General features: G+C 67.2%; 44 protein-coding genes and 2 pseudogenes. 29 read left to right on the top strand and 17 right to left on the bottom strand.

Annotated features, from left to right (window positions below; all coding sequences use genetic code 11):
• Both IV088_RS03750 and IV088_RS03745 read right to left on the bottom strand, forming a co-directional pair.
• Positions 1-1375, bottom strand: a 1375-nt coding sequence (locus tag IV088_RS03750; protein WP_291097885.1) for an aldehyde dehydrogenase family protein, incomplete at its 3' end; no start/stop codon positions are given.
• Positions 1376-1602: 227 nt separating this feature from the next.
• The gene (locus IV088_RS03745; RefSeq protein WP_291097883.1) at positions 1603-2400 is read right to left on the bottom strand and encodes a TOBE domain-containing protein; all 798 of its coding nucleotides are present in this window, start codon (positions 2398-2400) and stop codon (positions 1603-1605) included.
• A 328-nt stretch (positions 2401-2728) separates the two neighbouring features.
• On the opposite strand from IV088_RS03745, the gene IV088_RS03740 reads away from it, so the two are divergent.
• From IV088_RS03740 to IV088_RS03720, 5 genes are all read left to right on the top strand, one after another.
• Positions 2729-3586 (top strand): c-type cytochrome, encoded by an 858-nt coding sequence (locus tag IV088_RS03740; protein WP_291097882.1) that lies wholly within the window; start codon positions 2729-2731, stop codon positions 3584-3586.
• A gap of 69 nt (positions 3587-3655) precedes the next feature.
• Positions 3656-5032, top strand: a complete 1377-nt coding sequence (locus IV088_RS03735) for a cbb3-type cytochrome c oxidase subunit I (RefSeq protein ID WP_291083164.1) — start codon at positions 3656-3658, stop codon at positions 5030-5032.
• Positions 5033-5073: 41 nt separating this feature from the next.
• Entirely contained in the window at positions 5074-5874 is an 801-nt protein-coding gene (locus tag IV088_RS03730) for a CbbQ/NirQ/NorQ/GpvN family protein (protein ID WP_291097887.1), read from the top strand.
• A 66-nt stretch (positions 5875-5940) separates the two neighbouring features.
• On the top strand, positions 5941-7974 hold the full coding sequence (locus tag IV088_RS03725) for a VWA domain-containing protein (protein WP_291097880.1): 2034 nt from the start codon (positions 5941-5943) through the stop codon (positions 7972-7974).
• A gap of 20 nt (positions 7975-7994) precedes the next feature.
• Complete coding sequence (locus IV088_RS03720) at positions 7995-8693, top strand: succinate dehydrogenase iron-sulfur subunit (protein ID WP_291097877.1); 699 nt, start codon at positions 7995-7997, stop codon at positions 8691-8693.
• A gap of 19 nt (positions 8694-8712) precedes the next feature.
• Here IV088_RS03720 and IV088_RS03715 read toward each other — a convergent pair.
• Positions 8713-8940, bottom strand: a pseudogene (locus tag IV088_RS03715) (winged helix-turn-helix domain-containing protein); the annotation flags it as partial.
• A gap of 115 nt (positions 8941-9055) precedes the next feature.
• Between IV088_RS03715 and IV088_RS03710 the strand changes: the two are divergent.
• Complete coding sequence (locus IV088_RS03710) at positions 9056-10102, top strand: alpha/beta fold hydrolase (protein ID WP_291097874.1); 1047 nt, start codon at positions 9056-9058, stop codon at positions 10100-10102.
• A 12-nt stretch (positions 10103-10114) separates the two neighbouring features.
• Here the strand turns inward: IV088_RS03710 and IV088_RS03705 are convergent, their stop codons facing one another.
• Positions 10115-10780: a class I SAM-dependent methyltransferase gene (locus tag IV088_RS03705; RefSeq protein ID WP_291097871.1), complete on the bottom strand. Its 666-nt coding sequence runs from the start codon at positions 10778-10780 to the stop codon at positions 10115-10117.
• 158 nt (positions 10781-10938) lie between these two features.
• Here IV088_RS03705 and modA point away from each other — a divergent pair, with 158 nt between their 5' ends.
• The 3 genes from modA to modC all read left to right on the top strand — a co-directional run bounded on the left by modA (position 10939) and on the right by modC (position 13539).
• Positions 10939-11694, top strand: coding sequence for a molybdate ABC transporter substrate-binding protein (gene modA, locus IV088_RS03700; RefSeq protein ID WP_291097868.1), 756 nt, complete (start codon positions 10939-10941; stop codon positions 11692-11694).
• 1 nt (position 11695) lies between these two features.
• On the top strand, positions 11696-12382 hold the full coding sequence (gene modB / locus IV088_RS03695; protein ID WP_291097863.1) for a molybdate ABC transporter permease subunit: 687 nt from the start codon (positions 11696-11698) through the stop codon (positions 12380-12382).
• Between the two features lie 62 nt (positions 12383-12444).
• Positions 12445-13539, top strand: coding sequence for a molybdenum ABC transporter ATP-binding protein (modC, locus tag IV088_RS03690; RefSeq protein WP_291097862.1), 1095 nt, complete (start codon positions 12445-12447; stop codon positions 13537-13539).
• Here the strand turns inward: modC and IV088_RS03685 are convergent.
• From IV088_RS03685 to IV088_RS03675, 3 genes are read right to left on the bottom strand one after another with little or no spacing between them, the layout of a single operon-like run.
• A complete protein-coding gene (locus tag IV088_RS03685) occupies positions 13536-14801 on the bottom strand; it encodes an FAD-binding oxidoreductase (protein WP_291097859.1) in 1266 nt (421 codons plus the stop codon). The two genes, modC and IV088_RS03685, sit on opposite strands and share 4 nt — an antisense overlap.
• 13 nt (positions 14802-14814) lie before the next feature.
• Positions 14815-15780, bottom strand: coding sequence for a proline racemase family protein (locus tag IV088_RS03680; protein ID WP_291097855.1), 966 nt, complete (start codon positions 15778-15780; stop codon positions 14815-14817).
• Between the two features lie 2 nt (positions 15781-15782).
• Positions 15783-16721 carry a dihydrodipicolinate synthase family protein gene (locus IV088_RS03675; protein ID WP_291097852.1) on the bottom strand — a complete coding sequence of 313 codons (939 nt, stop codon included), beginning with the start codon at positions 16719-16721 and terminating at the stop codon, positions 15783-15785.
• 126 nt (positions 16722-16847) lie between these two features.
• On the opposite strand from IV088_RS03675, the gene IV088_RS03670 reads away from it, so the two are divergent.
• A complete protein-coding gene (locus IV088_RS03670; RefSeq protein ID WP_291097849.1) occupies positions 16848-17588 on the top strand; it encodes an AraC family transcriptional regulator in 741 nt (246 codons plus the stop codon).
• Positions 17589-17702: 114 nt separating this feature from the next.
• On the opposite strand, the gene IV088_RS03665 is transcribed toward IV088_RS03670, so the two are convergent.
• The 3 genes from IV088_RS03665 to IV088_RS03655 all read right to left on the bottom strand — a co-directional run bounded on the left by IV088_RS03665 (position 17703) and on the right by IV088_RS03655 (position 20148).
• On the bottom strand, positions 17703-18500 hold the full coding sequence (locus IV088_RS03665; RefSeq protein ID WP_291097846.1) for a substrate-binding domain-containing protein: 798 nt from the start codon (positions 18498-18500) through the stop codon (positions 17703-17705).
• Positions 18501-18640: 140 nt separating this feature from the next.
• The gene (locus tag IV088_RS03660) at positions 18641-19423 is read right to left on the bottom strand and encodes a phosphate ABC transporter ATP-binding protein (protein WP_291097842.1); all 783 of its coding nucleotides are present in this window, start codon (positions 19421-19423) and stop codon (positions 18641-18643) included.
• The gene (locus IV088_RS03655) at positions 19420-20148 is read right to left on the bottom strand and encodes an ABC transporter permease (RefSeq protein WP_291097839.1); all 729 of its coding nucleotides are present in this window, start codon (positions 20146-20148) and stop codon (positions 19420-19422) included. Before IV088_RS03655 ends, IV088_RS03660 begins: the two co-directional genes overlap by 4 nt.
• Positions 20149-20267: 119 nt before the next feature.
• Between IV088_RS03655 and IV088_RS03650 the strand changes: the two genes are divergently transcribed.
• On the top strand, positions 20268-21398 hold the full coding sequence (locus IV088_RS03650) for a substrate-binding domain-containing protein (protein ID WP_291097836.1): 1131 nt from the start codon (positions 20268-20270) through the stop codon (positions 21396-21398).
• Here the strand turns inward: IV088_RS03650 and IV088_RS03645 are convergent.
• Together IV088_RS03645 and coaBC are read right to left on the bottom strand one after the other, a co-directional pair.
• On the bottom strand, positions 21395-22468 hold the full coding sequence (locus IV088_RS03645) for an MBL fold metallo-hydrolase (RefSeq protein ID WP_291097833.1): 1074 nt from the start codon (positions 22466-22468) through the stop codon (positions 21395-21397). The genes IV088_RS03650 and IV088_RS03645 overlap by 4 nt on opposite strands.
• Positions 22469-22561: 93 nt before the next feature.
• Positions 22562-23818, bottom strand: a complete 1257-nt coding sequence (coaBC, locus tag IV088_RS03640; protein WP_291097830.1) for a bifunctional phosphopantothenoylcysteine decarboxylase/phosphopantothenate--cysteine ligase CoaBC — start codon at positions 23816-23818, stop codon at positions 22562-22564.
• A gap of 97 nt (positions 23819-23915) precedes the next feature.
• On the opposite strand from coaBC, the gene IV088_RS03635 reads away from it, so the two are divergent.
• From IV088_RS03635 to IV088_RS03600, 8 genes are all read left to right on the top strand, one after another.
• On the top strand, positions 23916-24458 hold the full coding sequence (locus IV088_RS03635; protein ID WP_291097827.1) for a hypothetical protein: 543 nt from the start codon (positions 23916-23918) through the stop codon (positions 24456-24458).
• 114 nt (positions 24459-24572) lie between these two features.
• Positions 24573-26240, top strand: coding sequence for a CTP synthase (locus tag IV088_RS03630; RefSeq protein ID WP_291097823.1), 1668 nt, complete (start codon positions 24573-24575; stop codon positions 26238-26240).
• Positions 26241-26251: 11 nt separating this feature from the next.
• The gene (gene kdsA, locus IV088_RS03625; RefSeq protein WP_291097821.1) at positions 26252-27106 is read left to right on the top strand and encodes a 3-deoxy-8-phosphooctulonate synthase; all 855 of its coding nucleotides are present in this window, start codon (positions 26252-26254) and stop codon (positions 27104-27106) included.
• Complete coding sequence (locus tag IV088_RS03620; protein ID WP_291097818.1) at positions 27103-27390, top strand: DUF1330 domain-containing protein; 288 nt, start codon at positions 27103-27105, stop codon at positions 27388-27390. Before kdsA ends, IV088_RS03620 begins: the two co-directional genes overlap by 4 nt.
• A gap of 42 nt (positions 27391-27432) precedes the next feature.
• On the top strand, positions 27433-28716 hold the full coding sequence (gene eno, locus IV088_RS03615; RefSeq protein ID WP_291097815.1) for a phosphopyruvate hydratase: 1284 nt from the start codon (positions 27433-27435) through the stop codon (positions 28714-28716).
• Between the two features lie 44 nt (positions 28717-28760).
• Complete coding sequence (locus tag IV088_RS03610) at positions 28761-29045, top strand: septum formation initiator family protein (protein WP_291097812.1); 285 nt, start codon at positions 28761-28763, stop codon at positions 29043-29045.
• An 8-nt stretch (positions 29046-29053) separates the two neighbouring features.
• Complete coding sequence (locus IV088_RS03605; protein ID WP_291097810.1) at positions 29054-29722, top strand: ATP-binding protein; 669 nt, start codon at positions 29054-29056, stop codon at positions 29720-29722.
• A complete protein-coding gene (locus IV088_RS03600; protein ID WP_291097807.1) occupies positions 29719-30948 on the top strand; it encodes an AGE family epimerase/isomerase in 1230 nt (409 codons plus the stop codon). Before IV088_RS03605 ends, IV088_RS03600 begins: the two co-directional genes overlap by 4 nt.
• 76 nt (positions 30949-31024) lie before the next feature.
• Here the strand turns inward: IV088_RS03600 and IV088_RS03595 are convergent, their stop codons facing one another.
• Together IV088_RS03595 and IV088_RS03590 are read right to left on the bottom strand one after the other, a co-directional pair.
• A complete protein-coding gene (locus tag IV088_RS03595) occupies positions 31025-32005 on the bottom strand; it encodes an Hsp33 family molecular chaperone HslO (RefSeq protein WP_291097805.1) in 981 nt (326 codons plus the stop codon).
• 37 nt (positions 32006-32042) lie between these two features.
• Positions 32043-32567 carry a gamma carbonic anhydrase family protein gene (locus IV088_RS03590; RefSeq protein WP_291097802.1) on the bottom strand — a complete coding sequence of 175 codons (525 nt, stop codon included), beginning with the start codon at positions 32565-32567 and terminating at the stop codon, positions 32043-32045.
• Between the two features lie 44 nt (positions 32568-32611).
• On the opposite strand from IV088_RS03590, the gene IV088_RS03585 reads away from it, so the two are divergent.
• The 9 genes from IV088_RS03585 to IV088_RS03545 all read left to right on the top strand — a co-directional run bounded on the left by IV088_RS03585 (position 32612) and on the right by IV088_RS03545 (position 40914).
• The gene (locus IV088_RS03585) at positions 32612-33463 is read left to right on the top strand and encodes a ferritin-like domain-containing protein (RefSeq protein WP_291097799.1); all 852 of its coding nucleotides are present in this window, start codon (positions 32612-32614) and stop codon (positions 33461-33463) included.
• A gap of 101 nt (positions 33464-33564) precedes the next feature.
• Positions 33565-34593: a histidine kinase dimerization/phosphoacceptor domain -containing protein gene (locus IV088_RS03580; RefSeq protein ID WP_291097797.1), complete on the top strand. Its 1029-nt coding sequence runs from the start codon at positions 33565-33567 to the stop codon at positions 34591-34593.
• Positions 34590-36077: an ATP-binding protein gene (locus tag IV088_RS03575; protein WP_291097794.1), complete on the top strand. Its 1488-nt coding sequence runs from the start codon at positions 34590-34592 to the stop codon at positions 36075-36077. Before IV088_RS03580 ends, IV088_RS03575 begins: the two co-directional genes overlap by 4 nt.
• A gap of 165 nt (positions 36078-36242) precedes the next feature.
• Positions 36243-37664, top strand: coding sequence for an ATP-dependent RNA helicase DbpA (dbpA, locus tag IV088_RS03570; RefSeq protein ID WP_291097791.1), 1422 nt, complete (start codon positions 36243-36245; stop codon positions 37662-37664).
• A 58-nt stretch (positions 37665-37722) separates the two neighbouring features.
• Positions 37723-38742, top strand: coding sequence for a hypothetical protein (locus IV088_RS03565; protein ID WP_291097788.1), 1020 nt, complete (start codon positions 37723-37725; stop codon positions 38740-38742).
• 57 nt (positions 38743-38799) lie between these two features.
• Positions 38800-39048 (top strand): DUF3297 family protein, encoded by a 249-nt coding sequence (locus IV088_RS03560; RefSeq protein WP_291097785.1) that lies wholly within the window; start codon positions 38800-38802, stop codon positions 39046-39048.
• Between the two features lie 12 nt (positions 39049-39060).
• On the top strand, positions 39061-39654 hold the full coding sequence (locus tag IV088_RS03555) for a DUF1439 domain-containing protein (RefSeq protein ID WP_291097782.1): 594 nt from the start codon (positions 39061-39063) through the stop codon (positions 39652-39654).
• A 116-nt stretch (positions 39655-39770) separates the two neighbouring features.
• Positions 39771-40022, top strand: coding sequence for a hypothetical protein (locus IV088_RS03550; protein WP_291097779.1), 252 nt, complete (start codon positions 39771-39773; stop codon positions 40020-40022).
• 28 nt (positions 40023-40050) lie between these two features.
• Positions 40051-40914, top strand: coding sequence for a PA4780 family RIO1-like protein kinase (locus IV088_RS03545; RefSeq protein WP_291097776.1), 864 nt, complete (start codon positions 40051-40053; stop codon positions 40912-40914).
• 15 nt (positions 40915-40929) lie between these two features.
• Here the strand turns inward: IV088_RS03545 and IV088_RS03540 are convergent, their stop codons facing one another.
• The 3 genes from IV088_RS03540 to IV088_RS03530 are packed head-to-tail and all read right to left on the bottom strand — an operon-like array spanning position 40930 to position 44069.
• On the bottom strand, positions 40930-42126 hold the full coding sequence (locus tag IV088_RS03540) for an AAA family ATPase (RefSeq protein WP_291097774.1): 1197 nt from the start codon (positions 42124-42126) through the stop codon (positions 40930-40932).
• Positions 42127-42165: 39 nt separating this feature from the next.
• Positions 42166-43092, bottom strand: a complete 927-nt coding sequence (gene xerD, locus IV088_RS03535) for a site-specific tyrosine recombinase XerD (RefSeq protein WP_291097772.1) — start codon at positions 43090-43092, stop codon at positions 42166-42168.
• A complete protein-coding gene (locus IV088_RS03530) occupies positions 43092-44069 on the bottom strand; it encodes a tripartite tricarboxylate transporter substrate binding protein BugE (RefSeq protein ID WP_291097770.1) in 978 nt (325 codons plus the stop codon). Before IV088_RS03530 ends, xerD begins: the two co-directional genes overlap by 1 nt.
• Before the next feature lie 162 nt (positions 44070-44231).
• On the opposite strand from IV088_RS03530, the pseudogene IV088_RS03525 reads away from it, so the two are divergent.
• A pseudogene (locus IV088_RS03525) lies at positions 44232-44655 on the top strand (AEC family transporter); the annotation flags it as partial.

Raw genomic sequence — 44655 nt, 5'->3', positions numbered from 1 at the left:
AGCAGTTGGTCCAGACGCGGCCGGCCTTGATGGCGCGGCCCATGCGGTAGGCCACGTTGCCGTTGCGGCTCCACACGCCGGCGCCCAGGCCGTACAGCGTGTCGTTGGCGATGGCCAGGGCTTCGGCTTCGTCCTTGAAGGTCGTCACGGCCAGCACGGGGCCGAAGATCTCTTCCTGGAAGATGCGCATCTTGTTGTGGCCCTTGAACAGCGTGGGCTGCACGTAGTAGCCGCCGTCCAGATCGCCACCGATCTTGGCCTGCTCGCCACCGATCAGCACCTCGGCGCCTTCGGCCTTGCCCAGTTCCAGGTAGGACAGGATCTTGGTCAGCTGCTCTTTGGAAGCCTGCGCTCCCATCATGGTGTCGGTGTCCAGCGGGCTGCCCATCTTGATGGCGGCCACGCGCTTCAAGACGCGCTCCATGAACTTGTCGTAGATGCTTTCCTGGATCAGCGCGCGGCTCGGGCAGGTGCAGACCTCACCCTGGTTGAACGCGAACAGCACCAGGCCTTCGATCGCCTTGTCGAGGAAGGAATCGTCTTTGTCCATGATGTCGGCAAAGAAGATGTTGGGGCTCTTGCCACCCAGTTCCAGCGTGGCGGGAATCAGGTTGTTGGCGGCGGCCTGGGCAATCACGCGGCCCGTGGTGGTGGAGCCGGTGAAAGCGATCTTGGCGATGCGCTTGCTGGTGGCGAGCGGCATGCCGGCTTCGCGGCCGAAACCGTTGACGATGTTCAGCACGCCCGGGGGCAGCAGGTCGGCGATCAGTTCGATCAGGATCAGCAGGCTGATGGGGGTGGACTCTGCCGGCTTCATGACGATGCAGTTGCCAGCGCCCAGGGCCGGCGGGATCTTCCAGGCGGCCATCAGGATCGGGAAGTTCCAGGGAATGATCTGGCCCACGACGCCCAGGGGTTCCTGGAAGTGGTACGCCACGGTGTCACCGTCGATCTCGCTCATGTTGCCTTCTTCGGCGCGCACGCAGCCGGCGAAGTAACGGAAGTGGTCGATGGCGAGCGGGATGTCGGCGTTCAGGGTTTCGCGGATCGGCTTGCCGTTGTCCACCGTCTCGGCGTAGGCCAGCAGCTCCAGGTTGGCTTCCAGGCGGTCGGCGATCTTCAGCAGGATGTTGGAACGCTCGGTGGCCGAGGTCTTGGCCCAGCCGTCGGCGGCGGCGTGGGCCGCGTCCAGCGCCAGATCGATGTCTTCGGCGGTGGAGCGGGCGGCCTGCGTGTAGACCTGGCCGTTCACCGGCGAGATCACATCGAAATACTGGCCCTTGACCGGGGCAACCCACTTGCCGCCGATGAAGTTGTTGTACTGGGCCTTGTAGGCGATCTTGGCGCCGGGGGTGCCGGGAGCTGCGTATTGCATGTGTGTCGTCCTCTGAGGATGGAAATGAAGAAAGCCGAAGCGGCTGCTTCACCTGTCCTCAACAACCGTGCCACGCGCAGAAAGCGACTCAAATTGAGAACAGTGCTCTCTTTTTTGACAACACAAAGTGAAGGGTTGCGCCATTCAGGTCCATGCAACAGCACACTGTGCCAACCTGGTACGGCAACCCTGTTCATATGGGCGCAGGTGCCCACGTTGGAAGCACGCTAACCCGCCAGACCGATCACCAGCGCCGACACGCCCATCGCCGCCCAGGCGCGTTGCCCCTTGCGCGCCGCGAACGGGTGCTCGGCAAAGCCCACCCACTGGCCGCCGCCATCGAGGCCGAGCACCACCTCAAAACGCCCATGTCGGTGGCCCTGCCCCCGCGCCAGCCGCTCGATGCGACCGGGCAGCACACACTGGCTTGGCGCCTCTTCTGCCACGCTCGCCTCTTCCACCTCACCCCGGCCGATGCGCACCGCCGTGGCCTTGCACAGCGCCAGCACCTCCAGCCCCGCACGCAACGCGAGCAGGTCCGCGCTCTCGCGCGTCACGCTCGACGTGAGCAGCGCCTGCCCCGGCGTGCGCAAGCGCACCAGCACCGTCGGGTCGTCCGGCCCCAGCGGCTCCACCGCCTCCACGCGGCAAGGCAGCTGGTTGCGCATGCTCGTGCGCAGACCCAGCCCCATCGGCAGCGCAGCTCCGCCCGCGAAGCGCGCCAGCACCGCTTCACGCGCCTTTGCGAGCTCGTCCGCGAGGGCCAGCAGCTGCAGGCCCTGCGGCGTGATCACCGCCCCGCCACCGCCCGAGCCGCCCACCGTGCGCTCCACCAGCGTCTGCCCGCTCAGGTTGCTCAGCGTGTCGATCGCCTGCCAGGCCGCCTTGTAGCTGATGCCCGCGTCGCGCGCGGCCTGCGAGATCGAGCCCGTTTCGCCCACGCGGCGCAACACCTCCAGGCGCTTGTCGCTGGGGGCGTGGCCGAGGGCTTCGGAGAGGGCGGTGTGCAGGGGTGGCGTGGTCATGCCGGAATTGTTCCATGGGACGTCCGCTCCAGGCGCGGACGCGACTTGCGGGTCACCGGGTCGCGCGCCTGCCCGCCAGCGACAGGGGCTAAGTTCGCTGCCGCACATACACGGAGCGGAGGACGGGACAACATGCCCAGTCTGCCGGCCTCTCTCGCCCTGAGGGAACGCGGGCGCAACCGTCGAGGTGCCCCCCATGACCGCGTACCGAAGTTTCAAGGTCTTCAGCCATGTGGTGCTCGGTTTGATGGCCACCGGCATCGCCTACGCGAGCGCCATCAGCGTCATCTACTGGACGGGCATCAGCGTCTGACGCGGGTGCACACACATGAACAAACGCCAGGCACGGTACTTCGCGATCGGTTCCACGCTGCTCGCCACGCTGATCTTTCTCGGCCTCACCATCGACAGCCACCGCCAGTTCCCGAAGCTGACGAACGCGCAGAACATCACGCCCGCGGTCACCCTGGGCAAGAACGTCTGGCACAAGAACAACTGCATCAACTGCCACACCATCTTCGGTGAAGGGGCCTACTACGCCCCCGACCTCACCAAGATCGCGCAACAGCGCGGTGCGCCCTACCTGCGGGCCTTCCTGAAAGACCCCTCAAAGTTCTACGACGAGCAGCGCCACCGGCGGCTGATGCCCCAGCAGAACCTGAGCGATGCCGACATCGACGGCCTGATCGCGTTTCTCGAGTGGGTGAGCCAGGTGGACAACCAGGGCTGGCCGCCGCGGCCGATCATGGTCACCGGGCTGGGTACCACGGCAGGGAACGCGGCGGTCCCCGCCGTGGCGGCGGCGGCTTCAGCGCCCGCAGGATCGACCGCCACGGCAGCCGCGCCCGACAAAGACCCGGTGGCCCTGGGCGAGCGCGTGTTCCGGAACGCCGCCCCCGCCTGCACCGCCTGCCACTCCCTCACGCCGGGCGCCGACATGGCCGGCCCCTCGCTCGCCGGCATCGCCACGCGCACGCAGCAGACCCTCGCGTCCACCGACTACAAAGGCACGGCCACCGACCTGGCGAGCTTCATCCGCGAATCCGTCACCCGGCCCAGCGCACACCTGGTCGCGGGGGCGATGTATTCGGCCAACGGGGTTTCGTTCATGCCCAACACCTACGCCAAGGACCTGACGCCCGAGCAGGTCGAGCACCTCGCCGCGTTCCTGTCGACCTTCAAGTAACGGGCTCCGAAGCCACCAAGCCCCACACAGGCCGCGGACCACCGCCGCCACTCATGCAGGAGTTTTGACATGCGCTACAGGTCTCAATCGGTTGCCTACTGGTATTTCGCCGTGGCCATGGTGTTGTTCGGGCTGCAGCTGGTGTTCGGGCTGCTGTCGGCCACCAAGTACCTCGGCCCCGATCCGCTGCTGAACATCCTGCCGTTCGATGTGACCAAGGTGATCCACACCAACCTGCTGATCGTGTGGGTGCTGACCGGCTTCATGGGCGCGACCTACTGGATGGTGCCCGACGAATCGCGCACCGAGCTCTACAGCACCAAGCTCGCCTACGTGCAACTGGTCCTGTGGACCTTGATGGGCGTGACCGCCGTGGTGGGCTATCTGTTTCGCTACGGCACCGGCAACAAGCTGCTGGAACAGCCCCTGCCGCACAAGATCGTGATCGTGATCTGCATGCTGATCTTTCTCTACAACATCGGCATGACGATCTGGCGCTCCAAGCGCTTCACCACCACCGAAGGCGTGCTGGTGCTCGGCCTCGGTCTGGCCGCGTTGCTGTACCTGCCCGCGCTGCTGGAGTACGAGAACTACACCGTGTCCATCTACTACCGCTGGTGGACGATCCACCTCTGGGTCGAGGGCGTGTGGGTGATGATCCAGGGCGGCTTCCTGGCCTACCTGCTGATCCGCCTGTCCGGCGCTGACCGGGAGGTCATGGAGAAGTGGCTGTACGTGATCGTGGGCCTGGTCTTCATCGCCGGCATTCTGGGCACGGCGCACCACTACTACTGGGTCGGCGTTCCTTCGTACTGGTTGCCCATCGGCGGCATCTTCAGCGCACTGGAGCCAGCGGCGCTCGTTGGCATGGCGATGTTCGCGTATTCGGCCATGCGCCGAGCGGGCTTTTCGCACCCCAACACGCTGGCCCTGCACTGGACCATCGGCAGCGCGCTGTTCACCTTGTTCGGCGCCGGTCTGCTGGGTCTGGCCCACACGTTCCCCGACGTCAACAAGTGGACCCACGGCACGCTGATCACCGCGATGCACGGACACGCGGCCTTCTACGGGGCCTACGCCATGATCGTGCTGGCGATGATCACCTATGCGCTGCCGGCGATGGCGCCGGGGCGCAGCGAGCAAGGCAGCAGCCTGGGTTACTGGGCGTTCTGGATGCAGATTGGCGGTATGTTCGGCATGACGTTGTCGTTCGCCACCGCCGGCATCGCGCAGGTCTACCTGGAGCGCATCATGGGCATGGGCTATCTCGACGCGCAGTTGAAGATACAGGTGCACTTCGTGATGTTGATCGCCACCGGGTCGCTGTTCGCGATCGGCGTGGGACTGTTCATCTACGACTTCTTCCGCCATGCGCCCCGCTTTGATGTCGTGGCGGACACCACTGCGCCACGCTCTGCCACCGAGCCGGTCTTGTCCACCTCGTGAGCAACCCCTTGGCTGCTGCGCTGCTCCACACCGTTGGCCCGCTGGACGGGCCCGAGCGGTTGCCCGCCAGCGAGCCGTATTACCTGTCCTCGGGTTCGGAAGTGGCCGTCTTCGAGCACTGCCACGCCCTGCGGCTGGCCGTGATGCTCAAGGGCCCCACCGGCTGCGGCAAGACGCGTTTTGTCGAGCACATGGCCTGGAAGCTGCGGCGCCCCCTGATCACGATCTCGTGCCACGACGACCTGAGCGCGAGCGACCTCATCGGCCGCTTCCTGATCCGCCACGACGGCACCGCGTGGCAGGACGGCCCACTCACGCGCGCCGTGCGCGAGGGTGCCATCTGCTACCTCGACGAGGTGGTCGAAGCGCGGCAGGACACCATGGTGGTCTTGCACTCCTTGACCGACCACCGCCGCATCCTGCCCATCGACAAGACGGGCGAAACGCTGGTGGCCGCGCCCGGCTTCCAGCTGGTCATTTCCTACAACCCGGGCTACCAACGCATGCTGAAAGACCTCAAGCCCAGCACGCGGCAGCGCTTTGTGGCGCTGGACTTCGACTTTCCGCCGGCCCCGCGCGAGGCGGCGATCATCGAGAGCGAGGCCGGCGCCGACCACGCCACGGCCATGGCGCTGGTGTCGCTCGGGCAACGGCTGCGCGCGCTGCGCGACCGTGGCCTGGCCGAGGTGCCGAGCACCCGCCTGCTGATCGCGGCGGCCGCGCTGGTGGTCAGCGGCATCCCGATCCGGCAGGCCTGCCTCGGCGCGGTGGTGTCGCCGCTGTCGGACGACGAAGCGCTGGTGGGCGCGATGCGCGACCTGGTCAACGCCACCTTCGTCTGAGAGTCTTTCGCTCATGCCCGCGCACCCCCCCGAAAAGCTCTCAGCCTCTGAACCAGACACCGCCCCATGGCCGAAGCCGAGGACGTGATCACCGACGTGGCCCGGCACGCCACCGTCTTCACGCAAGCGCTGTGGCGGCGGCACCGGGCCCGGACGCCCGCCCGGCCCCTGACCTTGCTGGCGGACGTGGCGCCGCGGCTGGACCTGCTGATCGAGGCGGTGTTCGGCACCTCGTACCGCTTGCGCACGGCGCAAACGCCGGCCCGCCCCACCCTGCTCGCCCAGACGTTCCAGCGCCATGAATTCCCGCGCGCGCGCGCCGCGCTGCCCGCCACCGATGGCCAGTGCATCTGGTTGCCGTCGGACACCGGCCTCGTGGACCCCGCTCTGGCCCTGGACCGCTTTCGCACCCTGGCCCTGGTGCAGGCCACGCGGGCGAGCCGGGGCAGTGCCGCCGGCCCGGGCCCCGGTGCCTCGCCACTGGTGCGCGAGCTCTACCTGTTGATCGAGGCCGTGGCGTCCGACGCGGCGCTGGCGCGCCTGTTGCCCGGCGTGGCGAAGTCTTTGAACCACCTGCGCGGCGCCGCGCTCGCGGCCCGCCCGCCGCTGGCGCAATTCCCCGCGTCGCGCCGCCCGCTGGAGGCCCTGGCGCGCGGCTGGATGGCGCAGCCCTGCGACCAGCCGAACGCGCACGCCCCCCTCGGGGGGTCGCCCGACAGTTCGGCCCGCGCCGCTCACCAACTGGCGGCCGACATGGTGCGCGACCTCGCCAGCGCCGGGCGCCTGGGCCCATCGCCCCTGTTCCGGGACAGCTGGACCGGCGATCTGCGCCCGCCCGGCGCGGCCACGGGCCCACCGCTGGCGGGCAGCGACGCGGCCGACAACACCACCGCCCGCGCGCCGCGCAGCGCGCGCCTGACGCGCCGCCCTGAGGTGCGCGAAGGCGCCGAGCAGGAAGAAGACAAGACACCGGGCGCGTGGATGATCCCGCCCGACGTGCCGCACGAACAGGCCGAAGACCCGTTCGGTTTGCAGCGGCCCACCGATCGCGACCAGTCGGCGGGCGCCGACGAGTTCGCCGACCTGGTCTCGGAGCTGGCGCAGGCGCGGCTGGTCTGGACGCCGGGCCAGGCCCCGGAGGTGCTGCTTTCCGACGACCCACCGGCCGTGCGACCCCGACACACCAGCGCCACCGTCTCAGACACACCACAACAGTTTTGCTACCCGGAGTGGGACTGGCGGACAGCGGCCTACCGCCACCCCGGCGCCACGGTAAGGCTGCGCGAAGCGCCGGCCGGTGCGCAGCGGTGGGTGGACGACACCCTGGCCGCGCACTGCGCGCTGCTCGGCGCCATCCGCCAGCGCTTCGCGGCCCTGCGCCCCCAGCGCACACTGAGGCGCCGCCAGACCGACGGCGACGACATCGACCTCGAAGCCTGCGTGGAAGGCCTGGCGAACCTGCGCGCCGGCTGGCCCATGGCCGACGACCTCTATTGCTCGCAACAACGCACCCGGCGCGACATGGCCATCCTGATCCTCATCGACGTCAGCGGCTCCACCGACGGCTGGATCTCGAACAGCCGCCGGGTGATCGACGTCGAGCGCGAGGCCTTGTTGCTGGTGTGCATCGCCCTCGGGGCCATGGGCGAACCCTTCGCGGTGCAGGCCTTCTCGGGCAACGGACCCGCCGCGGTGAGCCTCTGGGACATCAAGCGCTTCGACGAGCCCTACAGCCCCGCTGTGGCGCTGCGCATCGCGGCCCTCGAACCCGATCGGTACACGCGCACCGGCGCCGCCCTGCGCCACGCCAGCGCCACGCTCCTGCGCGAAGGCGCCACGCACCGGCTGCTGCTGCTCCTGTCCGACGGCAAACCCAACGACTGCGATGTCTATGAAGGCCGCTACGGCATCGAAGACACCCGCCAGGCCGTGACCGAAGCCCGGCTGCAGGGCATCTCGCCGTTCTGCCTGGCCGTGGACCGGCAGGCTGCGAGCTACCTGCCGGTCGTGTTTGGCGCCCAGCACCACGCCTTGCTGCAGACGCCGGCCTCGTTGCCCACCGTGCTGCTCGACTGGATGCAGCGGCTGGTGAAGTCGTGAGCCCTTTTTGAAAGCCCCCGATGCACACCTTCAAGCTCTACCGCTACGACCCGGACCTCGACGCCAAGCCCCACATGCAGACGCTGGAGCTCGACGTCCACCCCGGCGACCGCATGCTGCTCGACGTGCTCGTGCGCCTCAAGGCCGTGGACCCGGGCCTGTCGTTTCGGCGCTCGTGCCGCGAAGGCATCTGCGGCTCGGACGCCATGAACATCAACGGCAAGAACGGCCTGGCCTGCATCACCAACATGACATCCCTGCCGCGCGTGGTGACGCTCAAACCCTTGCCGGGCCTCCCGGTGATCCGCGACCTGATCGTCGACATGACCGGGTTCTTCCGGCAGTACCACTCGATCAGGCCCTACCTCATCAACGAAGCGCCCGCCCCCGAGCGGGAGCGCCTGCAATCCACCGAGCAGCGCGAAGAACTCAACGGGCTGTACGAGTGCATCCTGTGCGCGTGCTGCTCATCGGCGTGCCCGAGCTTCTGGTGGAACCCGGACAAATACGTCGGGCCGGCCGGCCTGTTGCAGGCCTACCGCTTTCTTGTCGACAGCCGCGACACGGCCACCGCCGAGCGGCTGGACGACCTCGACGACCCGTTTCGCCTGTTCCGATGCCGCTCGATCCTGAACTGCGTGGACGTGTGTCCCAAAGGACTGCTGCCCGCGGGGGCCATCAGCAAGATCAAGGAGATGATGATTCGACGCAGCATCTAGCCAGCGGCTGCAGCGCTTTCGGCGTGGTGCGCGCCCCGCCGCCGACCGTGCGCTCCACCAGCGTCTGCCCGCTCAGGTTGCTCAGCGTGTCGATCGCCTGCCAGGCCGCCTTGTGGCTGATGCCTGCGTCGCGCGCAGCCAGCGAGATCGAGCCGGTCTCAGCCACGCGACGCAGCACCTCCAGGCGCTTGTCGCTGGGGGTGTGGCCGAGGGCTTCGGAAAAATGGGTTCGAACTGGTCCGGTCATTCGAGATGGTCATAGTGGTTTCCCCTCTCCGGGTTTCCGGAGCATTCTCAAACCATAAGTGGCTGGTCGTCCAGTCCCACCGCGCCCACCGCGCAACAACACCCAGGAGACGCACATGAACGCCTACTACTCGCAGGATGCCCACGGACCGTTTCGCCTCATCGACATCGGCCGACTGGAATTGGCCGAAGGCGGCGTGCTGGAGAACTGCCCACTGGCCGTGGCCACCCACGGGCAACTCAACGCGGCCAGGGACAACGCGATCCTGGTGACCACCTGGTACTCGGGAACCAGCAAGATCATGGAGCAGGTTTTCATTGGCCCCGGACGGGCACTGGACCCGACCAGGTACTTCATCGTGGTCGTCAACCAGATCGGCAGCGGTCTGTCGGTGTCACCGCACAACGCACCCGGTGCGCTGGCAGGTCCGAACTTTCCGAAGGTGCGCATTGGAGACGATGTGCGCGCGCAGCATCGCCTGCTCACCGAACATTTCGGCATCCAGCGCCTGGCCCTGGTCACCGGCGGCTCCATGGGCGCGCAGCAGACCTACGAGTGGGCCGTGCGCTACCCCGAGATGGTCGCACGCGCCGCCCCCATCGCCGGCACCGCCTGCAATACCGAGCACGACTTCCTGTTCACCGAATTGCTCATGGAGGCGATCACTACCGACCCCGGTTTTCGAGACGGCCACTACGCGAGCTCGGAGGGGGTCGCAGCGGGGCTCAAACGCCACGCCAAGCTGTGGACATTGATGGGTTGGAGCACCGAATTCTTCCGATGCGGTCGCCACCACGCGCTCGGATTCGACTCGATGCAGGCCTTTGTCGACGGTTTCATGACCGGCTACTTCGCCCCCATGGACCCGAACAACCTCCTGTGCATGGCGTGGAAATGGCAACGCGGCGACGTGAGCCTGCACGCCGGCCACGACAAGGCGGCCGCACTGGGCCGGATTCGCGCCAAGACCTACGTGATGCCCATCACCACCGACATGTTCTTCCCTCCGTCGGACTGCCAGGCCGAACAGCAGCTGATCCCAAACAGCGAGCTTCGCCCGATCTCCAGCCTGGATGGCCACCTCACACTGTTCGGAACCGATGCGAATGCGATCACCCAGATCGACGCCTGTCTGAACGAACTGCTGGCCACTTCAGCCTGAACAGGAGCAGCGTCAGGCCCGAAATGCGGGCAAGTCCTCAAACCGCCAGACACCCAGATGTTTGTCCGAGTAGATGCCTCCGGTGTGATGGCACCGCTCATCAATCAGCGCGATGGGCGCCGGAAAACCGAAGGGTGGGCGCTGCAGGTTGAGTGGGCGCCACGCTCCGGTCGGAATGTCCTCGTTGCTGCGGTCGCCCACAAAGGTCGTTGCCACCAGATACCTCGCGCCCGTGCGCCTGAGATTGGCAATGGCACGCATGACGTCTTCTTCACAGAGATGCACCAGGGCATCGCGGGACAACACCAGGTCGGCGTCCGGCAGCCGCTGACGAACCATGTCACGACAGAGGAATTGCCGGCGGGGAGAGGACCAGCGCGTCTCGTTCGCGCTGACCAGTGCCGGCACAACATCAACCCCGACATAGCGATCAACCGCATCTGCCAGAGGCGCCGCCCAGTTGAAATCACCACACGGCACATCCAGCAGGCATCTGGTGCCCAGTGATTGCACCAAAGCGATGAGATCCGGGAGAAACTGGGACGCGCGCTCCCGCGTCGAGCCGGGGCCCGAGCTGGATTCGCAGTCACCCCAGCTGTTGCCGGAATGGATGGCACCAAAGACCCTCCGCATTTCGCGGGTCTTGCTGGACAGCGGGAGCAGATCAAAAAGAGACATCGAATGAAGGGCGACAGGACGTTGTGCGGCGCCGACAGATTAACGCAGGCGATCCCCGCACAGGGGTGTGCCGTTTCCGGGTTCATACCCGCTACACTCGCTATTCCATTTAGGGATAACGATCCCGCCCTCCTTTCCTGTGCTGATGCGAGGTGACCGTGCACTCCCCAGTCCTCCCTCTGACCGCCTTGCTTTTCATCGCGCTGGCCATCCCCGCAGCCCAAGCCGCCGAAGCTCAGATCGCAGTGGCCGCCAACTTCGCCGAGCCGATCAAGGCCATTGCGGCCGTGCTGCAGAAGACCACCGGCCACACGCTGAGGATCTCGACCGGCGCTTCGGGCGCGTTCTACACGCTGATCAAAAACGGCGCGCCGTTCGACGCGTTCCTCTCGGCCGACAACGAGCGCCCGGAGCTGCTGGAGAAGGACGGCCTGGCGCAGCCCGGCACGCGCTTCACCTACGCCAACGGCAAACTCGTGCTGTGGTCGGTGAAGCCGGGCCGCGTGGACAGCCAGGGTGCGGTGCTGGGGGCAGCCGACCTGGGCAAGGTGGCGCATGCCAACCCCAAGACCGCGCCCTATGGCGCGGCGGCGGTGCAGGTGCTGGACAAGCTGGGCCTGAAGGGCGCGGTCACGCCGAAGCTGGTGCAGGGCGAGAGCATTGGCCAGACCTTCGGCTTCGTGACAACGGGCAACGCCGACGTGGGTTTTGTGGCGATGTCGCAGGTGCTCTCGGCTGGCCGGCTCAAGGAAGGCTCGATGTGGGTGATTCCGCAGGCCAGCTACGACCCGATCCGTCAGGACGCGGTGCTGCTGAAAAAGGGCGCCGACAACGAGGCCGCCAAGGCGCTCTTCCAGCTGCTGCAGAGCCAGAACATCAAAGACCTGATCCGCTCCTACGGTTACGACCTCTGAGATGCTCCTCTCCCCCGACAACCTGCAGGCGCTCTGGCTGACCGTTCAGGTCGCTGCGCTGACCACGCTGATCCTGCTGTTGCTCGGCACGCCGCTGGCCTGGTGGCTGGCGCGCTCCCGCGACTGGGTCGCGCGGCCGGTGGGTGCGCTGGTGGCGCTGCCGCTGGTGCTGCCGCCCACGGTGCTGGGTTTCTATCTGCTCGTGGCGCTGGGGCCGAATGGGCCGCTGGGCCAGGCGATGCTGGCGGTGGGACTGCCCACCCTGCCCTTCACCTTCGCCGGACTGGTGGTGGCCTCGGTGGTCTATTCGCTGCCGTTCATGGTGCAGTCGGTCCTGAACAGCATGCAGGCGCTGGGCGAGCGGCCGCTGGAGGTGGCGGCGAGTCTGCGCGCTTCGCCGCTGGACACGTTTTTCAAGGTGGTGCTGCCGCTGTGCAAGCCGGGCATCGTGACGGGCTGCATCATGAGCTTTGCCCACACGGTGGGCGAGTTCGGCGTGGTGCTGATGATGGGCGGCAACATCCCCGGCGTGACGCGCGTGGTCTCGGTGCAGATCTTCGACCACGTGGAGGCGCTGGAGTACGCCGACGCGCACCGGCTGTCGGCGGTGATGCTGGTGTTTGCGTTTGTGGTGCTGCTGGCGCTGCAGGTCTACAACGCGCGGCAGGCGAAGGCGGTGCGGGCATGAGAGACCGCCCGGCCGTTCCGAAGGGCGATCGCCCCGCAGTGCACAGCACGGAGGGCAGTCCAGTGACCGCCGCCGCGCTGCGCCTGCAGGCGCGCCTGGCCCGGGGCGGCTTCGCGCTGGACGTGGACATGACCCTGCCCGGCCACGGGATCACCGCGCTGTTCGGCCCCTCGGGCAGCGGCAAGACCACCTGCCTGCGCGTGCTCGCCGGGCTGGAGCGCTCGGCCGTGGGCCGCGTGCAGGTGGGCGAACAAATCTGGCAAGACAGCGAACGCGGCGCCTTCGTGCCCACGCACCGGCGCGCCATCGGCTATGTGTTCCAGGAGGCCAGCCTGTTTGATCACCTGACGGTGGAGGGCAACCTGCGCTTCGGCTTCGACCGCACGCCCGCGGCCGAGCGGCGCCACGATTGGCGCCACGGGCTGGAGCTGCTGGGCATTGGCCACCTGCTGCAGCGCCGGCCGCAAGAGCTCTCGGGCGGCGAGCGCCAGCGCGTGGCGATTGCGAGGGCGCTGGCGGCGAGCCCGCGCGTGCTGCTGATGGACGAACCGCTGGCCGCGCTGGACGCGGCGCGCAAGGCCGAGATACTGCCCTGGCTGGAGCAGTTGCACGAGGCGCTGGACCTGCCGGTGGTGTACGTGACGCATTCGGTGGACGAGGTGGCGCGGCTGGCCGACCACGTGGTGCTGCTGGATCAGGGCCAGATGCTGGCGCAGGGGCCGGTGATCGAGCTGATGACCCGCGCCGACCTGCCGCTGGCCCACGGCGACAGCGCGGGCGCGCTGATCGAGGCCATCACCTGCGGGCTGCACAGCGCAAGCGCGTTGTGCGAGTTGCGCTTTGACGGCGGCACGCTGCTGCTGCCGCAGACGCGAGCCACACCGCTGCCCGAGCGCACGCCGGTGCGCGTGCGCGTCCAGGCGAGGGACGTGAGCCTCTCGCTGATCAAGCCGGAGCAGACCAGCGTGCTCAACGTCCTGCCGGCCATGGTGACCGAGGTGAGCGAGGACGGCCCGGGTCAAGTGCTGGTGGGCCTGCGCCTGGGGCAAGGCACGCGCCTGCTCTCGCGCATCAGCCGGCTCTCGTGCGAGCGGCTGGGCATCGCGCCCGGCCTGCCGGTGTATGTGCAGATCAAGGGCGTGGCGATGGTGCGTTAAAAGCGGTCGGGCCTGAAGGGTTCGAGCGGAATGGACGGTGTGTGCCCCGCCAGCAACTCGGCCACCAGGTGCCCGGTGGCGCCGCTTTGTGTCAGGCCCAGGTGCCCGTGTCCGAAGGCGTACACCACCCGCCGGCTGGCCTTGGCGTGCCCGATGACGGGCAAGGAATCGGGCAGCGAGGGGCGGTAGCCCATCCACTGCGTGCCGCCCTCGGTGCGCAGCCCCGGCAGCAGGCGCGAGGCCTTCTCCAGCATGTGGGCCGACCGCTTGAAGTTGGGCGGCAGCTTGAGCCCGCCCAGCTCCACCGCACCACCGACGCGGATGCCGGTCGACAGCGGCGTGACCACAAAACCGTGGGACCCGAAAATGATCTGGCGCTGGAGGTCGAACGCGCCGGGCGGCAGCGTGGTGTTGTAGCCGCGCTCGGTGTCCAGCGGGATGGCATCGCCCAGTTGGGTCGCGAGCTGGCGCGACCAGGCCCCGGTGGCGATCACAGCCTGATTCGCATGGACGGCGCTGCCCTGCGCGAGCTGCAGCGCCACACCGCCATCGCGCACGGCAATGGACCGCACTTCGGCCTGGCGCCAGGTGGCGCCCGCCTGCAGCACATGGCGCCCGAGGGCCGATGCCACCTCGAACGGGTCGCTCACGGTCTCCCAATGCGGCACGAAGGTGCCGGCGGTGATGGAGCTGGCCAGACCCGGTTGCAGCGCCCGCAGCCGCTCACCCTGGACGTGTTCGAAGGCAATGCCCGCTTCGGCGCGCAGCTGCCAGCCCGGGAGGCTGGAGCGGAACTCGGCGTCGCCTTCGTACACCTGCAAGGAGCCGTCCTGCCGGATCATGTGCAAAGCCTGCGCGCGGGCCAGCATGGCGTGAAACGCAGGCGCGGCGAGGCGCATCAGCTGCGTCTGGGCCTGCAGGCTCGCGCGGTAGGCCGAGGGTCGGCTGGCCATGCCGAAGCGCAGCAGCCAGGGCGCGATCTGCAGCGCGTAGCCCGGGCGAATGGCCAGCGGCCCCAGCGGGTCGAGCAGCCAGCGCGGCGCCTGCCGCAGGATGCGCGGCGAGGCCAGGGGCAGGATGTCGGAGAAGGCCAGCGCGCCGGCATTTTGCGCGCTGGCCTCCAGGGCAATGCCCTTGCGGTCGATCAGCAGCACCGAGCGGCCCTGGGCCACCAGGTGCATCGCCACCGACAGCCCGATGATGCCAGCGCCCACCACCGCCACATCGGCGCGGGTGGAATCCGGGTTGAGGCCTGATGTCATGCGTCTGGTGAAGTCAAAGCGCCGCGCGGAACGCCGCCGGCAGCAAGGGATCGGCCGGGTCGGCGATCAGCCGCGCTTCGGCCGTGACGTAGGCGCGGCCGGTGATGCGGGGGATGACGCCGTGTGCCGTGGGCTGGTAGCTGGCCTCGAAGCGGCTGCCGATCACGCTTTCCTGCACCCAGGTGTCGCCCGGCTGGAGCTTGCCGGCCGCGGCCAGGCAGGCCAGCTTGGCGCTGGTGCCGGTGCCGCACGGGGAGCGGTCGTAGGCGCCGCCGGGGCACAGCACGAAGTTGCGGCTGTGCGCGTCCGCCGCTTGCGCGGGGCCGAAGAACTCGATGTGGTCGATCTCGGCGCCGTCGCGACCGGTGATGCCATCGCGCACCAGCGTCAGCTTGACGGCCTCGGCCTGGCGGGTGAGTTCACCGATGTGCTGCAGCGTGAGTTCGCAGGGGGTGCTGTGGCACAGGAAGAACCAGTTGCCGCCCCAGGCGACGTCGCCCACCACACGCCCGAGGCCGGGCACGTCGATCTCGACCTCGCGACGGAACACATGGCTCTCGACGTTCTGGATCGTCACTTCGTGGGCGGACCGGAGGTCCACGCTCACGACCCCGACCGGCGTCTCGAAACGGTGCAAGCCCGGCGCGATGCGGCCCATGTGGGCGAGCGTGACGGCCGCACCGATCGTGCCGTGCCCGCACATGCCGAGGTAACCTGTGTTGTTGAAGAAGATCAGGCCGGCGGCGCAGCTGCTGTCCACCGGCTCACACAGCAAGGCGCCGACCACCGCGTCGTAACCGCGCGGCTCGTTGGCTGCGAGCACGCGGTAGTGGTCGAAGTCGCGCGCAAAGAGGGCCTTGCGTTCGCTCAAGGGGCCGTGGCCCAGCGGCGGCCCACCGGCCACCACCAGGCGCGTGGGCTCGCCCTCGGTGTGGGAGTCGATGACCTGCATCTCGATGCGCGTCGTGTTCGGTGCCATGGTCAGGCCTTCCCCGGCCAGCTGGCGTACCAGCGCTTGAACAGCTCGAACTGGGCCGTGGCGTAGTTCCGCTGGCTGTCCGACAGCGCATCGGTGGGGTTGAAGTGCAGGGCGTATTCCGCGTGGCCCTGCAGCACCATCAGGTGTTTGAAGTACAGCACCAGGTCCACGCCCTCGTCAAACGACGACAGCACCGCCAGCGCCGCCTCCAGCTCCTGCGCGCGCTGGCGGGCCAGCACGTCACCACGGGCCGCCTGCTCGCACAGGGCCACCAGTTGCAGCACCTCTTGGGGCAGCACGTTGCCGATGCCCGTGATGGCGCCCTGGGCGCCGCAGTTGACGAAGCCGTGAAACACCTGCGTGTCCACACCGACCATCAGCGTCACGCCCGCCTCGCGCGAGGAGATGTGCTCCGCCGCGTAGCGCAAGGAAGCCGCGCCACCGAACTCCTTGAAGCCGATCAGGTGGGAGAAGCGCGAGCGCAGATCAAAGAACAGGTCGGCCTTGGTTTCGTAGCCGTAGTAGGGGCTGTTGTAGATCACGCTGGGCAGGTCCACCGCCGCGCTCAGGATGTCGGTGAAGTGGGCACGCTGGGCCGCCGCCGAGTTGCCGCGCGACAGCACGCGGGGGATGATCATCAGTCCCTTGGCGCCACAGGCCTTGGCGTGGGCGGCCAGGGCGCTGGCACGCGCCGTGTTCTGCGCCCCGGTGCCCACGATCACGGGCAGGCCGGCACCGACCAGCCGCTCGACGCCTTCCATGCGCTGCTCGTCGCTCAGCAGGGGCCAGTCGCCCATCGAGCCGCAGTACACCAGCGCCGACATGCCGGCCGCGATCAGTTGCTGGCCGGTCTGGACCAGGGCGTCAAAGTCCGGTTGCCGCTCGGGCGTGCAAGGGGTCATCAAGGCGGGGATCGTGCCGCTGAAAATGCTGCTGCTCATGGGTCGGGTGCTCCGTTGAAGTGACTGTTAAGCTGCCGCCAGTCTCGCAGCTTGGGCGCTCCGCGTCTTGTCGGAAAGTGGGGTGCCGGCTGGGGAAATTGCACAAAAGGTCGTGAGCCCAACGCCATGGATGTTTCTCTGCCATCACCCCTGTCGCCAGGGCTGCTGATCGCCCACGGTTGGTTCCGGGGCGACCTGCTGTTCGACCACGTGCCCGACACCGTGTTTTTCCTGAAGGACACGCAGGGGCGCTACACCGCGGTCAACCAGACCCTGGTCGGCCGCTGCGGCTTTGAGCACAAGGCGGAGCTGATCGGCCAGACGGCGGAGCAGGTGTTCCCGCTGCCGCTGGGCTCCGGGTTTTCGCAGCAGGACCAGCGCATCCTGCAAGGCGGCCCCGCCATCAGCGGTCAGCTGGAGCTGCACCTGTACGGCAACCGGCAACCGGGCTGGTGCCTCACCTGGAAGGTCGCGGTCACCGACCCACAAGGGCACATCGTCGGGCTGGCAGGTCTGTCGCGCGACATCCAGCAGCACATGGGCTCAACGAACGAGGCCGCCGCGGTGTCGCGCGCCATCGAGCACGTCGCGCGGCACCTGGACTCACCGCTGCCGCTGGAAGAACTCGCCGCCCTGGCCGGGCTGTCGGTGTTTCAGCTGGACCAGCGCATCCGCGGCCTGTTTGGCGTGACGGCGGGGCAGTATGTGCTGCGCGCGCGCATCGAGCGGGCGTGCGATCTGCTGCGCCATTCGCGTGAGCCGATCAGCGAAGTCGCCCTGGCGTGTGGGTACGCGGACCAGGCCTCGTTCACACGCCAGTTCCGCAAATCGGTGGGCCTCACGCCCTCGGCCTACAGAGGCATGTGATGAAACACCCCCTGCGCCGCTTCGCGGCTTCCCCCTCTCTGGCGCCTTCGGCTTGGAGGGGGACGGCGCCTTGGGCCGGCGAAGCCGGACCCTTGTCGCCCCTGGTTGGGGACCCTATTTGGCGTTCGGGAAAAACAGCTGTTCGCCGCCGATCTTGTAGTCGGCAATCACCTTCTGGCCGGCGGCGCCGGTGACCCAGTCCACGAACTTCTGGCCTTCGGCGGTTTTCACCTGCGGGTGTTTGGCCGCGCTCACGAGCATCACGCCGTACTGGTTGAACAGACGTTTGTCGCCCTCGACCAGCACCACCATGTCGGCGCGGTTCTTGAAGTTGAGCCAGGTGCCGCGGTCGGCCAGCACATAGGCACCGCTGCTGGCGCCGATGTTCAGGGCCGGGCCCATGCCGCAGCCGCATTCCTTGTAGCCGCTGCCCTTGTTGGCGTCGGTGTCGGTCATCTTCCAGAAACGCAGCTCGGCCGCGTGCGTGCCGCTCTTGTCGCCGCGCGAGATGAAGGGCGCGTTGGCCGTGGCGACCTTCTTGAGCGCGCCCACGATGTCGCTGCCTTTGGTGGCGGCCGGGTCGGCCTTGGGGCCGATCAGCACGAAGTCGTTGTACATGACCTCCTGGCGCTTACCCGAGAAGCCGTCGGCGACAAACTTCTCTTCGGCCACCTTGTCGTGCACGAACAGCACGTCGGCGTCGCCCCGGCGGGCCATGTCGATGGCCTGACCGGTGCCCAGCGCCACGACCTTCACGTCGATGCCGCTGGTCTTCTTGAACTCGGGCAGCAGGTGGCTGAACAGGCCCGATTGTTCGGTGGACGTGGTGGACGCCACGACGATGCTGCTTTGTGCCAGCGCAGAGGTGCTGAGCAGCAGGCCGACGGCAACACAGAGGGCACCATCGCGCACAGCGCGGCCAGAAAGCCGACCGATCCAACTGCAGGCGCGAAGGGGTGACCACCAGAGATGCGGTGGAACCGGCTTCGCCGGGCCACATCGCATCGCCCCCTTCAGGGGGTCGCGCGCAGCGCGGCGGGGGTGTTCATTCTTCATGCGGTTTCTCCTTTGACGAACAGGTGGGCCTGGGGACAGTGCGCCTCCAGGAAAGCGTGGTTGAAAAAATCGCTCACGGGCAGGTCGGCCAGCAGACGCCCCTGCTCCAGGTAGACGACGCGGCTGGCCAGGCGTTTGACCTGACCGAGGTTGTGGCTCGCGAACACCAGCGTGGGCGGCAAGCGGTGTGGCGCGGGCACCTCGTCGCTAAATTCGGCGATCAGTGCCTCCACATCGCGCTTGGCGTGTGGGTCGAGGCTGGCGGTGGGCTCGTCGAGCAGCCACACGTCGGGCTGCAGCGCCCAGGCGCGTGCCAGTGCCACGCGCTGCTGCTGCCCGCCCGAGAGCGCGCGACCGTTGCGCTCCGCCAGGTGAAGCAGGTCCACGCGGGCCAGCGCCTGCTGAGCGCGTTCGCTCGTCTGGCGCCACGGCACGCCGCTGAGCCACAGGCCGAGCTGCAGGTTGCGCCGCACCGACATGCGCAGCATGTGCGGGCGTTGAAAGAGCATGGCGATGCGCGAGGCCTGCGGCACCCGCCGCTCGCCCGAAGCGATGGGCAGCAGGCCATGCAGCGCGCGCAACAAGGTGCTCTTGCCGCAGCCGTTGGGGCCCACCAGCGCCACTCGCTCGCCCGCCTGGATGGACAGGGTGATCTGGCGCAGCGCCTCCACCTGCGCGGCTGGGCCCAGGCTCACGTGCACGCCCGTCAGCGTGAGCACGACCGGCTTGCGGTCGATGGCGCTGGCGGTTGGACCGACACCGGGTTGCTCGATCCTCATGTGGTGGCCATCCGCAGGTCACCACCGTCGAGGTGTTCGCGCCAGCGGCGCAGCAGCGCCACCGCGCTGTTGAGCAGCAGCACCACCCCCAGCAAGACCAGGCCCAGGCCCAGGGCCAGCGGCAGGTCGCCCTTGCTGGTTTCCAGCGCGATGGCGGTGGTCATGACGCGGGTGAAGCCCTCAATGTTGCCCCCCACGATCATCACCGCGCCCACCTCCGAGACGGCGCGGCCGAACGCGGTGATCAGCACGGTGAGCAGCGCGTAACGCTCGTCCCAGGCCATGAGCAGGCTGCGCAGGCACATGTCCGCGCCCAGCGAACTGAGCTGCTCGCCGTGGTCGCGGTCGGTGTCTTCCACCACCTGGCGCGTGAGCGCGGTCACCAGCGGCAGCACCAGGATCGCCTGCGCCAGCACCATGGCCTGAAAGCTGAACAGCCAGCCCAGAAACCCCAGCGGGCCCGAGCGCGACAGCAGCAGGTAGATCACCAGCCCCACCACCACCGAAGGAATGGCCAGGAAGGTGTTGAGCAGCGTGAGCGCCACCGAGCGGCCGGGGAAACGAGCCACGGCCAGCCAGGCGCCGAGCAGCAGGCCGATGCTGCAGGCCAGCAGGCAGGCGGTGGCGCTCACGGCGAGCGAGCGCGACACGATGGCCCAGAGCGCGGCGTCGCCGTCGAGGATGAGTTGCAGCGCGGTGGAGGCGCTGTCGGTGAAGGTGTTCATACGTTGCGCCGCAGCATAAGCGCACAAGCTGGGTTTGAGAGTACGTGGCAACTCGGTATGAAGCGCTGTGCATAGGTACCGACCCAGGCCCTCGCGGGGCTGAGGCACACTTGCCGCCCATGAGACGCATCGAGATGTCCTACTCGCTCAGCGCCGAGCGACCCGAACGGCCCAACGGCCCGGCCCTGCTGCGCAACACCATGATGGACGTGCTGCAGGCGGTGCGCGCGCACGGGTCGATTTCGGCCGCGGCGCGTCAGCTGGGTCTGTCGTACCGCCACGTGTGGGGCCAGCTCAAGGAATGGGAGACCCAGCTCGGCCACGAGCTGATCGTGTGGGAGCGGGGTCAGGCGGCGCAGCTGTCGCCCTTTGGCCAGCGCCTGCTGATGGCCGAGCGCCTGGCCCAGGCGCGACTGGGCCCGCAGGTGGAGGCCTTGCGCGCCGAGCTGGAGCGCGCCTTCTCACGCGCCTTCGAGACCACCACGCCCGGCCCTGGCAGCGAGCTGCTCACGCTCTACGCCAGTCACGACCACGCCCTGATCGAGCTGCAGGAACTCGCCGCCGGGCTGCCCTCCACCCCGACCGAAGACCAGCGCCTGCACCTCGACATCCGCTTCACCGGCAGCGTGGACGCGATCCGGGCGCTCAACGAAGGCCGATGCCTGCTGGCCGGTTTTCACACCCAGCCCTTTGCCGACGCGAGCAGCCTGAGCGCCCGCACCTACCGCCCGCTGCTCAGGCCCGGCACCCACAAGATCGTCGGTTTTGCCCGGCGCTCACAAGGCCTGATGGTCGCGCCCGGCAACCCATTGCGGCTGCGCGACATGGAAGACGTGGCGCAACTCAGCGCGCGTTTCGTCAACCGGGCGCGCGGCACCGGCACCCGGTTGCTGCTCGAAGAACTGCTGACCCAGCGCGGTCTCGACCACAAGGCCATTCAGGGGTTCGACCGCGTGGAGTCATCGCATGCGGCGGTGGCGCACGCGGTGGCCAGCGGCGACGCCGACGTGGGGCTGGGCACCGAATACGCCGCGCGCAACCAGGGCCTGGGCTTTGTGCCGCTGACCGAAGAACGTTACCTGCTGGTGTGTTTGAAGTCTGCCCTGGAACAACCGGCCGTGCAGCGGCTGCTGACCCTGCTGCGCAGCGCGCGCTGGCAATCGCACCTCAGCCACCTGCCCGGCTATGCCGCTGACCACAGCGGGGAAGTGGCCGCCATGAAGCGCTTGCTCCCCTGGTGGAGGGCCTAGAAAGCATCCTTCTCGGCTTCCAGGTAGGCCAGGCTGGTGTACTTGCCGATGTTGCTGTCGAATCCGGCCATGGTCCTGGCGCGGCTGGCGACGCGGGGGTCTTTCATCACCAGGGTCTTCGCACCATCGAGCGGGATGCCGTCTTTCACCGCCTGCACGCAGGGTTCCCAGATGCCCTTCATGAACGTGCCGTAGGTGTCCAGCAGGTCCTTGCTGCCGCGACCATGCCCTGGCACCCAGAGCTGGTCGCCAGCCGCTTTTTTGAGCGCGTCGTAGTACTTGAACGTGCCGGGGTAAGAGCCGTCGTCGATGTTGGCGATGCGGTTCTCCATCGCAACGTCGCCGACGTAGGTGAGCTTGTCCTGCACCACCTCGCAACACAGGTCTGAAGGCGTGTGCGCCTTGCCATGGTGATGCAGCTTGATCTGCACGTCGCCATAGTCGAACACCTGCCCGTGCTCCACCGTCTGGTTGGGCGCGACCACCTTGGTGCCCAGCGTGGCCTGGTTGGTCCAGCGCTCCATCAGGCTGCGCCAGAGGTTGCCTTCATGGCCGGCGATCTGCTCGCGCGTGAACGCCAGCGAGTGGATGGGCAGGTCCTTGCCGTAGGCATCGGCGAAGGCCTGGTTGCCCAGCCAATGGTCACCGTGGTAGTGGCTGTTGAAGACCGCGATGACCGGCTGGGGCGTCACCGTCTTGATCATGCGGATCGCCATCTGGCCGATCTGCAGCGAGGCGCCGCTGTCCAGCACCACCACGCCCTTTTGCGTGACCACGAAAATGATGCTGGCCATGAGGCCCTGGTTCTCCTGCGTTGGAAAACCCTCTTTCGCATAGACCATCCAGACATGGGGCGAGAGCTGTTCGGGTTTCACGTCCGGCACCGGTGGCCCTTCAATGAACTCCTGAACCTGCTGGGCGAACAAGCGCACCTCGGGCACCAGCGCCAGGCCGATGCCGCTGGCACCCAGGCCCGCCGCCCCGCGCAGCCAGCGGCGGCGCGACCAGGCGGAGTCCAGGGGGGATGCGCTTACGGCGGCAGCCGGGCGGGCAATGTTGGGGCGGTTCATGGTGTCTCCTTGATCATCCAACAATAAGCATGCAATTATTGTTGGATGATACGACCGCCTTCCGGGGCACACAAGGCACCCGCAACCCCGATGTCAGGGCGCTTTGGCGGGCTCTGCGGCGGCGGAAACAGGCAGGCGCCGCGCGATCTCGGCCACCAGCTGCCGGGCCAGCGACAGCTTGGAGGCCCGGGGCAGCTCGGTGTTGCCCTGTTCGTCGACCAGCAGCAAGGCGTTGTCGTCCTGCCCGAAGGTGTCGGGGCCGATGTTGCCCACCAGCAGCGGCACGCCTTTGCGCAGCCGCTTGGCCTGGGCGTGGGCCAGCAGGTCCTCGCTCTCCGCCGCAAAGCCCACGCAATACAGGGTCTGGTTGAGCGCGCGCGGGCTCATTGCGATGCCGGCGAGGATGTCGGGGTTCTCCACGAACGACAGCGTCGGCACATGGCCCGAACCGTCTTTCTTGATCTTCTGCACCGCCATCTCGGCCGGGCGCCAGTCGGCCACGGCGGCGGCCGACACAAACACCGTGGCTGTCTGGCTCAACACATTGAGCGTCTTCTGCATGTTCAGCGCCGACTTCACATTGATGCGCCCCACACCCCGCGGCGTGGCCAGGCTCACGGGGCCGGCCACCAGCGTCACATGGGCACCGGCTTCGTGCGCCGCGCGCGCGATGGCAAAGCCCATCTTGCCGCTGGACAGGTTGGTGAGCCCACGCACCGGGTCGATGGCCTCGAAGGTCGGGCCGGCGCTCACCAGCACCTGCTGACCGGCCAGCACCTTGGGCGTGAAGAAGCGCACCACCTCATACAACAGCTCATCGGGCTCAAGCATGCGCCCGTCACCGGTTTCGCCACAGGCCTGGTCGCCCGCGCCCACGTCCAGCACCGTCGTGCCGTCCGCGCGCAGCTGCGCCACGTTGCGCACCGTGGCCGGGTGCGCCCACATCTCGCGGTTCATCGCGGGTGCCAGGATCAGCGGCACCGTGTCGATCGGGCGCGCGAGGCACATGAGGCTGAGCAGCTCGTCGGCCCGGCCGTGCAACAGCTTGGCCATGAAGTCGGCGCTGGCGGGCGCCACGACGATGGCGTCGGCCTCCCGGCTGAGGTTGATGTGCGCCATGTTGTTGTCCACCCCACCCGAGGTGCGCTCGTCCCACTGGGAACTGAACACCGGGCGACCCGACAGGGCCTGCATGGTCACCGGGGTGATGAACTGCGTGGCGGCGTCGGTCATGACGACCTGCACGGTGGCCCCGGCCTTGATCAGCGAGCGGCAGAATTCGGCCGCCTTGTAGCAGGCGATGCCGCCCGAAAGGCCCAGGACAATGTGTTTTCCGGCGAGGTCGTTCATGGCCGCAATGTAGCAGTTTGAAACCCGATCCAGCATCCCATCCGGTGCGAAGCCATAATCGCCCGGTCACCTCTTTTCACACCCACACACCATGCGCATGTCCGGCCCTCTGAACCTTCTCGCGTCACTCTCTCTGGTGGCCGCCCTGGCGGGTTGCGGGGGCGGCTCGGACGATGCGGCCGACACCGGTCCGGCACCCACGGGCGGTGCCTTGGCCAACCTCTGGTTTGCCGACAGCGACAGCTACCACCCCCTGGACAAACTCAAGCCGGACGGTTCGTTCTACACCGGCTCCGAAGCCGACTTTGGCGTACAAAACCCCGCTTATGCGGCGAACACCGCCACCCAGTCACGCTGGGCGATCGACACCTCGGCGGTGCCGCCCGAAGGCCAAAGCCTGAGCTACTCGTTCAAGGTCGAGGGCGTGAACGCCTCGGACAGCGCAGCCAGGGCGCTCACGGGCAACCTGAAGATCAACACCGCCACCGGCCTGATCACCCAGTCGTGCAAGGGCTTCCCCGAGTGTTACGACAACACCTCGTCGGCCGACGAGGACTTTCTGGTCACCGTGACCGCCCAGGCGGACGGTGGCGGCCAGCTGGTGCGCAATTTCCTGCTCCGCGTGCGCCGCAACAACTGAGCGAACACCGGCCCGAGCGTCGGTCACCCGGCGGTGGGCCTGATGGGGGCCGAAAAAGAGCGCCCTTTATAATCGCCATTTCCACCTCCTGCGAGCGACTGGCTCGCCCGAGACATGACCAAATTTGTGTTCGTCACCGGCGGTGTGGTGTCCTCCCTGGGCAAAGGCATAGCCTCCGCATCCCTGGCCGCGATTCTTGAGTCCCGCGGCCTCAAAGTCACCCTCATCAAGCTCGACCCGTACATCAACGTGGATCCGGGCACCATGTCCCCCTTCCAGCACGGCGAGGTCTTCGTCACCGACGACGGCGCCGAAACCGACCTGGACCTGGGCCACTATGAGCGTTTCATCGAAACGCGCATGAAGAAGACCAACAACTTCACCACCGGCAAGATCTACCAGTCGGTGCTGGAGAAGGAACGCCGCGGCGACTACCTCGGCAAAACGGTGCAGGTGATTCCGCACGTCACCAACGAAATCCAGGAGTTCATCAAACGCGGCGCCGGCATCGGCACGCCCGACGCGGTGGACGTGGCCATCGTCGAAATCGGTGGCACGGTCGGCGACATCGAGTCCCTGCCTTTCCTCGAAGCCGTGCGCCAGATGAGCCTGCGCATGGGCCCGAACAACGCGGCCTTCGTGCACCTGACCTACCTGCCCTGGATCGCCGCGGCCGGCGAGCTCAAGACCAAGCCCACCCAGCACACGGTGCAGAAGCTGCGCGAGATCGGCATCCAGGCCGACGCCCTGCTCTGCCGCGCCGACCGCCGCATCCCCGAAGAGGAACGCGCCAAGATTTCGCTGTTCACCAACGTGCCCGAGTGGGGCGTGATCAGCATGTGGGACGTGGACACCATCTACAAGGTGCCGCGCATGCTGCACGAGCAGGGCCTGGACGGCCTGATCTGCGACAAGCTGCGCCTGAACACGCCGCCCACCAGCCTCAAACGCTGGGACGACCTGGTGCATGAGACCGAGCACCCGCAAGGCGAGGTCCGGATCGCCATGGTCGGCAAGTACGTCGACCTGTCCGACAGCTACAAGTCGGTCAACGAGGCGCTGCGCCACGCCGGCATGCGCAACCACGTCAAGGTGAGCATCGATCACGTCGACTCCGAAACCATGGAAGGCCCGGATGCGGCCGAAAAACTCGCGAAATACGACGCCATCCTGGTGCCCGGTGGCTTCGGCCAGCGCGGCGTGGAAGGCAAGATCAACACCGCCCGCTTCGCCCGCGAACACAAGGTGCCCTACCTCGGCATCTGCCTGGGCATGCAGGTCGCGACCATCGAATACGCGCGCCATGTGGCCGGCCTGAAGAACGCCAACAGCACCGAATTCGACCCGGCCACGCCGCACCCGGTGATCGCGCTGATCACCGAGTGGAAAGACGCCGACGGCAGCATCCAGACGCGCGACGCCAGCTCCGACCTCGGCGGCACCATGCGCCTGGGCGCACAGAGTTCCGACGTCGCCAAGGACACCCTGGCCCACAGCATCTATGGCGACGTGGTGACCGAGCGCCACCGCCACCGCTACGAAGCCAACGTCAACTACTTGGACCAGCTGCGCAAGGCCGGCCTGGTGATCTCGGCGCTGACGCAACGCGAGCAGCTGACCGAAATCGTCGAGCTGCCCAAGGCTGTGCACCCCTGGTTCATCGGCGTGCAGTTCCACCCCGAGTTCAAGTCCACGCCCTGGAACGGCCACCCGCTGTTCAACGCCTTCATCAAGGCGGCGGTGGAACAGCACGGCCGCCAGAAGCTCAAGGCCGTGGCCTGATCGGACAACCCATGAAACTCTGCGGATTCGATGTCGGCCTGGACCAACGCTTTTTCCTGATCGCCGGCACCTGCTCGATCGAGGGGCTGCAAATGTCCCTCGACGTCGCGGGACAGCTCAAGGAAGCCTGCACCGCGCTGGGCATCCCGCTGATCTACAAGGGCTCTTTCGACAAGGCCAACCGCTCCTCGGGCACCAGCCAGCGCGGCGTGGGCATTGACGCCGGCTTGAAGATCCTGGACGAGGTGCGCCGTCAGCTGGGCCTGCCGGTGCTCACCGACGTGCACGACGCATCACACGTGGCCGAAGTGGCCAGCGTGGTGGACGTGCTGCAGACCCCGGCGTTCCTGTGCCGCCAGACCGATTTCATCCGCGCGGTGGCGCGGAGCGGCAAGCCGGTGAACATCAAGAAGGGCCAGTTCCTCGCGCCCTGGGACATGAAGAACGTGATCGACAAGGCCCGCGCTGCCGCCAAGGACGCCGGGCTGTCGGAAGACCGTTTCCTGGCTTGCGAACGGGGCGTGAGCTTTGGCTACAACAACCTGGTGGCCGACATGACCAGCCTGGCCGAGATGCGCCACTCCGGCGCGCCGGTGGTGTTCGATGTGACCCACTCGGTGCAGAAGCCCGGCGGCCTGGGTGCCGTCAGCGGGGGTGCCCGCGAGATGGTGCCGGTGCTGGCCCGCGCGGGCGTGGCCGCCGGGGTGGCGGGCCTGTTCATGGAAACCCATCCGAAACCCGCCGAGGCCTGGTCGGACGGCCCGAACGCCGTGCCCCTCAAGCACATGCGGGCGTTGCTCGAGACGCTGGTCGCGCTTGATGCCGTCGTCAAGGCAACGCCGCTGCTGGAGAACAACTTCCAATGAGCGCGTACATCGTTGCGGAAGTGACCGTGACCAACGAAGAGCAGATGAAGGTCTACCGCGAATGGAGTTCGCGCGCCATGACGGAATTTGGCGCCGAGGCGCTGGTCCGCGGCGGTCGCGTCGAGCCCCTCGAAGGCGATTGGCATCCGCAACGCGTGGTCGTGCTCAGGTTCAAGGACCTGGCCACCGCGCAGGCCTACTACCACTCCGAAACCTATACCCATGCCCGCCAGCTGCGGGAAGGCGCGGGCTCGATCCGCATGTTTGCTGTCGAGGGCGTCTGAGCGTCCTCATCTTTTTGTTTTGTTGATCCAAAGGTTGAAAACATGAGTGCAATCGTTGATATCGTCGGCCGCGAAGTGCTGGACAGCCGCGGCAATCCCACCGTCGAATGCGACGTGCTGCTGGAATCGGGTGTGATGGGCCGCGCGGCCGTGCCCTCGGGCGCGTCCACCGGCAGCCGCGAAGCCATCGAGCTGCGCGACGGCGACAAGAGCCGCTACCTCGGCAAGGGCGTGCTCAAGGCCGTCGAACACATCAACACCGAAATTTCCGAATCGGTGCTGGGCCTCGATGCGTCCGAGCAGGCCTTCCTCGACAAGACCCTGATCGACCTGGACGGCACCGACAACAAGGGTCGCCTGGGCGCCAACGCCCTGCTCGCCGTGTCCATGGCCGTGGCCCGCGCAGCCGCTGAGGAAGCCGGCCTGCCGCTGTACCGCTACTTTGGTGGCATGAGCGCGGTGCAGATGCCCGTGCCGATGATGAACGTCATCAACGGCGGCGAGCACGCCAACAACAACCTCGACCTGCAAGAGCTGATGATCATCCCCGTGGGCGCGCCGAGCTTCCGCGAGGCCCTGCGCTACGGCGCCGAGGTGTTCCACGCCCTGAAGAAAATCCTGCACGACCGCGGCATCAGCACGGCGGTGGGCGACGAAGGCGGTTTTGCCCCCAACGTGGCCAACCACGAAGCCGCGATCCAGATGATCCTGGAAGCCATCGACAAGGCCGGCTTTGTGGCCGGTGAGCAGATCGCCCTGGGCCTGGACTGTGCCGCCTCCGAGTTCTACAAGGACGGCAAGTACGAGCTCGCCGGCGAAGGCCTGAGCCTCACCGCCCAGGAGTGGACCGACATGATGGCCAACTGGGTGGACAAGTACCCGATCATCAGCATCGAAGACGGCATGGCCGAAGGCGACTGGGACGGCTGGAAGCTGCTGACCGACCGCCTGGGCAAGAAGGTGCAGATCGTGGGCGACGACCTGTTCGTCACCAACACCAAGATCCTGAAAGAAGGCATCGACAAGGGCATCGCCAACTCGATCCTGATCAAGATCAACCAGATCGGCACCCTGACCGAAACTTTCGCCGCCATCGAGATGGCCAAGCGCGCGGGCTACACCGCCGTGATCAGCCACCGCTCGGGCGAGACGGAAGACAGCACCATCGCCGACATCGCCGTGGGCACCAACGCCGGCCAGATCAAGACCGGCTCGCTGTCGCGTTCGGACCGCATGGCCAAGTACAACCAGCTGCTGCGCATTGAAGAAGACCTGGGCGATGTGGCCGTGTACCCGGGCCGTGCCGCCTTTTACAACCTGAAGTGATTCCGGTGCAGCCGCTCGGGTGGCTGTGCCGATAATCCCTCACCATGGCGAATCGCTTCATCCCCGGCCTGCTGATCACGCTGCTGCTCGTGCTCCACGCGCAGCTGTGGTTCGGCCGGGGCAGCGTGCCAAAGGTGAACCGCATGAAAACCGAGCTGGCCGTGCTGAACTCGGTCAACCGCGAAGCGCAGCAGCGCAACGACCGCCTCGCCAACGAAGTGCGTGACTTGCAGGAAGGCCTGGGCATGGTCGAAGAGCTCGCCCGGCAGGACCTGGGCATGGTCCGGCCCAACGAAATCTTCGTCCAGATCGCTCACGGCAAACCCTGAGCGCGGCCGTGGTGCTCACTGTCACGCTGCTGGGTGGCGAATCCACCGGCAAAACCACGCTGGCCCAGTCGCTGCACCGCCAGCTGACCGATCAAGGCATCGCCACCACCCTCGTGCCCGAGCACCTGCGCGACTGGTGCGCCACTCAAGGCCGTGCCCCGCGTTCCCAAGAACAGTCCGCGCTCGCCCACGAACAGGCCCGCCGCATCGACGACGCCGCCCAGCCGGGCGTGCGTGTGGTCATCGCCGACACCGCGCCGCTGGTGATCGCCGCCTACAGCGAGCTGTATTTCAACGACCTGTCGCTCTACGCCGGCGCCATCGCCTGGCAGCGCCACGTCGGCCTCACCCTGCTCATGGGACTGGACCTGCCCTGGGTGGCCGACGGCCTGTTCCGCGAAAGCCCCGCGGTGCGCGAAGCCACGGACGCGGCGATCCGTCAGCAATTGCAGGCCGCTGCGTTGCCGTACCAGACCGTGTACGGCCAGGGCGAAGCACGGTCGCGCCAGGCGCTGCGCGCGATCGGGGCAGCCCTGGGCCAAGCCCTGACACCCAGCGATCCGGTCTGGCCGCAAGGTCGCCGACCGTGGAATTGCGACAAGTGCAGCGACCCCGACTGCGAACACCGGATGTTCACCCAGCTGCTGAGCCAGCGCCCCACCGACACCGCACCATGATCCCCGCCACACCGTTGCCTGACTTCCGCTCCCCCGACTTCCTGCGTGCCCATGTGGGCGACACGCTGGCCTTCTACCTGCCGCGCGCCATCGACCCGGCGGGTGGCCTGTTCCACTTCCTGCGCGACGACGGCAGCGTGTACGACGCCCACACCCGCCACCTCGTGAGCAGCACCCGCTACGTGGTCACGCTCTCGATGGCGGTGCGGGGCGGCCTGGGTGGCGACATCGCGCGGCAGGCCCTGCAAGGGGCCTTTGACTTCCTGTCACATCACCGCAACCCCACCACCGGCGGACACGCCTGGCTGCTGGACTGGCGCGACGGCCAGGCCCGCGTGCTCGACGGCACCAACCACGCCTACGGCCTGGCGTTTGTGTTGCTGGCCCACGCGCACGCCCACATGGCCGGCCTCAGCGGCGCACTTGCTGGCATCGCGCAAACGTTCGAGCTGCTGGAACAGCGCTTCTGGGAACCCGCGCACGGCCTGTACGCCGACGAAGCCACCGCCGACTGGCAACTGCTGCCCTACCGCGGCCAGAACGCCAACATGCACCTGTGCGAAGCCCTGCTCGCCGCGTTCGACGCGACGGGCGAAGCGCGCTACCTCGACCGCGCAGCACTGCTGGCCGAGCACATCACCGTGCGCCAGGCCGCGCTGGCGGGCGGCCTCGTGTGGGAACACTACCGCGCCGACTGGTCGGTGGACTGGGACTACAACAAGGACGACAAGACCAACATCTTCCGCCCCTGGGGCTTCCAGCCCGGTCACCTGACCGAGTGGGCCAAGCTGTTGCTGTTGCTGAACGAGCGCCGCCCGCAAGCCGGGCTGGTGCAGCGGGCGCAGCATTTCTTCGACACCGCCATGACCACCTCATGGGACGCCGAGCACGGCGGCCTGTTCTACGGCTTCGCGCCCGACGGCAGCGTGTGCGACAGCGACAAGTACTTCTGGGTCCAGGCCGAGTCGTTCGCGGCCGCGGCGCGCCTGGCCGTGGCCACGGGCGAAGCGCGCTACTGGGCCGACTACGACAGGCTGTGGGCCTACGCCTGGGCACATTTCGTGGACCACCGGCATGGCGCCTGGTGGCGCATCCTGCGCGCGGACAACAGCAAGATCAGCGATGAAAAGAGCCCGGCCGGTAAGGTGGACTACCACACCATGGGCGCGTGTCATGACGCCATCGATTCGATGGCCCCCCTGCGCCGCTTCGCGTCTTCCCCCTGAGGGGGACGATGCCAGTGGCCCGGCAAAGCCGGTTCCACGGCATCCCTGGGCTTAGACACGCGCGCCGGGCGGCTGTTCAGTGCACGCCGGGTGAACCGGGAGGCTGTATCGCCGGCTGCAGAAACACCTGGGCGGCTTCGATGGGGTCAAACCGGTACTGCGCACCGCAGAAATCGCAGCCGACCTCCACCTGGCCCTGCTCTTCGATGATGGATTCGATCTCGTCGCGCCCCAGGCTGCGCAGCATGTTGCTCACGCGTTCGTGCGAACAGGTGCACGCAAAACGCGGCCCCTCCGAGCCGGCCAGCGGCTCGAAGCGGCGCACGTCTTCTTCCCAGAACAGGCGGTGCAGGATGGTCTCGGCGTCCAGCGTGAGCAGCTCTTCGCGCTTCAGGCTGGCGGCCAGGATGGCGATGCGGTTGTAGTCCTCGTTGCGGCCGATCTGGTCTTCGTCGCGCGCCATCGCGCCAGCACCCGAAAGGTTGCCATCACCCTGCAGCGGCAGCCGCTGGATCAGCAGGCCAGCGGCCACCTGGTGATTGGCCGCCAGCACCAGGCGGGTGTCGAGCTGCTCGCTCTGCAGCATGTAGTGCTCAATCACCTCGCTGAGCTTTTCCAGCTTTTCGTGGTGGTCGCCAAACAGCGGCACCACGCCCTGGTAGGGCTGCTGGCCGGGCAGGCGGTCCTTCGGGTCGAGCGTGATCGCGCAGCGGCCCTGGTTGTTGACGTTCACCATGTGCGAGAGCGGCGCGTCGGCCGCCACCTCGCCCTGCACGTTGGCGGTGGCGCGCAGCGTCAGGTCGGGTTGCACCTCGGCCACGGCCAGCTTCACCGGCCCGTCGCCCATGATCTGCACGATCAGCGCCCCGTTGAACTTGATGTTGGCCTGCATCAGCGTGGCCGCCGCCGTCATCTCGCCCAGCAGCTCGGTCACCGCCGTCGGGTAACCCCCGGTCTGCTCGCGCCGGCGCAGGATGTCTTGCCAGGCGTCGGTCAGGCGCACCAGCATGCCGCGCACCGGCAGGCCTTCAAACATGAATTTGTGGAGTTCGGACAATCTGTGCTTTCGGAAAATCAACGCTGGAAGATCGGGGTCAGGCGAGCTTTTTCAAGCCCTGGCGGTAGCGTGCGGCATTCTCGGTGTAGTGCTTCGCGCTCTGGCGCAGGCCTTCGATCTGCTCGGGTGTGAGCTGGCGCACCACCTTGGCCGGGCTGCCCATGACCATGGAACCATCGGGGAATTGTTTGCCCTCGGTCACCAGCGAACCGGCGCCCACCAGGCAGTGTTGGCCGATCTTCGCGCCATTGAGCACGATGGCGCCGATGCCGATCAGCGACCCGTCGCCGATGGTGCAGCCGTGCAGCATCACCTGGTGACCCACCGTCACGTTGGCGCCGATGGTCAGCGGCAGCCCGTCGTCGGCGTGCAGCACGCTGCCGTCCTGGACGTTGCTGCCCGCGCCGATCACGATGCGGGCCGAGTCGCCGCGCACCGTGGCGCCGAACCACACGCTCGCGTCATCGCCCACGCTCACGTCGCCGATCACCTGTGCGTTGTCGGCCACCCAGGCCGAAGGGGCGACTTGGGGGATCAGGTCGTCAAGTGCATAAAGGGCCATGGGGGTCTCCAGATCGTTGGGATCACAAACCTAGAATTGTAGGGATGCCCACCACCGCCCCACCCCAGCCCACGCTGCGCGAACAGGCCCTGACCGCGCTGTGCCTGAGCGACCCCGTGGCCAAAGCCGGGGCGGCCCATGCGCTGTGGTCCCGCTGGAGCAAGCTGCCCGACGACGCGGCACGTTGCCATGCTATCGCCCCCGAGACACCCCTCTCACCGCTGAAGGGCGTGGCCCTGCCCGGCCGACCGGCCAGCCCCGCGCTCGTGCCGCCCATGTCGGTGCCGCACCGGTCGCCCTTCACCACCGAAGGCCTGGCCGCGCTGCTGCACGCCATCACCCACATCGAGTTCAACGCGATCAACCTCGCGCTGGACGCGGTCTGGCGCTTCCACGGCATGCCACCCGGTTTCTACAGCGACTGGCTGCGCGTGGCCGACGAGGAGGCCACGCATTTCGGTCTGTTGCTCGACCACCTGCGAAGCCTCGGCTTGGACTATGGCGACGTCCCCGCGCACGACGGCCTGTGGGAGATGTGCGTGAAGACGCAGCACGACATCACCGCCCGCATGGCACTGGTGCCGCGCACGCTGGAAGCGCGCGGGCTGGACGCCACGCCGCTGATCCAGGCGCGGTTGCGCAAGGTGGGGACCCCGGCCGCGCTGCGCGCCGTCGAGATCCTCGACGTGATCCTGCGCGACGAGATCGGCCACGTGGCGATCGGCAACCGCTGGTACGGCTGGCTGTGTGAGCAGCAGGGTCTGGAGCCCGTGGCGCATTACCGCGTGCTGGCGCGCACGCACAGCGCCCCCCGCCTGAAGCCCCCCTTCCATCTCGACGCGAGGCGCTCGGCCGGTTTCACCGAGCAGGAGATCGACGATCTGCTCGGGGCCTGAGCCACCACAACGTACCGATTGGTACTACCGGTCCGGCGCCGCGGGTGAGGCAACGGATATTTCACGTGCGTGTGTCCTGATTCCCGCTTAGTATTTTGACCATGACCCAACAACACATTCGGCTGGATGAGTACCTGGGGCAGGCGTTCGACCGCATCCCGGTCGCCATGGTGGTCGTCAACCAGCAAGGCGCGATCACCCGCCTCAATCGGCTGGCCGAGACCACGTTCGGTTACCAGAGCGAGGAGTTGCTGGGCCGACCGGTAGAAGTGCTCGTGCCCGAGCGCTACCGCCATGCGCACCCTGGCTATCGCCGGGGTTTCCAGACCGAAGCCACCGCGCGACCGATGGGCGCCGGGCGCGACCTGAGCGGCCTGCGCAAGGACGGCAGCGAGTTCCCGGTGGAGATCGGCATCAACCCGGTTGAGACCGGCGAGGGGCCGATGATCCTGTCGGTGATCCTTGATCTGAGCGAGCGCAAGCAGAGTGAGCGGCGCATCCACGAGGCGCTGCGCGAAAAGGAACTGCTGCTCGAAGAGGTGCACCACCGCGTCAAGAACAACATGCAGGTGATCCACAGCCTGCTCGACCTGCAAGTGCTCAAGATCAGCGACCCGGATTTGGTGACAATGCTGCGCGACAGCCAGAACCGCATCCGGTCGATGTCAATGATCCACCAGACGCTGTACCAGTCGCACGACTTTGCGCAGGTTGACTTTCAACAGTTCCTGGGCGAGCTCTTGCCCACCCTGATGGACTCATACGGCATGGTGAGCGGGCACGTGGCCATTGAAGTGTCGGCCAACAACGTCAAGTTGCCCATCAACGAAGCCATTCCCTGCGGCCTGATCGTCAACGAACTGGTGAGCAACGCGCTCAAACACGGCTTCCCGGGCCATCGGCGCGGCGCCATCCGGGTAGGGCTCCAGCAGGAAACAAATGGCAACGTCGAACTGTCGATCAGCAACGACGGGATCGAAATTCCATCAGATCAGAACCTGGAACGCAATGGTTCTCTCGGTCTGCAACTGGTGCAGTTGCTGACCCGCCAGCTGCAAGGCACACTGGAAATTCAGCGAGCCAACCCGACTTGCTTCACCCTGCGATTTTCCCTAGGACGTCGTGCATGAACAATCCCGCCCGCATCCTTGTTGTGGAGGACGAAAGCATCGTCGCCTTCAATCTGCAGCAGCGCCTGTCGAAGCTGGGCTACGACGTGCCGGCCATCGCCGTCTCCGGCCAGGAGAGTTTTGATCTGGTGGAGCAAACACTGCCCGACTTGGTGCTGATGGACATCCACATCCAGGGCGACATGGACGGCATCGACGTGGCCGCCCTGCTGCGGGAAACCCACGCGATCCCGGTCATCTACCTCACCGCGTATTCGGAAGACTCGACCCTGGAGCGCGCCCGGAAGACCCTCCCCTATGGCTACCTGCTCAAGCCGTTTTCCGAGCGAGAACTGCATGCCACGATCCAGATGGCGTTCGAGCGCCACAAACTGGAAATTGAGCTGATCGACAGCCGGCGCCAGCTGCAGCAGGCGCTGGACGCCGCCAGCCTGGGTGTGCTGGAGCTCGACAAGGCCAGCACCGTCATCACCACATCGCCCCGCTCTGCCGATCTGATCGGCTGGTCGCAAGACCAGCCCCACACGCTGGCCGACCTGCTTTCTCGGGTGGACGCGAGCGACCGCGCCGCCATCACCGGCAAGCTGCAAGAGAGCCTGAGCGCCCTCCAACATTTCAGTGAAGAGTTCCGCGTCCTGGTCGAGGGCCTGCCGCCGCGCTGGGTCAAGCTCGATGCCGGCCACGCTTCAGACCAACGCATGACCGGTGTGGTGCAGGACATCTCGGAACGCAAGAACTACGAGGTCCGGCTCAAGATGCTCAACGAAGGCCTGGAGCATTTGGTGGCGGAGCGCACCGCTCAGCTGAACCTCAGCCTCAAAGAGCTGGAGGCCTTCAGTTATTCGGTGGCGCACGACCTGCGTTCGCCCGTTCGAGCCATCGTGGGGTTCAGCCGTGAGCTGATCGGCCAGCACCAAACCGAGCTGGGGTCCGACGGTCTCGACCTGGCCACCAGGATCACCACCGCGGGTCAGCGCATGAGCGCCCTGATCGATGCGCTGCTTCACATGTCGCGGCTGAGCCAGGTGCCGATGCAGCTGCGGGTGGTCAACATCAGCACCTTCGCGACCGACATCGCCGCCCAGCTGATGGACGCAGCCCCTCACAGGGTGGCCCAGGTGAACGTCTCGCCCAACCTGGAGGCCATGGCGGATCCGGCGCTCGTGCACAGCCTGCTCGACAACCTGATCGGCAATGCCTGGAAGTTCTGCGCGCGCAGTGACGTCACGCGGATCGACGTGGGCGCCAAGACCCTCAACGGCGAAACCGTCTTCTTCGTGCGAGACAACGGCTGCGGCTTCGACATGGCGTCGGCCAACCGTCTTTTTGGCCCGTTTCAGCGCCTGCACCGCGAAGACGAATACGCCGGCACCGGCATCGGTCTGACCATCGTGCAACGCATCGTCATGCGCCACGGCGGCCGGGTCTGGGCCTATTCCGAGCCTGGCAAGGGTGCGGCATTCCACTTCACCTTGAGCTCCTGATCTGCCCCCGCCGCGCTGCGCGCGACCCCTTAAGGGGCGGCACTGGCGGCCCGGCAAAGCCGGTTCCGCCGTGCCCTGGGTGGAAATCACTTCATGCGTAGCGGGTGAAGCTCCGGCCAGGTGGCGAACGGATACCTCGCCAGCTGGGTCCGCCGATAATCGGGGATGACCACTGCTTCTCCGAACGCTTCCTCCGCCGCGGCATCCGCCGCCGACTTCAGCCAGTTGCCCTTGACGCCAGCCACGCTGGAGAACCTGAAACAGCTCGGCTACCTGAGCATGACGCCCATCCAGGCGGCCTGCCTGCCCCAGGCGCTGCTGGGCAAGGACCTGATCGCACAGGCCAAGACCGGCAGCGGCAAGACCGCCGCCTTTGCCCTCACCCTGCTGGCGAACCTGAACCCGCGCCGCTTCGCCGTGCAGACGCTGGTGCTCTGCCCCACGCGCGAGCTGGCCGACCAGGTGACCACCGAGATCCGCCGCCTCGCGCGCGCTGAAGACAACATCAAGGTCGTCACGCTCTGCGGCGGCGTGCCGCTGCGCGGCCAGCTGGCCACGCTGGAGCACGGTGCGCACATCGTGGTCGGCACGCCCGGCCGCATCATGGACCATCTGGAACGCCAGAGCCTGCAGCTCGATGCGCTCAACACCCTGGTGCTCGACGAGGCCGACCGCATGCTCGACATGGGCTTCTTCGACGACATCGTGAAGGTCGCGCGCCAGTGCCCCAAGGAACGCCAGACCCTGCTGTTCTCGGCCACCTACCCCGAAGGCATCGCCAAGCTCAGCGCCCAGTTCATGCGCGATCCGGTCACCATCAAGGTCGAGGCGCAACACAGCGGCGGCCAGATCGAACAGCGCTGGTACGAAGTCAAAGACGCCGAGCGCCTGCACGCGGTGAGCCAGTTGTTGCTGCACTTCCGCCCGGCGAGCACCCTGGCCTTCTGCAACACCAAGGCCCAGTGCCGCGATCTCGTGGCCGTGCTGCAGGCCCAGGGCTTCAGCGCGCTCGCCCTGTTCGGCGAACTGGAGCAGCGCGAACGCGACCAGGTGCTGGTGCGTTTTGCCAACAAGAGCTGTTCGGTGCTGGTCGCGACCGACGTGGCCGCGCGCGGGCTCGACATCGCCAGCCTCGCCGCCGTGATCAACGTGGACGTGACGCCCGACGCCGAGGTGCACGTGCACCGCATCGGCCGCACCGGGCGCGCGGGCGAGAGCGGCCTGGCGCTCAATCTGGTCAGCCTGAACGAGATGGGGTACGTCGGCAAGATCGAGCAGATGCAGGGCCGCGAGTCCGACTGGCACCCATTGAGCGAACTCACCGTCGCCAGCCAGGAGCCGCTCGTGCCGCCCATGGCCACGCTGCACATCCAGGGCGGGCGCAAGGAAAAGATCCGCCCCGGCGACGTGCTGGGCGCGCTCACCGCCGACCTGGGCTACACCCGCGAGCAGGTGGGCAAGATCAACGTCAACGACTGGTCCACCTATGTGGCCGTGGACCGCCACATTGCCGAGCAGGTCGCGAGCCGGCTCAACGCGGGACGCATCAAAGGCAAGAGCGTGAAGGTACGGGTGCTTACAGATTGACTGGGGTGCGTCGCCCCGCCGCCCCTACACTGTTTTTCCTGACCACACGGAGGCTTGCATGAAGGCACTGTTCAACATCGCCGCCCTGCTGCTCGGCGCCTTGACACTGGCCACCGCCAGCGCCCAGGCCAACGACCCGGCCGACTGGGTGCCCTGCGCACGCGAGGGGCAGACCTGCTTTGTGCCCGGCCTGGCCCAGGTCCGGTTCGGGGCGCCCGGGCGCTTTTCGGTCGCGAAGAACGTGGACGGTCGCATCGAATGCGAGATCAGCGAGTTCGGCGACCCGGCGCGGCGGGTGCCCAAGCTGTGCGAGTACCGCCTGGGCTGGGACAGGGCCTTGCCACGGCCCGAGCGCGAGGCGCGGGAACGCGGCTGGGAAGACTGCGCGCAGGAAGGCGAGGTCTGCCGTTTCCGCGGTGAGCGTGTGGTGCGCTTTGGTGCCGACGGCGCCTACAACCTGCGCCGCGAGACCGGTCAGATCGAGTGCAGCGTCGAAGAGTTCGGCGACCCGGTCTACGGTGCGCGCAAGAAATGCCAGGTGCGCACCACAGGCCGTGGCGAACCGGAACGGGGTGACCCGGGCATGCGCGACAACGACCGCTTCGGCGGTGTGGCCGTGGCCCCCGGCATGGACCGGCGCGATGCCAACCGCTGGGCCTTCTGCGCCGACGAAGGCAGCGGCTGCGCGCCATCGGCCCCCACGCTGGTGCGCTACGGCGTGCCCGGCCAGTACCACTACCGCCAGGTGGCGGGCGCCTTCCGGTGCGACGCGAAAAACTTCGGGGACCCTGCGCCCGGCGTGCAGAAAACCTGCGACATCAACACCGTGCCGGTGGACCGCACCGTGGCCCGGCGACCCGACGCCGACGAGATCCCGCCACTGGACGACCGCTTCTGGGTCGCCTGCGCCAAAGAGACCCAGACCTGCCGCTTCCGCGACGAAGGCCACGTTCGCTTCGGTGCCAACGGCCTCTACCGGGTCGTGCACGCCCGCGATGGAGTGAGCTGCGATGCGCGCAGCTTCGGCGGCGACCCCACCCCCAAAACACCCAAGGCCTGCGCGGTCTACCGCCCTTGATCGCGCCGTGGGGGAAGACGCGGTCGTCCCAGGTTGAAACTGCCCGAAAATAGCGCCATGAACGACACGACCACCCGCCCCACCCTCCCAGACCGCCTCGCCATCGACGCCCGCAGCCCGCACCACGTGGCTGCCGTGTTCCAGCACGACATCGGCATCCGCTTCAACGACAAGGAACGTTTCGACGTCGCCGAGTACTGCATCAGCGAAGGCTGGGTGAAAGTGCCCTCGGCCAAAACGCTGGACCGCAAGGGTCAGCCGCTGCTGATCCAGCTCAAGGGGCGGATCGAAGTGTTCTACAAGTAACGGCCACAGGCCATGCAACGCCGACGCCTCGTCACCACCGGTCTGCTGCTGGGCTGGGGCGTGGGCCATGCCCAGACCAGCCTGCCACCGCTGGCGCCAGGCAGCGACAGCCCCACCACCGCCCCACCCCGCTTCACCGTGCCGCTGGACCTGTTGCAAAGCGAGGTGGCCAAGCGTTACCCGATGCGCTACCCGGTCGCCGGGCTGGTGAACCTGGACCTGAACGCCCCGCGCCTGAGCCTGCTGCCCGAGCAGAACCGCCTGCGCGCGGTGATGCCGGTGACCGCCGCGGGTGCGGCATTGCCGCGCACCCAGCAAGGTTCGTTCACCGTCGATTTCGCGCTGCGTTACGAGCACGCCGACCGCAGCCTGCGCGCGCACCAGCTCAAGGTCTACCGCTTCCGGTTTCCCGATCTGGCACCCGAGGCGGTGGAGATGCTCAACACCTACGCACCGCCCCTGGCCGAGCAGTCCTTGCGCGAAGTGGTGCTCTACCAGTTGCAACCCAAGGAAACGGCGATGGCCGATCTGCTGGGCTTGCGGCCGGGCCGCATCACCGTGACCGTGCAAGGCCTGGCCGTCGAACTCGTCACGCAACCGTTGTAGGCGTCGGCCCAGGGTCAGACACTCCGACGGCCTGTTTGGACCGATCGGAACACCACACCCACCGACGACGCCCATGCCCGCCCGGCCCACCTTCACCCTGTACCACCCACACCCTCATGAACGCAGCCCCAGAATCCACCGCTCCCACCGAGCCCTCGCCGCTGTGCGAATCCTGCCTGGGCATCCAGCGCAACTGGCGCGGCGCGCCCGGCCACCCCGAGCTGCAGCAGGGCAAGCACCGCAAAGAGCTGCAGGGCGATGTGCAAGTGACGATCACCGGTTACTTCTGCGACCGCTGTGGCGCCCACTGGCACTACACCAACAACAAGGCCGACCAGCGCAGCGGCTGGTCGCTGGCGCCGAAGTGAGCGGTCTTCACGCCCCACGGCTGACCGCATGAAGGCACCGCCCCGGCTGCAAGCGCTGATCGAAGAAGGCCTGATCGACACGGTGGTGCGCCAGCTCATGAGCGGCAAGGAAGCCATGGTGTTCGTGGTTCGCTGCGGCGAAGAGACCCGCTGCGCCAAGATCTACAAAGAAGCCAACAACCGCAGCTTTCGCCAGGCGGTGGACTACACCGAAAACCGCAAGGTCAAGAACTCGCGCCAGGCCCGCGCCATGGCCAAGGGCACCAAGTTTGGCCGCGAGGCGCAAGAGGCCGCCTGGCAAAGCGCCGAGGTGGACGCGCTCTACCGCCTGGCCGCTGCCGGTGTGCGCGTGCCGCAGCCCTACAACTTCTGCGACGGCGTGCTGCTGATGGAGCTGGTGACCGACGCCCACGGCGACGCCGCCCCGCGCCTGAACGATGTGCGCTTCACACCCGAGCAGGCACGCCGGCACCACGCCACCCTGGTGGCCGAGGTGGTGCGCATGTTGTGTGCGGGCGTGGTGCACGGCGATCTGTCGGAATTCAACATCCTGCTCGCGCATTCGGGCGAAGCGGACAGTGAGGACTTCCCCGTGATCATCGACCTGCCGCAGGCGGTGGACGCCGCGGGCAACAACCACGCGCCGCGCATGCTGCTGCGCGACGTGGCCAACCTGCGCGACTTCTTTGGTCAGTTCGCGCCCGAGCTGCGCGCCACGCAGTACGGGCCCGAGATCTGGAGCCTCTACCAGAGCGGGCTGCTGAGCAACGACACACCGCTGACCGGGCGCTACACGCCGACCCGCGCCGATGTGGACCTGGCCAGCGTCATGCGCGAGATCGACGATGCGCGAGATGAAGACGCGGCGCGGCGGCTGCGCATGGCGCAGTGAGGCTGAGCGCTTGAACTATCTGCGCACCGCGCCGAAGCGCCGCATCAGCTCGCCTTGCACCTGCGCGGGAGAGAGGCTCTTGCCCAGGGTTTCCGCCGCGTAGGCGCGGGCCGCAGCATCGTCGGGCTGGAACTTCAGGTACAGCCGGCGCAGCTGGTCCACGTCGCAAGTGCCCAGTTCCACCCGCTCGTCGATGCGCCCGGCGCGGATCAGCGCCTCGTCCAGCCGGTCGGCGTGGTTGGTGGTCATGAAAAGCACGTTGCCCTCCTGCGTCGCCACGCCGTCGAGCGCGTTCAGAAAGCCTGAGAACGAGAGCTTCACCTGGCTGTGCGCCGCGTCGCGCTGGCGGAAGAAAGCGTCCACGTCTTCGATCAGCAACAGCGAACGCTGCGGCACGGCCGCCAGCAGGGTGTGGATCTTCTCGTCGGTGACGATGGGCGAGGCCAGGCTGAGCGTACAGACGTTGAGGTGCAACTCGGACGCGAGCGCCGTGACCAGCGAGGTCTTGCCGGTGCCGGGCGGGCCGTAGAGCAGGTAGCCACGCCGCCACGGAATGCCCAGCTCGGCGTAGCGCTCGTGTGCGCCGTAGAAGCGCTGCAGATCGGCCAGCAGGGCTTCGGCCTGCCCGGCCTTGAGCACCACGGATGCAAGCGGTCGGCGCGAGCCCAGGCGCGCGCGCATCCAGTCGCCGCCATGAAAAGGGTTGGGGATGAAGACCGAGAGCGTGTCGCTTTCGCGTTGGGCGCGCGCGTCGATGGCGCGCTGCAAAAAGGCCGCCAGGTAGCCGCCGGAGCGCCCGAAGTGCGAGAGGCTGATGCGCTCGAACACGCTCTGCGTCACCTGCAGTTCGCGCCGTATCCAGACCAGCCGGCCGTCGATCCACAAAATGTGCAGGCCTTCGCCGGGCGAGAGGTAGGCGCGCGGCGCCTGGCCGGCACGCAGGTCTTCTTCCAGGCTCTGGTAGGCCGTGCCCTGGCGCACGCTGCGCGCAGTGAACTGGTTGACCTGGCGCAGCGAGGGGTGCGCGTCCATGTGCTCGACCAGTGCGGAAAACAGGAACTCGTCGCGCGAGTCGATGGTGAGCGTGGAGATGAAAAAGCGCTTGCCCCAGGACATCACCAGCCCGGGAACGTCCTTGAGCCAGAACGCCAGCGCGCCCGCAGCGGCGAGCAGTGCGGCCTGGGCGGCGGGAGATGACAGCAGTGGTTCCATGGAACTTTTATACCCCCATGGGCATTTATCCGGTGGACCTCAGCCCCTGGGATGGTGCTGTGCCACGATGCTCTTGAGGCGCTCGCGCGCCACGTGGGTGTAGATCGTGGTGGTGGAAATGTCGGCGTGGCCCAGCAGCATCTGCACCGCGCGCAGGTCGGCGCCGTGGTTGAGCAGGTGGGTCGCAAAAGCATGGCGCAGCGTGTGCGGCGAGAGCGGTGTGGTGATGCCGGCCTGCAGCGCGTAGCGCTTGACCAGGTTCCAGAACATCACGCGGCTCATGGCCTCGCCCGCGCGGGTGCCCCGCGAGGTCACGAACAGGTCTTCGCTCTGCTGACCGGCCAGGATCTCGGGCCGGCCCGTGCCCAGGTAGCGCTGCAGCCACTGGCCCGCGATCTGCCCAAAGGGCACCAGCCGCTCCTTGTTGCCCTTGCCGGTGACACGCAACACATGCTCGTTGTGTCCCACGTGAAAGGTCTTGAGCGTCACCAGCTCGCTCACGCGCAGGCCGCTGGCGTACATCAGTTCCAGCATGGCGCGGTCGCGCTGTCCCAGCGGTGTGTCGGTGTCGGGCGCGTTGAGCAGGGCCTCGACCTGCGACTCGGACAATGTCTTGGGCACGCGCATCGGCTGGCGCGCGGCGCTCAGGCGCAGGGTCGGGTCGGCGGAGATGAAGCGCTCGCGCAGCGCCCAGCGGAAGTAGCGCTTGAACACCGTGAGGCGACGGTTCGCCGTGGTCGCGCGGGTCTGGGCGTGGCGGGCCGCGAAATAGGCGTTGATCTGCGCCTCGCCGGCCTCGGGCAGCGCGCGCGCACCACCCTCTCCCGTGGCCAGCCACTCGGCGAAGAGCCGGAGGTCGCGCCGGTAGGCGTCGAGCGTGTTGCGCGCGAGGCCCTCTTCGAGCCAGAGGCCGTCGATGAAGGCGCTGGCGCTCGCTTCGCTGCGGGCCAGCGCGGCAGCGTCCATCAGTCGAGCGAGAGCTTCTGCTTCGTGACCACGCCCTTGTAGACCTCGAATTCGGCCTTGATCTGCTCGGTGAACTGGTCGGGCGTGTTGGCCACGATCAGCGAGCCTGTGTCTTCAATGCGCTTCTTCACGGCCGGGTCGGTCAGTGCCGTCTTGGTGGCGTTGTAGATCTTGTCGACCACGTCCTTGGGCATGCCCTTCGGGCCGATGAGGCCGTAGTAGGCCATGCGGTTCACCGGCTCAAGGCCCACTTCCTTGAAGGTAGGCACGTCCGGCAGCGAGGCCACGCGCTGCGGCGCGGCCACCACGATGGCGATCAGGCGGCCGGCCTTGATGTGCGGCAGGGCCGACGGCAGGTTGTCAAAAATGATCGGCACCTGGCCGCCCACCGTGTCGTTGAGTGCCGGGCCTGCGCCACGGTAGGGAATGTGGGTGACGAAGGTGTTGGTCAGGTTCTTGAACAGCTCGGTCTGCAGGTGACCGATGCCGCCGGTGCCCGAGCTGGCGTAGCTGTATTTGCCCGGGCTTTTCTTGAGTTCGGCGATGAAGGCCTTGTAATCCTTGGCCGGGAAGCTGGGGTGCACCGCGATCACGTTGGGCGTGGCGGCGATGTTGATGATCGGTGTGAAGTCGGTGAGCGTGTTGTACGGGATCTTGGGGTTGATCGCGGGGTTGGCGGCGGTGGTGGACACCGTGGCCATGCCCAGGATGTAGCCATCGGCCGGGCTGCGCGCCAGTTCGGTGGCGCCCACCACACCGCCGCCACCGGCCTTGTTCTCCACGATCACGCTCTGGCCCATGGACTTGCCCAGAGGCTCGGACATGACCCGCGCGATGATGTCCGTGGTGCCACCCGGCGCGAACGGCACCTGCAGGCGGATGATCTTGTTGGGGTAGGCCTGTGCCCAGGTTGCGCCGGACACGGCCAACGATGCGGCGAAACAACCCAGAGCAAACAGCTGACGACGCGAAACCATGGTGGGCACTCCTTGAACAAAGGCAAACAAAACGATAGCAGCGGGCATATTACCCCTGCAGGCTTGCTCGCACTGTAGACAGCCGTCCCCCGTTTGACCATGGGGAGACTACATAAGTACAAACCCCCGGAAGTGCTCCCTTCGCGGCGCTATGCTCAGCCGGTGAACTTCGCGCAACTGCTCTTTCCCGACTTTTCGCTGATCCTTTGCGGCTACCTCGTCTGCCGCTTCACCGCGCTCAACCGCAAGGTCTGGGAACAGGTGGAGAGCCTGGTGTATTTCTTCCTGTTCCCGGTGCTGCTGTTTCACTCGATCGTGAAAAGCCCGCTCGACCTGGAGGCCGCGTCCAGCCTGATGGGTGCCGGCCTTGCGCTGGGTGCCGCCGGGATCGCCCTGTCGTACTCCTTGCCGCATTGGCCCTGGATCGGCCGGCGGATCGACGTGCGACTGCACGCGGCGAGCGCACAGGTGGGCTTCCGTTTCAACTCCTTCATTGCGCTGGCCCTGGCCGACAAGGTGGCCGGGCCTCAGGGCCTGCTGATGATCGCGGTGCTGATCGGCGTGTGCGTGCCGCTGTTCAACGTGG

This window comes from Hydrogenophaga sp. (genome assembly GCF_018780075.1).
GTDB lineage: Bacteria > Pseudomonadota > Gammaproteobacteria > Burkholderiales > Burkholderiaceae_C > Hydrogenophaga.
The sequence above is the reverse complement of the archived record's forward strand: the minus strand, read 5'-3'. Positions and strand labels throughout refer to the sequence as shown.

What these genes read in the sequence shown, in the direction of transcription:
- IV088_RS03745 (WP_291097883.1), bottom strand. Translation starts at nt 2,400, where the DNA reads ATGACCACGCCACCCCTGCACACCGCCCTCTCCGAAGCCCTCGGCCAC.
- IV088_RS03740 (WP_291097882.1), top strand. Translation starts at nt 2,729, where the DNA reads ATGAACAAACGCCAGGCACGGTACTTCGCGATCGGTTCCACGCTGCTC.
- IV088_RS03735 (WP_291083164.1), top strand. Translation starts at nt 3,656, where the DNA reads ATGCGCTACAGGTCTCAATCGGTTGCCTACTGGTATTTCGCCGTGGCC.
- IV088_RS03725 (WP_291097880.1), top strand. Translation starts at nt 5,941, where the DNA reads ATGGCCGAAGCCGAGGACGTGATCACCGACGTGGCCCGGCACGCCACC.
- IV088_RS03720 (WP_291097877.1), top strand. Translation starts at nt 7,995, where the DNA reads ATGCACACCTTCAAGCTCTACCGCTACGACCCGGACCTCGACGCCAAG.
- IV088_RS03710 (WP_291097874.1), top strand. Translation starts at nt 9,056, where the DNA reads ATGAACGCCTACTACTCGCAGGATGCCCACGGACCGTTTCGCCTCATC.
- IV088_RS03705 (WP_291097871.1), bottom strand. Translation starts at nt 10,780, where the DNA reads ATGTCTCTTTTTGATCTGCTCCCGCTGTCCAGCAAGACCCGCGAAATG.
- modB (WP_291097863.1), top strand. Translation starts at nt 11,696, where the DNA reads ATGCTCCTCTCCCCCGACAACCTGCAGGCGCTCTGGCTGACCGTTCAG.
- IV088_RS03685 (WP_291097859.1), bottom strand. Translation starts at nt 14,801, where the DNA reads ATGACATCAGGCCTCAACCCGGATTCCACCCGCGCCGATGTGGCGGTG.
- IV088_RS03680 (WP_291097855.1), bottom strand. Translation starts at nt 15,780, where the DNA reads ATGGCACCGAACACGACGCGCATCGAGATGCAGGTCATCGACTCCCAC.
- IV088_RS03675 (WP_291097852.1), bottom strand. Translation starts at nt 16,721, where the DNA reads ATGAGCAGCAGCATTTTCAGCGGCACGATCCCCGCCTTGATGACCCCT.
- IV088_RS03670 (WP_291097849.1), top strand. Translation starts at nt 16,848, where the DNA reads ATGGATGTTTCTCTGCCATCACCCCTGTCGCCAGGGCTGCTGATCGCC.
- IV088_RS03660 (WP_291097842.1), bottom strand. Translation starts at nt 19,423, where the DNA reads ATGAGGATCGAGCAACCCGGTGTCGGTCCAACCGCCAGCGCCATCGAC.
- IV088_RS03655 (WP_291097839.1), bottom strand. Translation starts at nt 20,148, where the DNA reads ATGAACACCTTCACCGACAGCGCCTCCACCGCGCTGCAACTCATCCTC.
- IV088_RS03650 (WP_291097836.1), top strand. Translation starts at nt 20,268, where the DNA reads ATGAGACGCATCGAGATGTCCTACTCGCTCAGCGCCGAGCGACCCGAA.
- IV088_RS03645 (WP_291097833.1), bottom strand. Translation starts at nt 22,468, where the DNA reads ATGAACCGCCCCAACATTGCCCGCCCGGCTGCCGCCGTAAGCGCATCC.
- coaBC (WP_291097830.1), bottom strand. Translation starts at nt 23,818, where the DNA reads ATGAACGACCTCGCCGGAAAACACATTGTCCTGGGCCTTTCGGGCGGC.
- IV088_RS03635 (WP_291097827.1), top strand. Translation starts at nt 23,916, where the DNA reads ATGTCCGGCCCTCTGAACCTTCTCGCGTCACTCTCTCTGGTGGCCGCC.
- IV088_RS03630 (WP_291097823.1), top strand. Translation starts at nt 24,573, where the DNA reads ATGACCAAATTTGTGTTCGTCACCGGCGGTGTGGTGTCCTCCCTGGGC.
- kdsA (WP_291097821.1), top strand. Translation starts at nt 26,252, where the DNA reads ATGAAACTCTGCGGATTCGATGTCGGCCTGGACCAACGCTTTTTCCTG.
- IV088_RS03620 (WP_291097818.1), top strand. Translation starts at nt 27,103, where the DNA reads ATGAGCGCGTACATCGTTGCGGAAGTGACCGTGACCAACGAAGAGCAG.
- eno (WP_291097815.1), top strand. Translation starts at nt 27,433, where the DNA reads ATGAGTGCAATCGTTGATATCGTCGGCCGCGAAGTGCTGGACAGCCGC.
- IV088_RS03610 (WP_291097812.1), top strand. Translation starts at nt 28,761, where the DNA reads ATGGCGAATCGCTTCATCCCCGGCCTGCTGATCACGCTGCTGCTCGTG.
- IV088_RS03600 (WP_291097807.1), top strand. Translation starts at nt 29,719, where the DNA reads ATGATCCCCGCCACACCGTTGCCTGACTTCCGCTCCCCCGACTTCCTG.
- IV088_RS03590 (WP_291097802.1), bottom strand. Translation starts at nt 32,567, where the DNA reads ATGGCCCTTTATGCACTTGACGACCTGATCCCCCAAGTCGCCCCTTCG.
- IV088_RS03585 (WP_291097799.1), top strand. Translation starts at nt 32,612, where the DNA reads ATGCCCACCACCGCCCCACCCCAGCCCACGCTGCGCGAACAGGCCCTG.
- IV088_RS03580 (WP_291097797.1), top strand. Translation starts at nt 33,565, where the DNA reads ATGACCCAACAACACATTCGGCTGGATGAGTACCTGGGGCAGGCGTTC.
- IV088_RS03575 (WP_291097794.1), top strand. Translation starts at nt 34,590, where the DNA reads ATGAACAATCCCGCCCGCATCCTTGTTGTGGAGGACGAAAGCATCGTC.
- dbpA (WP_291097791.1), top strand. Translation starts at nt 36,243, where the DNA reads ATGACCACTGCTTCTCCGAACGCTTCCTCCGCCGCGGCATCCGCCGCC.
- IV088_RS03565 (WP_291097788.1), top strand. Translation starts at nt 37,723, where the DNA reads ATGAAGGCACTGTTCAACATCGCCGCCCTGCTGCTCGGCGCCTTGACA.
- IV088_RS03560 (WP_291097785.1), top strand. Translation starts at nt 38,800, where the DNA reads ATGAACGACACGACCACCCGCCCCACCCTCCCAGACCGCCTCGCCATC.
- IV088_RS03555 (WP_291097782.1), top strand. Translation starts at nt 39,061, where the DNA reads ATGCAACGCCGACGCCTCGTCACCACCGGTCTGCTGCTGGGCTGGGGC.
- IV088_RS03550 (WP_291097779.1), top strand. Translation starts at nt 39,771, where the DNA reads ATGAACGCAGCCCCAGAATCCACCGCTCCCACCGAGCCCTCGCCGCTG.
- IV088_RS03545 (WP_291097776.1), top strand. Translation starts at nt 40,051, where the DNA reads ATGAAGGCACCGCCCCGGCTGCAAGCGCTGATCGAAGAAGGCCTGATC.
- IV088_RS03540 (WP_291097774.1), bottom strand. Translation starts at nt 42,126, where the DNA reads ATGGAACCACTGCTGTCATCTCCCGCCGCCCAGGCCGCACTGCTCGCC.
- xerD (WP_291097772.1), bottom strand. Translation starts at nt 43,092, where the DNA reads ATGGACGCTGCCGCGCTGGCCCGCAGCGAAGCGAGCGCCAGCGCCTTC.
- IV088_RS03530 (WP_291097770.1), bottom strand. Translation starts at nt 44,069, where the DNA reads ATGGTTTCGCGTCGTCAGCTGTTTGCTCTGGGTTGTTTCGCCGCATCG.